Annotated in this window: 41 protein-coding genes and 3 tRNA genes (1 of these 44 running past the window's edge); 32 read left to right on the top strand and 12 right to left on the bottom strand. The window is 71.6% G+C overall.

Annotated elements, in window-relative coordinates:
• On the bottom strand, positions 1-502 hold the start of the coding sequence (locus DSZ44_RS14425; RefSeq protein WP_110853334.1) for an FAD-dependent oxidoreductase. 1,565 nt of this gene lie to the left of the window's left edge; only the first 502 of its 2,067 coding nucleotides appear in the window; the start codon lies at positions 500-502; the stop codon falls past the left edge of the window.
• A gap of 14 nt (positions 503-516) precedes the next feature.
• Positions 517-1,290 (bottom strand): 3-ketoacyl-ACP reductase, encoded by a 774-nt coding sequence (locus tag DSZ44_RS14420; RefSeq protein ID WP_110853333.1) that lies wholly within the window; start codon positions 1,288-1,290, stop codon positions 517-519.
• A 421-nt stretch (positions 1,291-1,711) separates the two neighbouring features.
• Between DSZ44_RS14420 and DSZ44_RS14415 the strand changes: the two genes are divergently transcribed.
• From DSZ44_RS14415 to DSZ44_RS14395, 5 genes are read left to right on the top strand one after another with little or no spacing between them, the layout of a single operon-like run.
• Positions 1,712-2,941, top strand: coding sequence for an amino acid ABC transporter substrate-binding protein (locus DSZ44_RS14415; protein ID WP_110853332.1), 1,230 nt, complete (start codon positions 1,712-1,714; stop codon positions 2,939-2,941).
• A 7-nt stretch (positions 2,942-2,948) separates the two neighbouring features.
• Positions 2,949-3,833, top strand: coding sequence for a branched-chain amino acid ABC transporter permease (locus DSZ44_RS14410; RefSeq protein WP_110853331.1), 885 nt, complete (start codon positions 2,949-2,951; stop codon positions 3,831-3,833).
• A 49-nt stretch (positions 3,834-3,882) separates the two neighbouring features.
• Positions 3,883-4,929: a branched-chain amino acid ABC transporter permease gene (locus tag DSZ44_RS14405; RefSeq protein ID WP_258369545.1), complete on the top strand. Its 1,047-nt coding sequence runs from the start codon at positions 3,883-3,885 to the stop codon at positions 4,927-4,929.
• Positions 4,916-5,659: an ABC transporter ATP-binding protein gene (locus tag DSZ44_RS14400; protein ID WP_110853330.1), complete on the top strand. Its 744-nt coding sequence runs from the start codon at positions 4,916-4,918 to the stop codon at positions 5,657-5,659. The genes DSZ44_RS14405 and DSZ44_RS14400 overlap by 14 nt, the downstream gene beginning before the upstream one ends.
• The gene (locus DSZ44_RS14395) at positions 5,649-6,386 is read left to right on the top strand and encodes an ABC transporter ATP-binding protein (protein ID WP_110853329.1); all 738 of its coding nucleotides are present in this window, start codon (positions 5,649-5,651) and stop codon (positions 6,384-6,386) included. The genes DSZ44_RS14400 and DSZ44_RS14395 overlap by 11 nt, the downstream gene beginning before the upstream one ends.
• A 97-nt stretch (positions 6,387-6,483) precedes the next feature.
• On the opposite strand, the gene DSZ44_RS14390 is transcribed toward DSZ44_RS14395, so the two are convergent.
• Positions 6,484-7,554: an App1 family protein phosphatidate phosphatase gene (locus DSZ44_RS14390; RefSeq protein ID WP_110853328.1), complete on the bottom strand. Its 1,071-nt coding sequence runs from the start codon at positions 7,552-7,554 to the stop codon at positions 6,484-6,486.
• A 69-nt stretch (positions 7,555-7,623) separates the two neighbouring features.
• A complete protein-coding gene (locus DSZ44_RS14385) occupies positions 7,624-7,857 on the bottom strand; it encodes a DUF6458 family protein (protein ID WP_110853327.1) in 234 nt (77 codons plus the stop codon).
• Positions 7,858-8,006: 149 nt separating this feature from the next.
• Between DSZ44_RS14385 and DSZ44_RS14380 the strand changes: the two genes are divergently transcribed.
• A complete protein-coding gene (locus tag DSZ44_RS14380) occupies positions 8,007-12,494 on the top strand; it encodes a lamin tail domain-containing protein (protein ID WP_110853326.1) in 4,488 nt (1,495 codons plus the stop codon).
• 83 nt (positions 12,495-12,577) lie between these two features.
• Here DSZ44_RS14380 and pgm read toward each other — a convergent pair whose 3' ends face one another.
• Positions 12,578-14,257 (bottom strand): phosphoglucomutase (alpha-D-glucose-1,6-bisphosphate-dependent), encoded by a 1,680-nt coding sequence (gene pgm, locus DSZ44_RS14375; protein WP_110853325.1) that lies wholly within the window; start codon positions 14,255-14,257, stop codon positions 12,578-12,580.
• A 327-nt stretch (positions 14,258-14,584) separates the two neighbouring features.
• On the opposite strand from pgm, the gene DSZ44_RS14370 reads away from it, so the two are divergent.
• Genes DSZ44_RS14370 through DSZ44_RS14360 form a run of 3 tightly spaced genes read left to right on the top strand, consistent with a single transcriptional unit; the run spans position 14,585 to position 16,672 of the window.
• Positions 14,585-14,935, top strand: a complete 351-nt coding sequence (locus DSZ44_RS14370) for a rhodanese-like domain-containing protein (protein ID WP_110853324.1) — start codon at positions 14,585-14,587, stop codon at positions 14,933-14,935.
• Positions 14,936-14,955: 20 nt separating this feature from the next.
• Positions 14,956-15,822: a DUF5926 family protein gene (locus tag DSZ44_RS14365; protein ID WP_110853323.1), complete on the top strand. Its 867-nt coding sequence runs from the start codon at positions 14,956-14,958 to the stop codon at positions 15,820-15,822.
• A gap of 55 nt (positions 15,823-15,877) precedes the next feature.
• Positions 15,878-16,672 (top strand): glycosyltransferase family 2 protein, encoded by a 795-nt coding sequence (locus DSZ44_RS14360; RefSeq protein WP_110853322.1) that lies wholly within the window; start codon positions 15,878-15,880, stop codon positions 16,670-16,672.
• On the opposite strand, the gene DSZ44_RS14355 is transcribed toward DSZ44_RS14360, so the two are convergent.
• A complete protein-coding gene (locus tag DSZ44_RS14355; protein ID WP_146237571.1) occupies positions 16,648-19,011 on the bottom strand; it encodes a hypothetical protein in 2,364 nt (787 codons plus the stop codon). The genes DSZ44_RS14360 and DSZ44_RS14355 overlap by 25 nt on opposite strands.
• 81 nt (positions 19,012-19,092) lie before the next feature.
• Here DSZ44_RS14355 and pheA point away from each other — a divergent pair, with 81 nt between their 5' ends.
• Together pheA and DSZ44_RS14345 are read left to right on the top strand one after the other, a co-directional pair.
• Positions 19,093-20,043, top strand: coding sequence for a prephenate dehydratase (gene pheA, locus DSZ44_RS14350; RefSeq protein WP_110853320.1), 951 nt, complete (start codon positions 19,093-19,095; stop codon positions 20,041-20,043).
• 99 nt (positions 20,044-20,142) lie between these two features.
• Positions 20,143-21,348, top strand: a complete 1,206-nt coding sequence (locus DSZ44_RS14345) for a diacylglycerol/lipid kinase family protein (RefSeq protein ID WP_110853319.1) — start codon at positions 20,143-20,145, stop codon at positions 21,346-21,348.
• 39 nt (positions 21,349-21,387) lie between these two features.
• Here the strand turns inward: DSZ44_RS14345 and DSZ44_RS14340 are convergent, their stop codons facing one another.
• Entirely contained in the window at positions 21,388-21,960 is a 573-nt protein-coding gene (locus DSZ44_RS14340; protein ID WP_110853318.1) for a 1-acyl-sn-glycerol-3-phosphate acyltransferase, read from the bottom strand.
• A 71-nt stretch (positions 21,961-22,031) separates the two neighbouring features.
• Between DSZ44_RS14340 and serS the strand changes: the two genes are divergently transcribed.
• From serS to DSZ44_RS14315, 5 genes are all read left to right on the top strand, one after another.
• Positions 22,032-23,297 (top strand): serine--tRNA ligase, encoded by a 1,266-nt coding sequence (serS, locus tag DSZ44_RS14335; RefSeq protein WP_110853317.1) that lies wholly within the window; start codon positions 22,032-22,034, stop codon positions 23,295-23,297.
• Entirely contained in the window at positions 23,294-24,148 is an 855-nt protein-coding gene (locus tag DSZ44_RS14330) for an HAD family hydrolase (RefSeq protein WP_110853316.1), read from the top strand. The genes serS and DSZ44_RS14330 overlap by 4 nt, the downstream gene beginning before the upstream one ends.
• 112 nt (positions 24,149-24,260) lie before the next feature.
• Positions 24,261-25,652, top strand: a complete 1,392-nt coding sequence (locus tag DSZ44_RS14325; protein ID WP_110853315.1) for an ABC transporter substrate-binding protein — start codon at positions 24,261-24,263, stop codon at positions 25,650-25,652.
• Between the two features lie 71 nt (positions 25,653-25,723).
• Positions 25,724-26,710 (top strand): carbohydrate ABC transporter permease, encoded by a 987-nt coding sequence (locus DSZ44_RS14320; protein WP_110853314.1) that lies wholly within the window; start codon positions 25,724-25,726, stop codon positions 26,708-26,710.
• On the top strand, positions 26,707-27,657 hold the full coding sequence (locus DSZ44_RS14315) for a carbohydrate ABC transporter permease (protein ID WP_110853313.1): 951 nt from the start codon (positions 26,707-26,709) through the stop codon (positions 27,655-27,657). The genes DSZ44_RS14320 and DSZ44_RS14315 overlap by 4 nt, the downstream gene beginning before the upstream one ends.
• 154 nt (positions 27,658-27,811) lie before the next feature.
• On the opposite strand, the gene DSZ44_RS14310 is transcribed toward DSZ44_RS14315, so the two are convergent.
• Positions 27,812-28,777 carry an NAD(P)H-quinone oxidoreductase gene (locus tag DSZ44_RS14310; protein ID WP_110853312.1) on the bottom strand — a complete coding sequence of 322 codons (966 nt, stop codon included), beginning with the start codon at positions 28,775-28,777 and terminating at the stop codon, positions 27,812-27,814.
• 78 nt (positions 28,778-28,855) lie between these two features.
• Here DSZ44_RS14310 and DSZ44_RS14305 point away from each other — a divergent pair.
• Positions 28,856-28,940 (top strand) — tRNA-Ser (locus DSZ44_RS14305).
• Between the two features lie 92 nt (positions 28,941-29,032).
• Here DSZ44_RS14305 and DSZ44_RS14300 read toward each other — a convergent pair.
• Together DSZ44_RS14300 and DSZ44_RS18865 are read right to left on the bottom strand one after the other, a co-directional pair.
• Positions 29,033-29,614 carry a PepSY domain-containing protein gene (locus DSZ44_RS14300; protein ID WP_110853311.1) on the bottom strand — a complete coding sequence of 194 codons (582 nt, stop codon included), beginning with the start codon at positions 29,612-29,614 and terminating at the stop codon, positions 29,033-29,035.
• A gap of 43 nt (positions 29,615-29,657) precedes the next feature.
• Positions 29,658-29,837 carry a hypothetical protein gene (locus DSZ44_RS18865; protein WP_258369542.1) on the bottom strand — a complete coding sequence of 60 codons (180 nt, stop codon included), beginning with the start codon at positions 29,835-29,837 and terminating at the stop codon, positions 29,658-29,660.
• A gap of 81 nt (positions 29,838-29,918) precedes the next feature.
• On the opposite strand from DSZ44_RS18865, the gene DSZ44_RS14295 reads away from it, so the two are divergent.
• The 5 genes from DSZ44_RS14295 (at position 29,919) to DSZ44_RS14275 (ending at position 35,093) form a co-directional block, all read left to right on the top strand.
• Complete coding sequence (locus DSZ44_RS14295; RefSeq protein WP_258369539.1) at positions 29,919-31,169, top strand: threonine/serine exporter family protein; 1,251 nt, start codon at positions 29,919-29,921, stop codon at positions 31,167-31,169.
• Positions 31,170-31,228: 59 nt separating this feature from the next.
• Positions 31,229-31,317: transfer RNA gene (locus DSZ44_RS14290), tRNA-Ser, on the top strand.
• A 166-nt stretch (positions 31,318-31,483) separates the two neighbouring features.
• Positions 31,484-33,940, top strand: a complete 2,457-nt coding sequence (locus tag DSZ44_RS14285; protein WP_110853309.1) for a molybdopterin oxidoreductase family protein — start codon at positions 31,484-31,486, stop codon at positions 33,938-33,940.
• A complete protein-coding gene (locus DSZ44_RS14280; RefSeq protein ID WP_110853308.1) occupies positions 33,937-34,419 on the top strand; it encodes a hypothetical protein in 483 nt (160 codons plus the stop codon). Before DSZ44_RS14285 ends, DSZ44_RS14280 begins: the two co-directional genes overlap by 4 nt.
• A complete protein-coding gene (locus DSZ44_RS14275; RefSeq protein WP_110853307.1) occupies positions 34,416-35,093 on the top strand; it encodes an acetate uptake transporter family protein in 678 nt (225 codons plus the stop codon). Before DSZ44_RS14280 ends, DSZ44_RS14275 begins: the two co-directional genes overlap by 4 nt.
• 47 nt (positions 35,094-35,140) lie before the next feature.
• On the opposite strand, the gene DSZ44_RS14270 is transcribed toward DSZ44_RS14275, so the two are convergent.
• Positions 35,141-35,932: an SDR family NAD(P)-dependent oxidoreductase gene (locus DSZ44_RS14270; protein ID WP_110853306.1), complete on the bottom strand. Its 792-nt coding sequence runs from the start codon at positions 35,930-35,932 to the stop codon at positions 35,141-35,143.
• Positions 35,933-36,064: 132 nt separating this feature from the next.
• Between DSZ44_RS14270 and DSZ44_RS14265 the strand changes: the two genes are divergently transcribed.
• The 3 genes from DSZ44_RS14265 (at position 36,065) to DSZ44_RS14255 (ending at position 41,245) form a co-directional block, all read left to right on the top strand.
• Complete coding sequence (locus tag DSZ44_RS14265) at positions 36,065-36,565, top strand: MarR family winged helix-turn-helix transcriptional regulator (protein WP_110853305.1); 501 nt, start codon at positions 36,065-36,067, stop codon at positions 36,563-36,565.
• Between the two features lie 130 nt (positions 36,566-36,695).
• Positions 36,696-41,006 carry a lamin tail domain-containing metallophosphoesterase family protein gene (locus tag DSZ44_RS14260; RefSeq protein WP_110853304.1) on the top strand — a complete coding sequence of 1,437 codons (4,311 nt, stop codon included), beginning with the start codon at positions 36,696-36,698 and terminating at the stop codon, positions 41,004-41,006.
• 166 nt (positions 41,007-41,172) lie between these two features.
• Positions 41,173-41,245 (top strand) — tRNA-Arg (locus tag DSZ44_RS14255).
• A gap of 141 nt (positions 41,246-41,386) precedes the next feature.
• Here DSZ44_RS14255 and DSZ44_RS14250 read toward each other — a convergent pair.
• Positions 41,387-42,982 carry an alpha/beta hydrolase family protein gene (locus DSZ44_RS14250; protein ID WP_110853303.1) on the bottom strand — a complete coding sequence of 532 codons (1,596 nt, stop codon included), beginning with the start codon at positions 42,980-42,982 and terminating at the stop codon, positions 41,387-41,389.
• 227 nt (positions 42,983-43,209) lie between these two features.
• On the opposite strand from DSZ44_RS14250, the gene DSZ44_RS14245 reads away from it, so the two are divergent.
• From DSZ44_RS14245 to DSZ44_RS14215, 7 genes are all read left to right on the top strand, one after another.
• Positions 43,210-44,334: a Gfo/Idh/MocA family protein gene (locus tag DSZ44_RS14245; protein ID WP_110853302.1), complete on the top strand. Its 1,125-nt coding sequence runs from the start codon at positions 43,210-43,212 to the stop codon at positions 44,332-44,334.
• Positions 44,335-44,357: 23 nt separating this feature from the next.
• Positions 44,358-45,833 (top strand): sugar ABC transporter ATP-binding protein, encoded by a 1,476-nt coding sequence (locus tag DSZ44_RS14240; RefSeq protein ID WP_110853364.1) that lies wholly within the window; start codon positions 44,358-44,360, stop codon positions 45,831-45,833.
• Entirely contained in the window at positions 45,833-46,915 is a 1,083-nt protein-coding gene (locus tag DSZ44_RS14235) for an ABC transporter permease (RefSeq protein WP_110853301.1), read from the top strand. Before DSZ44_RS14240 ends, DSZ44_RS14235 begins: the two co-directional genes overlap by 1 nt.
• Positions 46,912-47,958 (top strand): ABC transporter permease, encoded by a 1,047-nt coding sequence (locus DSZ44_RS14230; protein WP_110853300.1) that lies wholly within the window; start codon positions 46,912-46,914, stop codon positions 47,956-47,958. Before DSZ44_RS14235 ends, DSZ44_RS14230 begins: the two co-directional genes overlap by 4 nt.
• A 74-nt stretch (positions 47,959-48,032) precedes the next feature.
• Complete coding sequence (locus DSZ44_RS14225; protein WP_110853299.1) at positions 48,033-49,280, top strand: substrate-binding domain-containing protein; 1,248 nt, start codon at positions 48,033-48,035, stop codon at positions 49,278-49,280.
• A gap of 89 nt (positions 49,281-49,369) precedes the next feature.
• The gene (locus DSZ44_RS14220) at positions 49,370-50,227 is read left to right on the top strand and encodes a sugar phosphate isomerase/epimerase family protein (RefSeq protein ID WP_110853298.1); all 858 of its coding nucleotides are present in this window, start codon (positions 49,370-49,372) and stop codon (positions 50,225-50,227) included.
• Positions 50,228-50,300: 73 nt separating this feature from the next.
• A partial coding sequence (locus tag DSZ44_RS14215; protein ID WP_146237570.1) for a ThuA domain-containing protein occupies positions 50,301-57,671 on the top strand: 7,371 nt, incomplete at its 3' end.

The following is a 57,671-nucleotide window of genomic DNA, read 5'->3' as shown; positions in this document are numbered from 1 at the left end:
TCCGGGTGCCGTTCGCGTTGACCTGCTTCTCCAGCTGCTCGACCATCGTCCGCGAGGTGTAGGGCCCCACGGAGGTGGCGCGCTGGCGCGGGTCGTGGTCGGTCTTGTACCCGATGAACTCCCCGTAGCGGTTCTGCGGGAAGGGGACGCCGAGGTCGGCGAGGTGGAGGAAGGCGCGCGCGGACAACGCGGCCTCGGCCAGGGCGTTGTCGCCGTCCATCGCGCCGCCGGCGAAGAGGGTCTGGGCCATCTCGCGCACCGAGTCGCCGTTGTCGCCCGAGAGCGTGAGCTTGTAGTACGTCTGCTTGTCCGAGCCGGCGTTGCGGCTCGCGCCGGCACCGATCTTGTCGGTGACCATGACGACGTCGTCCTGGCCGAGCTGGACGAGCCGCTCGGCGGCGCAGTACCCGGCCGATCCGGTGCCGACGACGACGGTGTTCGCGGTGACGACGGGCACCTCGCGTCCGGCGATGTGCAGGGTCTGGGGCTCGTGGGTGGTCACGGGGACGCTCCTCGTCACAGGGTGGGGATGTGCATGCCGCCGTCGACGTTGATGACGTCGCCGGTGGAGTAGGGCATCCGGCCGGCGACGAGCTGGGCAACCGCCCCGCCGACGTCGGACGGTCGGCCCCAGCGCGGGATCGGCGCGCCACCGGAGGCGAAGAAGGCGTCGTACTTCTCCGTGACGCCCGCCGTCATGTCCGTCGCGATGATGCCGGGGCGGATCTCGTAGACGACGATCCCCTCCGGCGCGAGGCGTGCGGCCCACAGCTGGGTGGACATCGCCATGCCGGCCTTGGACAGGCAGTACTCGCCGCGGTTGGTCGAGACGGTGACGGCGGAGGTCGAGGAGACGTTGACGATCGTGCCGACGGGCTCGTCGGGCAGCGCGGTCATCTCGCCCCGCCGCTCGACCATCGTCCGCGCGACGAGCTGGGTGAGGAAGTAGGGACCGCGCAGGTTGATGTCCATGACGCGGTCGTAGCTCTCCGGGGTGGCGACGAGGATGTCGTCGCGGACCGTGGGGGCCACGCCGGCGTTGTTGACGAGGACGTCGATCCGTCCCCACTGCTCGAGGGTGGCCGCGACGTAGCGCTCGTGATCCGCGAGGTCCGAGACGGACCCGCGAACGTAGATCGCCTCGCCGCGCTCGCGGAGCTCGGCCATGAGGTCGGCCGGCTCCTCGCGGGTCGCGAGGATCGCGACGGCGTACCCCTCGTCGAGCAGTCGGGTGGTGATGCCCAGCCCGATGCCGCGGTTCCCCCCGGTCACCATCGCTACCTTCGGCACGTCTCATCCTCTCCGTCGAGTGTGGGGCGGCCAGTGCCGCCCGGCCATCATGGCTCAGCCGCCGCCCCATGGCAAGCGCTTTCCGGTGCGAGTGGTTCGACCCGGGTCGCGGCGGCCTGTCGCGTGGTCGGGACGTCGTGGTGCCGATGGTCTGGCCTCGGCGGCGATGAGCGATCAGTTCCTCCGACCAAAAATCGCTCCTGGTGGGAGCGGCCCTGCTGGCGGCGGTAACAACTGAGCTCTCGGCGGTATCGGTGGTGGTCGGGGATGCGGTTTCCGCCAGCATGCGTGGGAGATTTTGAGGATCGGGCAGTGTCGACGTGATCACGATCACGCAACGCCCTTGCGCGGTGGGCGCCGGAGACCGTACTGTCCGGAAAGCGCTTTCGAGAGCGCGTCCGGAACCAATGAAGGAGGACGGATGTCAACGAAGCGGTTGACCCGGGGGATCGCAGCAGGTGCCGTGGCCATGCTCGCGCTGGCGGCCTGCGGGGACGGCGGAGGCAGTGACACCGGTGACGGTGGCGACTCCGAGGACCCCATCGTCATCGGTGTCTCGCTCCCGCTGACCGGTGACTTCGCCGAGCCCGGCAAGGGTGTCGAGCGTGGCTACCAGACCTGGGCGCAGGTGACGAACGACAACGGCGGCCTCCTCGGCCGGCAGGTCGAGCTCGAGATCCTCGACGACGCCTCGGACGCCGCCCGCGTCGTCTCCGACTACGAGTCCCTCATCGCCCAGCAGGAGGTCGACCTCCTCTTCGGCCCGTTCTCGACCCGGCTCGTCGTGCCCGCCTCCCGCGTGGCCTCCGAGTACGGGATGCTCTTCGTCGAGCCGGCCGCGGCCGCCGCCGAGGTCTTCGAGAACGGCTTCGAGAACATCTTCTACGCGGCCCCGGCCATCGCGCCGGACCACTACAACAACCTCGTCGAGCACATCCTCTCGATGCCCGAGGACGAGCGGCCGCAGACCATGGCCGTGGCCGCCATGGACGACCCGTTCGCGCAGGGCACCGCCTACGGTCTGCGCGACAAGCTCGCCGAGGCCGGTGTCGAGGTCGTCGTCGACGAGGTCTACCCGCCCAACCAGTCCGACTTCAACGCCATCGCCGCGAAGATCGCCGACGCGGACCCCGACCTCGTCGTCGGTGGCACGCAGTACCAGGACGCGGTCAACCTCATCCTCGCGCTGCAGCAGCTCAACTACCAGCCGCGCATGGCCGCCTTCTCCACGGCGCCCACCAACCCCGAGTTCCCCGAGGCCATCGGTGGGGCCGTCGAGGGCATCCTGTCCCCGACCGGCTACTCCAACCAGGCCGACTGGCCCTCCAACGAGGAGTTCGTCGCGGCCCACGTCGAGCTGCACGGCGAGGAGCCGCAGGAGGACGAGGCCAACGCCTACACGACCGGTCAGGTCGTCGCGGCCGCCGTCGAGGAGGTCGGCTGCGCCGAGCAGGGCGAGTGCCAGCAGCAGCTCATCGACTACCTGCGCGGTGCGACCGTCGACACCGTCGTCGGGCCGCTCGCCTGGGACGAGGCCGGCCGCCCCAACGGGGCGCACATGATCCTCCAGTACGTCGACGGCGAGATCGCCATCGTCCTGCCCGAGGACACCGCGACGGCCGAGCTCGTCTACCCGAAGCCGGAGTGGTGACCCGACCGTGTCACTCATCTTCCAGAGCCTGATCCTGGGCGTGCTGCAAGGAGGGCTCTACGCCCTCCTTGCAGCAGGGCTCACGCTCTACTTCGGAGTCATGCGGGTGGTGATGCTCGCCCACGCGGCCTTCATCATCCTCGCCGGGTACATCGCGTGGCGCTTCTCCAGCTCCACCGGGCTGGACCCGATGCTCTCGCTCATCGGCACGGTCCCGCTCTTCTTCGTCCTCGGCTTCGCGATCCAGCGCTGGCTCATCAGCCGGCTCAAGCCGGCGACGATGACGATGATGTCGGTGCTCATCACCTTCGCGATCGCCCTCATCATCGAGGGCCTGCTCGGGATGATCTTCACCGGCACGCAACGCCGCATCCAGCTGCCCTACGGGTCCGCGAGTATCGACCTGCTCGGTGCCTCGATCCCCGTCGTGCAGATCATCTCCTTCGCGCTCGCGGGGCTCAGCCTGCTCGCGCTGTTTCTCGTGCTCAAGAAGACCCGCTTCGGCCGGGCCCTGCGCGCGACCATCCAGCACCGGGAGGCGGCCCAGCTCGTCGGCATCGACACCGACCGGACGGCGGGGCTCGGCTTCGGCCTGGGCCTGGCCACCGCAGCCGTCGGCGGGACCGCCCTCGCGCTCAACCAGACGATCTACCCCTCGCTGCACTGGCACTGGATCGGCCCGCTCATGGCGATCATCGTCGTCGGCGGCCTGGGCTCGATCCCGGGCGCGGCGATCGCGGCCCTGCTCCTCGGCGTCCTGCGCGTCATGGCCGAGCTGCTCCCCGGTGTCACGCCGACCTTGGCGCAGACCATCTTCTACCTGGCCCTCTTCCTCACCCTCATGGTGCGGCCGCAGGGATTCTTCGGAGGTCGCCTTGCTCAGCGTTTCTGACCGGACCAAGTCCTTGCCCGCGCGCAGCCCCGCGGCCGGTGGTGGTGGCGTGAGCCGGCTGCGGCCGGTGCTCCTCATCGCCGTCGTCATCGCGGTCCTCGCGCTGTGGCCCTCGATCTCCCCCAACGCCTACATGCTCAGCGCCGGCGTCATCGTCCTCAACTACGCGGTCTTCGCGACCGGGTGGAACATCATGGGCGGCTTCACCGGCTACATCTCCCTGGGCCACGCCGCCTTCTTCGGCCTCGGCTCCTACGGGACAGCGCTGCTCGTCATCCACACCGGGATGAACTGGCTGCTCGCCACCCTGGTCGCCGCGTTGGCGACGGCGGTGCTCACCATCCCCGTCGGCTTCGCCGCGCTGCGGGTGCGCGGCTCCTCCTTCGTCATCGTGACGATCGCCCTCGTCCTCGTCCTCCAGCTCCTCTTCCAGAGCTGGAGCACCGTGACCGGTGGCTCGGCCGGACTGGTCGTCCCGCGGCCCTTCCCGGACATGCTGCGGCCCGAGCACCACCGGACCTTCTTCTACATCTTCCTCGCGCTGCTCGCCGTCACGCTGCTGGCCTGGACGCTCATCGACCGCTCGCGCTTCGGTGCCTCCCTCAAGAGCGTGCGCGAGGACGAGGACAAGGCCGAGTCCCTCGGGGCGCCCACGGGCAAGCTCAAGCTCGTCGCGTTCGTCATCTCCGCCTTCTTCGTGGCGGTGGCCGGCGGGTTCTACGCCCTGTGGTTCGGTGACCTCGACCCGATCTTCCAGTTCGACATCGTGCTCGGCTCCACCGTCGTCCTCATGGCGCTGCTCGGCGGGGTGCGGTTCCTCTTCGGCCCGCTGCTCGGCGCCGTCGTCGTCGGGTCGGCGCTGGAGTACTTCGTCCTCAACTACGGCGACACCCAGTTCCACCTCATTGCCACCGGCCTGCTCCTCGGGCTCGTCGTCCTCTTCCTGCCCGACGGCGTGCTCACCGGGGCAGCCCAGCTCGTGCGCCGTCTCGGCCCGCAGAGCTCCTCGATCCGGGAGGTCTCCGCCGAGGAGCTGCGCCAGCAGCAGGAGGCCACGACCACGACCACGAAGGAGGCCGGCGATGGCCGCGGCTGACACCGTCCTGCGCACCGAGGGGCTGACGAAGTCCTTCGGTGGCGTCCACGCCGTCGACGGCGCGACCACCGAGTTCTACGAGGGCAGGATCAACGGCCTCATCGGGCCCAACGGCTCGGGCAAGACGACGTTCTTCAACTGCGTCACCGGCATGATCCGCCCCGACTCCGGCACCGTGACCATGCACGGCAAGGACGTCACCCGCTGGGCCCCGCACAAGATCGCGCGGGCGGGCCTGGGCCGCAGCTTCCAGCTGTGCCGGGTCTTCCCGCGGATGACTGTGCTGGAGAACATGCTCGTCGCGGTGCAGCCCCGCACGCTGGGGGAGTACCTCGCCAACACGCGTAGCGCCGAGACCGTCGAGAAGGCGCGGGCGATGCTGGCCCGGGTGGGCATCGACCACCTCGAGGCCTCCGAGGCCCGCGACATCTCCTACGGGCAGCAGAAGCTGCTCGAGCTCGGCTCCACCCTCATGACCGACCCGCCCTTCGTCATGCTCGACGAGCCGGCCGGCGGCGTGAACCCCTCCCTCATCGAGCGGATCGCCCTGCTCGTGCGGGAGCTCAACGACGAGGGCACGACCTTCCTCATCGTCGAGCACAACATGGACCTCATCATGAGTCTGTGCGACCACATCGTGGTCTTCGACCGTGGCCGGCCGATCGCGACGGGCACGCCCGACGTCGTGAAGTCCGACCCGAAGGTGCTGGAGGCATACCTTGGCGTCTGACATCGTCCTCGAGCTCGACGACATCCAGGCGGGCTACGGCAAGGCGGCACTCGTCCTGCGCGGCCTGTCGGTGCAGGTCCGCCGCGGCGAGGTGGTCTGCCTCGTCGGTCCCAACGGCGCGGGCAAGTCCACCGTCCTCAAGGTCGCCAGCGGCATGCTCAAGCCGCGCGAGGGCACCATCACCCTCAACGGGAAGGACGTGACGGGCCAGGGTCCGCAGCAGCTGCTGCGCGGTGGGCTGTCCCACGTCCTCCAGGGGCACAGCGTGTTCAAGGAGATGACCGTCGAGGAGAACATCATGCTCGGCGGCTACTCCCTCAAGGACCAGTCGGTCCTCCCGGAGCGCTGCGCGTACGTCAAGGAGGTGTTCCCGCTCGTCGGGGAGCGCTGGAACGACACCGCGGGCCTGCTCTCCGGCGGCCAGCAGAAGCAGGTCGAGTTCGCCCGTGCGCTCGTCATCCGTCCCGACGTCGTGCTCCTCGACGAGCCGTCGATGGGGCTGGACCCCAAGCGGGTGACGACGATCTTCGAGCAGGTCGACGTCATGCGCAAGGCCGGGGTCGCGGTGCTGCTCGTCGAGCAGAACGCGCGCCGGGCGCTCGAGATGGCCGACATCGGCTGCGTCCTCGACCTCGGCAAGGTCTTCGCCACCGGCCCGGCCCGTGAGCTGCTCGCCGACCCCAAGCTCAGCGACCTCTACCTCGGCGGCCGCCCCGCCACGACCTGACGGAGCGCCCCCTCCATCCCCAACGCCGAGAGCTGAGTTGTTCCAGGAACAACTCAGCTCTCGGCGCGAAGGGGTGGGGGAGGGGGCGGGGGAGGGGCTAGGTGAGGTGGGGGGCGAGGTGCTCCCACAGGGCCTCGCCGTCGCCGGCCTCGACGAAGGGCACCCGGCGGCCCTCGGTGAGCCGGTCGCCGTCGTGCTGGTCGCGGCCACCGTCCATGGCCTGCGGGGTTCCGTGGGACAGCACGTGCTCGCTCGGGGTGAGCTGGCGGATGGCGACGGCGGCGACCCGGTCGGGGTGCTCGCGCGCCAGCTCGGCGTAGATCTCCGGGTCGTGCTGCCCGTCGTCGCCCACGAGCAGCCAGCTGATCTCGGGGAAGTCGATGAGCAGGCGCCGCAGCGTCGTGCGCTTGTGCTCCTGGCCGCTGCGGAACCACCCGGTGTTGGTGGGCCCCCAGTCGGTCATGAGCATCGGACCGGCCGGCAGGTCGCTGCGGCGGAAGAAGCGCTCGAGGGCGGGCACGACGTTCCACGCGCCGGTCGACAGGTAGAGCACCGGCGCGTCCGGCCGGGCGGCCTGGACACGACGGAAGAGCTCGGCCATCCCGGGGACCGGCTGCCGGGTGCTCGTGTGCCGGACGAAGGTGTTCCACGCCGCGACCAGGGGGCGCGGCACGCGGGTGACCATGACGGTGTCGTCGATGTCGCTGATGACCCCGAAGCGCGTCTCGGGGCCGATGACGAGCACTCGCGCCGTCACCGGTCGGGCGCCACGGGCCCGCACCGTGATGTCGTGCCAGCCCGGCTGGAGACCATGGTCGGGGACGAGCAGGTCGAGGTAGCCGCCGCGGTTCACCCGCCCCCGGTGGGCGAGGTCGCCGATCTCGACGACGACGGGGAGGTAGGCGACGGGGGTGGTGAGGAAGGAGCGCCAGCCGCGTTCGGCATCCTGGGCCTCCGTGAGCTCGCGCTCGGTGGCACCGACGTCGGCGGCTGTCGGGTCGCCGTCATCCTCCTTGAGGAGCACACGAGCGAGGACACGAAGCCGGTCCGTGGTGCCGAACCCGGTGTAGGTGATCGTTGTGGGGCGCCAGCCGCGCCGCCGGAGCAGTGGGATGAGACGGCGGTAGAGGCCGTCCTCGAGCGAGGATCCGAGGGAGGGGCGGGCCATGTCATCGACCGTAGAGGAGCGTGCCACGGCCCGCGCCCCGGGAGAAGGGACGCGGGCCGCGTGGAGGGGTCAGCGCGCCGGCGGCGGGGGGTTGCCCATGTCCCGTCGCTCGACGTACTCGGTGTGGCTGCTGTTGCGACGCTGGCGCTGCATCGCGAAGGCGAGCACGAGGGCAAGCACGCCCACGGCCATGAGGATGTAGCCGATGATCTGGATGTTGAAGACCTCCCAGGTGTCCGGGCTCAGCCCGAAGGCGAGGACCGCGCCGACCACGATGAGGAAGATCCCTCCGCCGATTCCCATGACTCATCCTTTCGTTTGAGGTGCCCCGAGTCTGGCGGTGAGCCCTCGCTCGCGCACGTCGAACCGTGCGGTCGCCTCCCGTTCACCGGAAGGTCACCGGCCTCCCCTACGGTCTGCCTGCCCCTGCCGGACCGTAGGAAGTCGAGCTCATGACAGCCCATCACACCCGCCGCGCGGCGGTCGCGACGACGGCGCTCGCCGCACTGACGCTCGGGACGCTCGTCGCCCCCGTCGCCGCGGCGCCCGCCGACTCCTGGCCGCTCGTCGTCACGGAGATCGCCCCCAACCCGGACAGCTACGACCACTTCGAGTACGTCGAGGTCACCAACCCCACGGACGCAGACGTCACGCTCGGCGACGGGGGCTACACCTTCTCCTACGCCTTCGAGGACACCGCCGACGGCGGCAACGACGTCCCGCTCGAGGCGCCTGCCGGCACGGTCGTCCCCGCCGGTGGGACGGTCGTCCTGTGGGTGTCCTACGAGAGCGAGGACGGCAACGTCAACTCCTTCGCGTACGACGAGGACGACTTCCGCGCGTTCTGGGCCGAGCGTGGCGGGTCCGCGGAGGCCTACGACGTCGTCCGCGTGACGGGCCAGCCCGGCCTGGCCAACGGGGGCAACCGCAGCATCCGCATCACCGGGGCCGACGGCGAGGTCGTCGGGTGGTCCTTCTACCCGGCGGGCTCGGTCGGCATCGACCAGGTGGCGCAGTTCCGCGTGCCGGTCGACGCCGCGACGCGCTCGATGGACCTGCTCGCCGGGCCCGCCGCGGCGTCCCCCGGGGTGGTCGACGCCGCCCAGCTCGAGGACCGCGGCGCCGAGGAGCCGGAGCAGCCCGAGGAGCCGGTGGAGCAGGTCCCCGCGCTGCCCGCAGACTCCCTCGTCGGCAACCTCATGCTCACCGAGCTCGTCGTCGACTCCCAGAACGTCGGCTCGAGCGACGGTTACGAGTACATCGAGGTCTACAACACGACCACCGAGCCGATCGACCTGTCCGACTACGGCATCCGCTACCAGTACCCCGACTCCGGCAGCTCCGCGCTGTGGCCCGTGGAGCCCGCCGACGCGGTCGTCCCCTCCGGTGGGACGGTCGTCGTCTGGGTGAAGAACGGAGCCAACGACGACCTCACGGCCGCGGACTTCAACGCCTTCTGGGGCACCGAGGTCCCCGAGGCGCAGATCCTCGAGACCTACGTCGGGGGCATGGCCAACGGCAGCGCCCGCGGCATGGAGATCATGACCGCCACCGGCGTCACGGTCAGCGAGGGGTTCTACAACATGGGCGGCGTGCGCGACGTCCAGACCGACCAGGGACTCACCTACGCCGCCGACCCCGAGGACTTCTCCCAGCAGACGCTCCTCGGCTCCCGCCCCGCGAGCCCGGGCGCCGTGGACGCCGACCAGGTCCCCGCCGAGCTCACCGCCATGACTGCGGACACTGCCGGGCCGCGGGTGGAGGACACCACCGCGGGCAGCATCGACCCGGAGCAGGACTTCACCGTCTCCGCGACGATCACCGACGACACCCTCGTGCGCAGCGTCACCCTGCAGCTGCGTTCCGACGTCGACGAGGAGTTCACCGACCACAACCTCCTCGTCGGTGACGGCGACACCTACGCGCACACCGTCGGCGCCGTCGACCTCACCGGCAAGAGGTTCTACGAGTACCGGTTCGTCGCCTCCGACGGGACGAACGAGACGGTCGGGGACCTCACCCGGGTGGCCGTCGACGGCGCCTCGACCGACGCGGTCCGTCTCAGCGTCACGGACGGGGACGTGCTGTCCGGCACCACGACCGTCTCCGCGGCGGGCGACACCTACCCGGCGGACATCGCGCTCTCGATCGACGACGAGGTCCGCACCCCGACCACGGCCCAGCTCGAGAGCTCACCGGTCTTCGCCGTCGAGGTCACGGCCACCGACGACCGCTTCCGCAACGCCGTCGTCATGCCGGGCGAGGGCGACACCCTCGACCAGCAGTGCACGTCCGGGCGGGTGCTGACGATCTTCGAGCGCGGCACCTACTCCGAGATCGAGACCGTCACCGCGCAGATCCCGCTCGCGGACGTCGTCCAGGGCGAGGAGCTCACCGTCATCGTGTCCGCCGGCACCAAGGCCTGGCCGTGCGAGGACGACAACGAGAACAACGACGACTACACCATCAGCGCGCCGCGGCTCATCCTGCCCGACGGCCGCACCCTCCAGCCGGCCGGCTACGAGGGCGGCAACATCCCCATGGGCGACACCAACGACAGCAAGTACGACAACTACCCCGCGGTGTTCACCATCCCCGACGACGCGTACGTCGCCCAGGGCTACACCTGGGACACCACCGACGTCGAGGACGGCACCCACACGGTCAGCGCGACCGACGGTGAGGTCACCGCCGCGGCGGACGTCGTCGTGGACAACACCGCCCCGGAGGTGACGCCCGCGTTCACGGCCGGTTCGCGGACCGAGGACCGGCTCCAGGGTCGGATCGTCCTGGACGCGGTGATCACCGACGCCACCACCGAGGTGGTGGACGTCGTCGCCACGCTCGACGGCGAGGTCGTCGAGCTGCCGCAGGAGACCTCCTCGACCGAGCTCTCCACCGGTGAGCACACCCTCGTCGTCACGGCGACGGACACCGCCGGCAACGTCGGTGAGATGACCGAGACCTTCACGACGCCGGAGGAGGACCCGACGGCCGAGCTCCTGTCGCCCCTGGACGGGGCAGAGGTCACGGGCCCCGCGGTGGAGCTCGTCGCGCAGGTCGCCGACGAGGCGGGCGACGAGCTCGACGTCGTCTTCCGCGAGGCCTACACCTACGACGCCACCGACGCCGCCGTCACCGTCTCCTCCGGGGAGACCCGCGACGCGCTCGCGACGGAGCGCGACGGCGTCGAGCTCGACGCGGAGCAGCGGGCGGCCCTGCGCGCCGTCGACGGCGAGTCCGCGGACGTGAGCAGCGCCGACGCCCTGCCCTACCAGACCTTCGACGTCGCGGTGCCGGAGGGCTCCGGCGACGACGCCTCGGTGCGCATCACCTGGGACGGCTCGGCCAACGCGTCGGCCAAGGTCCTGCTCCACGTGTGGAACACCGCCGAGGAGGCCTGGGAGGAGGTCGACCGCCACGTGACGACCGACGCCGAGGAGTTCACCCTCACGGCGGACGTCCCGACCACCGACCACCTCGTCGACGGCACGGCGCGCTTCCTCGTCCAGCACTCCGAGGGCTGGGCGGGGGAGAACCTCAGCGACCGCGAGACGGTCGTCGAGCCCGCGCACCCGCAGGACACCCCGCGTGACGAGTACGACTTCACCCTCGCGTGGGAGTCGGACACGCAGTACTACAACGAGGAGTTCTACGAGCACCAGCTCTCGATCCACGAGTACCTGCTCGACCAGCGTGAGGACGTCAACCTCCAGTACCTCTTCCACACCGGTGACATCGTCGACAACTTCGACCAGCCCTACCAGTGGGCGAACGCCGATCCCGCCTACGCGATGCTCGACGACGCGGGCCTCCCGTACGGCGTGCTCGCGGGCAACCACGACGTCGGCAACTTCGACAGCGACTGGACCGCCTACTCCGAGCACTTCGGGCAGTGGCGCTTCGCGGACAACCCCTGGTACGGCGGCTCCTACGAGGACAACCGTGGTCACTACGACCTGTTCACGGCCGGCGGCATCGACTTCATCGTCGTGTCCATGGGCTGGGACCCGGGTGACGCGGAGATCGCGTGGATGAACGAGGTGCTCGCGCAGTACCCCGAGCGCGTGGGCATCATCAACCTGCACGAGTACCTGCTCACCACCGGTGGGCTGGGGCCGATCCCGCAGCAGATCCAGGACGAGGTCGTCGCGACCAACCCGAACGTCTCCATGGTGATGTCGGGGCACTACCACGACGCCTACACCCGGTACGACTCGTTCGACGACGACGGTGACGGCGTCGAGGACCGCACGGTCACGCAGATGCTCTTCGACTACCAGGGCCTGCCCGAGGGTGGCCAGGGCTTCCTGCGGCTCCTCCAGTTCGACAACGAGGACGAGGAGATCCGGGTGCGGACCTACTCCCCGTCGCTCGAGGTCTACAACTCCGACCACGAGTCCCTGGAGCTGGAGAACCAGGACTTCGTCATCAGCTACGAGACGGCGGGCATCGTCAGCCGCGTCAAGGAGCTGAGCACCGACGCGTTCGCCGCCGAGGTCCTCACCGACACGGAGATCCCTGCCGGCTCGGAGCAGGCGATCGCCAAGCTGACCGACGTCCCGAGCGGCGCCGTCGTCACGGCGTCGTGGGTGCCGGCGGACGGCACGCACTCCTGGTACGTCACGGCGACCGACGCGCACGGCGGCGAGGTGGACTCCGAGGTCCGTTCCCTCACCTTCACCCAGGCGCCGGACGACTCGGACGACGACGGCCCCGGTGACGGCGGCCCCGGTGACGGCGGCCCCGGCGACGGGTCTGACGGTGACGGTGGCTCGGGTGCCGGCGACGGTGGCTCGGGAGACGGTGACGGCGGGTCCGGCGGAGCCGGCTCCGGCAGGCTGCCCTCGACCGGTGCGCCCCTGGCCCTCGCGGGTCTGGCCGTGCTCCTCCTGCTGGGCGCCGGAGCGGCGACCAGGCGGCTGAGCACGCGCGCCTGAGACTGCGAAGGCCCGGACCCCAGTGGATGCGGGGTCCGGGCCTTCGTGCACCCGGCGCGGTGCTCAGCTCGTGACGGCCGTCCTCACCCCAGAGCGGTGTCGACGACCGCCTTCGCCTCCGCCTGCACCTGGGCGAGGTGCTCCTCGCCGCGGAAGGACTCGGCGTAGATCTTGTACACGTCCTCGGTGCCGGAGGGGCGTGCGGCGAACCACGCGCTCTCGGTCGTCACCTTGAGCCCGCCGATCGCTGCGTCGTTGCCCGGTGCCCGCACCAGCCGGCCGGTGATCTCCTCCCCGGCGAGCGTCGTCGCCGTCACCTGCTCCGGGCTCAGCGCCGCCAGCCGCGCCTTCTGCTCGCGGGTGGCCGGGGCGTCGATGCGGGCGTAGGCAGAGGCGCCGAAGCGCTCGAGCTGCTCCTCGTGGAGCTGGCTGGGGCTGCGGCCGGTCACCGCGAGGATCTCCGAGGCGAGCAGCCCCAGGATGATCCCGTCCTTGTCGGTGGTCCACACCGAGCCGTCGCGGCGCAGGAAGGACGCACCCGCGGACTCCTCCCCGCCGAAACCGACCGACGAGTCGAGCAGCCCCGGCACGAAGTGCTTGAAGCCGACCGGCACCTCGAGCAGCCGCCGTCCCAGGCCGGCCGCCACGCGGTCGATGAGCGCGGAGGAGACGAGGGTCTTGCCGACGGCGGCGGCCTCGGGCCAGCCGGGCCGGTGGGCGAAGAGGTACTCGATCGCGACGGCGAGGAAGTGGTTGGGGTTCATCAGCCCGCCGTCGGGCGTGACGATCCCGTGCCGGTCGGAGTCGGCGTCGTTGCCGGTGGCGATGTCGTAGGGGGCCGGGCCGCCGTCCTCGGGGCGCATGACCCGCAGCAACGAGGCCATCGCCGACGGCGAGGAGCAGTCCATGCGGATCTTGCCGTCCCAGTCGAGGGTCATGAACGACCACCGCGGGTCGACCTCGGGGTTGACGACGGTGAGGTCGAGCCCGTAGCGCTCGCCGATCGCGCCCCAGTACTCGACGGCGGCGCCGCCGAGCGGGTCCGCGCCGATGCGCACGCCGGCGCGGGCGATGGCCTCGAGGTCGACGACGTTGGCGAGGTCGTCGACGTACGCGGCGAGGAAGTCGTGACCCCGGGTGGTCTCCGCGGCCAGCGCGCGTTCCAGCGGCAGGCGCGGGACGTTCCCGACGCCGGTGCGCAGGATCTCGTTGGCGCGCGCGGCGATCCACGAGGTCGCGTCGGAGCCCGCGGGTCCGCCGTGCGGCGGGTTGTACTTGAACCCGCCGTCGCGGGGCGGGTTGTGGGAGGGGGTGACGACGATGCCGTCCGCGCGGCCCGGGCCCTCGACGCGGACGCCGGCTGCCGTGCCGGCCCCGTTGGCGAGGAGGATCGCGTGGGAGACGGCGGGAGTGGGGGTGTAGGAGTCGCGGGCGTCCACCCGCAGCTCGACCCCGGCGGCGGCGAGGACCTCGACGGCGGTGCGCCACGCGGGCTCGGACAGCGCGTGGGTGTCGCGACCGATGAAGAGGGGGCCGTCGGTGCCCTGCGCCCGGCGGTACTCGACGATCGCCGCCGTCGTCGCGACGATGTGCGCCTCGGTGAAGGCGGAGTCCAGGCTCGAGCCGCGGTGGCCCGAGGTCCCGAAGGCCACCTGCTGGGCGGGATCGTCCACGTCCGGGGTGCGGTCGTAGTACGCGGAGACGACCGCGTCGACGTCGATGAGGTCCTCGGGCAGGGCGGGGGTACCGGCGCGCTCGTGCATGCTCCTGATCCTGCCACCCCGGCTGCGCCCAGGCCCACCGATCGCGCGCGCCGGGCCCGGCGCTCCGCCCCCACCGCCCACCCACCGCCCACTCACCCCACCGCCCACCCCACCCCCACCGTCCACCCACCCCACCGCCACCCACCGCTCACCGTGCGCCTCCTGGTCCACCGTGCGCCCGGTCGACCGGGCGCACGGTGGACCTAAGGGCAGCAAGGTCGGAGCGGGTGGCGGGTGGCGGGTGGCGGGTCGCGGGTGGTGGGTGGTGGGTGGCGGTGCCGGGCGGCGCCGGGGTGGGCGCGCGCCGCGCGCGTTACGGTGGATCGCATGGACGATCTCGACCAGCCCAGTGACCTCACCGTCGGCGACCTCGACCCCGCCGCGCCCGTTCCCGCGGGCCACGCGGTCCTCGACGTGCGCGAGCAGGAGGAGTGGGACGCCGGGCACGTCCCCGGCGCGGTCCACATCCCGCTCGGCGAGCTGCCCGACCGTCTCGACGACCTGCCCGAGGAGGACCTCCTCGTCGTGTGCCGCTCCGGCGGCCGGTCGATGCGGGCCACGGCGTGGCTCAACCACTCCGGGTTCACCGCCCGCAACCTCGACGGCGGCATGCACGCCTGGGGCGCTGCCGGGCTGCCGATGACCGCGGACGAGGGGCGTGACCCGTACGTCCTGTAGGCACCGATAGGCTGGTGGCCATGGGTAAGAAGAGCCGCAAGCGCCAGTCCGAGAGCCCCCGTCCCAAGCGGGTGGAGGTGCCCTTCGTCGAGCGTCCCTTCGAGGGCCTGCCGGGGGAGACGGACTGGGTCGCGATGCGCGAGGTCGTCCCCTCGGCCACCGCCACCGTGCGCACGACGGCGGAGTACGGCTCCCGCGAGGTCGTCGTCGCCACCATGCTCCCCGAGCTGTGGCCGGCGCTGCACCGCGAGGACGGCACCGTCCTCGTCGGCCTGCAGACGGCCGCGAAGTCCGGGGACGCGAGCCGCGACGTCGCCGCCGCCCTGCTGCTCGCCCTTGACGCCGAGCCCGGCGAGCCGGTCCTCAACCTCGGCATCCTCGAGCCCGGCCCGCGCCTGCAGGACGTCCTCGACCTCACCGTGCCCTTCGAGCCCGTCGTCCACGACGACTTCGCGTTCTGGCTCGCCGAGGACCAGGAGCGCGACGCGGACGTCACCGCCGCCATCGAGCAGTCCAGCGAGGGCATCGTCCCGACCGTCAAGGTCGCCGGCGTCGAGTCCGCCTACTGGTGCCGCATGGGCCGGGAGTTCCTGCGCTGGGCGCGCCCCGAGCCGCAGGAGGACGTCCTCGACGCCTTCGCCCGCCTCCACGCCCGCCGCGAGTCGGAGCTGGAGGAGGGCGCCCGCTTCGTCGGGGCCTTCCGCACCAGCGGCATCCTCGTGCCCGTGTGGGAGCTGGTGCCGGGCACCGAGGCCGACGAGCTCGCCGCCCCGTGCGCCGCGTTCGAGAAGCGCCTCGAGGCGGCGCTCGCGGAGGAGGGGCCGCTCGACGCGGACGCGCGGCGCGCTCGCGCGGGGATCGTCTCCCGCCAGGTCACCCTGCGCTGACGGCCCCTGCGCCGTGAACCTGCACGATGACCCCGACCGCCATTACGCTCGAGGGGTGAACCGGCGACCGAGCCCCCAACGGGTCGCCGTCGTGATCCCGGCCAAGGACGAGAGCACGCGGATCGCGGCGACCGTCAGGGCAGCACGTGCCATCCCGCACGTCGACCTCGTCGTCGTCGTCGACGACGGCTCCGCCGACGACACCCAGCACATCGCTCGCGCGGCCGGTGCCGTCGTCGTGCGCCACTCCGTCAACCGCGGCAAGGCCTCGGCGATGGAGACCGGCGCGTCCGTCGTCGCGATGCGTGACGCCCCCGACGGCCCGCGGCGGCTGCTCCTGTTCCTCGACGCCGACCTCGGGGAGACCGCGGTCGGGGTGGCCCCGCTCGTGGACGCCGTCCTCGCCGGCACCGCAGACTGCGCCATCGCCGTCCTGCCGCCGCAGCCCGGCGCGGGCGGGCGCGGGATCGTCGTCGGCAAGGCGCGGCGCGCCATCGCCCGCGCGACCGGGTGGCTGCCCACCCAGCCGCTGTCCGGCCAGCGCTGCCTCACCCGCGAGGCCTTCGAGGCCGCCGTGCCGCTCGCCGCGGGGTGGGGCGTGGAGACCGGCATGACCATCGACCTCCTCGTGCAGGGCTTCACGCTCGTCGAGGTGCCCTGCGACCTGCGCCACCGCGCGAGCAGCAACGACCTCGGCGGCCAGCTCCACCGGGCAGCCCAGTACCGCGACGTCATGCTCGCCGCGGCGGTGCGCCGCGCCCGCGGCGTGCGGGTGGGGACACGTCAGCTCGGTGACCGTCCCACGGAGCAGGCGCCCGGCCGGCCCTACCGCGCCGTCGCCACCGGCTGAGCGGGCCCCTCCGCCCGCAGCCGCAGCACCCAGCCCGCGACCACCCCGATGAGCAGCGGCACCGCCACCGAGATGCCGATCGCGGGGATGACGATGCCGGAGTCGTTGACCGCGAAGCCGATGCCCAGCGCGACCGCGACGGCGACGAGCGCCGGGCGCAGCATCCGCGCGTCCGCCTCGAGCCGGCGCAGCGAGGAGCCTTCCGCGAGCCACCCGTAGGCGGCGTGGTCGCCCTGGCGTGCGGCACGGCGCAGCGGCTGGGTGAGGACGACGACGACGAGCGCGATCCCGCCGACGGCGAGGAAGGTGAGGGTGGAGCCGACGAGGTTGGCGAGGTTCTGCCCGAGCTTGCGCAGGACGACGTCGACGAGCCCGCCGTCGAGCACCGTCTCGACGAAACGGCCCAGGTGGCTGCGCTCGGCCGGCGGGCGCAGCCAGTCGACGACCGAGAAGGAGAGGGCGACGACGGCGGCGGCGCCGAGGACGAGCAGCACCCGCTGCCACGTCAGCCGCACGCCCAGGGCTAGCAGCGCGAGGATGATGAAGGCGGGCAGCAGCGCCGGCGGTCCGCCGAAGTCCGCGCCGATGCCCGGCGCGCCGTTGAGGACGGTGGCGACGAGTCCGACGACGGCGACGAGGAGTGCCGCCGCCCGCCGTCGCCCACGGCGCACGAGCGGCTCGGCCAGGCAGGCGGCGGTGAGGACGGTGCTCGTGGCCCACAGGGCGAAGGAGGAGTTGTTGATCCCGTAGAAGCGCCCGCCCACCTGGGGCTGGACGCCCATGAGCGCGGCGAGCTGGAGCCGGGCGCCGGTGATGACGTCGACGGCGAGGACGAGGGCAGTGACCCCGGCGACCACCCCGACGGGAGCGAGGAGCCGGCGGCGCCACGGCGGGGCCAGCGCGAGCCCCGCGACGAGCGCGGCGATGGCGAGCGTGGCGGTGTAGACGACGAGCCCGGGCGAGCCGGTGCGCCACCACGGCAGCAGGTTGGCGAGGTAGCTGGCGACCGGCACGGCGGCGACGGTGACGGCGGTCGCGCGCAGCGCCCGCAGCGCCGTGTCCGGGTCGACCGCCCGTGCGGCGCGGCCGATGCCGGCCCAGCCGGTCGAGCGCCGTCGGCCCAGCCAGCGGCTCACGCGGTCGAGGACGCCACGGTTGAGCCCCACGGTGACGAGCGCGTAGAGCCCGAGGTTGACGAGCACGAGCCCGGAGAAGAACGGGGCGGTGAGCGGGCGGACGGCCATCGCGTGCCGGTTCTCGTCGATGAGCGTGGCGATGCGCTGGGCGCCGGAGCCCTCACCGCCGACGACCCGGACCGGCGCGCCCGCCAGGCCGGCCGGGGCGTCGATCGCGAGACGGTCGAGGAGCGTGGGCAGGAGGTCGGTGGACTGCACCATGCCCGGCTGGCGGGTGGAGCGGCTCTCAAGCATCCCGGCAGGCTCGTCGGGCGCGGCGAGCGCCGTCACCTGCATGACCGGGGTGGTGCCCGAGTCCGCGAGCGAGGAGAGCAGCACGGTGGCGCCGGCCGGGAGCGCCTGCAGGACGGCCGCGGCGCGCGCCTCGACGGCGGCCACCTGCTCGGTCCGGTCGAGCCCGGCCAGGGGCCAGTCGCTCGCGGCCTTCTCCGGTGCGTCGTCCTCGGGGCCGGAGAAGCGCCGGTCGGTGGCGGGCAGGAGCGGGTGGTCACGGTCGCGGACCGCACCGAGGTCCACGACGAGCAGCCCCGCCTCGGGTGCGAGCCGTTCGACGAGCCCGCCGAGCCGGGCCGGGTCCTCCGGCCGTGGGACGTACTCACCGACGACGGCGCCGGTGGGGTCGGCGAGCGCGATCCCGGCTCCCGGCCCGATGCCCCGCGCAGCGACACCGGCGCCGGAGAGGAGCTCGCCGAGGGTGCCGGGGCGGGCGTCGTAGGAGGCGTCCGCCGCGGCGGCGAGGTAGTCCGACCAGCCCGGGACCGCGCCGTCGGCGTCCTCGAGCAGGCGGCACACCCCGGTGGTGGCGGCGGGCAGGTCCGCGGCGCGGCGCCCGGCGGAGACGGCGAGCCAGCCGTCGGCCGGGCAGGTGCTCGAGCGGACCGAGCGGACCACAGTGTTCGCCACACCCGCGTCCTCCGCGAGCGCCCACAGCTGCGGGGTGGCGAGCGCGGACAGGTCCTCCCAGCGCAGCCCGCCCGTGCCGAGGAGGACGACGGGCGCGTCGACGGGTGAGTCCGGTGCGGCGTCGTCGTCCTGCGTGGCACCGAAGGCGGTGCCGGCGACGGGCAGGACGAGTGCAGCGATGAGCGCCACCGCGAGCAGGACCAGGCCTACCCGCGTGACGGTGTTCCGACGACGCCTCACCCCGGCAGCCTACGTGGCACCGACCGGCTGGCTAGGCTGCGCTGGGTGCGCACGGCGTGCACCGACGCAGGAGGAGAGCCGATGTCCGAGCAGCAGCTGGCCCGCTACACCTACCTCGGTCCGGAGGGGACCTTCACCGAGGCGGCGCTGCGGGCCTTCGTCGGCTCCGAGCACGTGCGCACCGACCCGTCCACCGACGTCGTCTCCGCGCTCGACGCGGTCCGCGGCGGCCGCGCGGACTTCGCGGTCGTGCCGATGGAGAACTCCGTCGAGGGCGGCGTCAACGTCACCCTCGACACGCTCGCGTCCTCGGCCGAGCCCCTGGTCATCGTGGGGGAGGTCGTCGTCCCGGTCGCCTTCGTCCTGGCCGTCGTGCCCGGCACCGCGCTCTCGCAGGTGCGGCGCGTCTCCACCCACCCGCACGCGTGGGCGCAGTGCCGCGGCTGGGTGGGCCGCGAGCTCGACGGCGCGGTCCACGTCCCGGCGACGTCCACCGCCGCGGCTGCCGCGATCCTCGCCGACCGGGGCCGGGAGGCCGGGTTCGACGCCGCCCTGTGCTCGGCGCTGTCGGCCGAGCGCTACGGCCTGGAGGCGCTCGCGGAGGGCGTGGCGGACAACCCGCACGCGGTGACACGCTTCGTCGTCGTCTCCCGGCCCGGCACGCTGCCCGAGCCGACCGGCGCGGACAAGACCACGCTCATGGCCCACCTGCCCGACAACGAGGCCGGAGCGCTCCTCGACATGCTCGAGCAGTTCGCCGTGCGAGGCGTCAACCTCTCGCGCATCGAGTCGCGGCCGATCGGGGACTCCCTCGGCCGGTACTCGTTCTCGATGGACCTCGAGGGGCACGTCGCCGAGGAGCGGGTGGCGGCCGCGCTCATCGGTCTGCACCGGGTGTGCCCGCTCGTGCGCTTCATGGGCTCCTACCCGCGGTGGGACCGCGTGGCCCCGCACGTGGCGCCGGGCACCCACGACGCCGACTTCGTCGCCGCCCGCACCTGGGTGGAGCGCATCCGCACCGGCCAGGTCTGAGCCCGAGAGCCCCTCCCGTGCAGGCAGCTCAGTAACAAGTCAGCGCTCGGCGCGAGGCCGTTTCGCGCGGACAGGGCGGGTGCCCACTACGGTCAGCACGTGGGCTGGGAGCAGTGGGTCGCCGTCATCGCACTCGTCGTCGCCGTTGCCGGCCTCGTCGTGGGGCTCGCTGTGTGGCGCGCGCTGCAACGGCGCACCCCGTCCTTCTCGCACGACGACCCGCCACCGCCGGAGCCCGACGGACCGAGCGGACCACCCGCCGTCGTCTTCAACCCCTCCAAGAGCGCCGACGGCGAGTGGCTGCGGGCGCTCGTCGCCGAGGTCGCGGCCGAGTCGGGGCTGTCCGAGCCGCTGTGGCTGGAGACCACCGTCGACGACCCGGGCGGTGGCCAGGTGCGCACCGCCCTGGAGAAGGGTGCGTCCGTCGTCATCGCCGCCGGCGGTGACGGCACAGTCCGCGCCGTGGCCGAGGGCCTGGCCGGGACGGGCACGCCGATGGGGATCCTGCCGCTCGGCACCGGGAACCTGCTGGCTCGCAACCTCGACCTGCCGCTGACCGGGCACCGCGACATGGCCGTCGCCGCGCTGACCGGCCGCAACCGTGCGATGGACCTCGGCTGGCTCCGGCTGGAGAGACCGCCGGCGGCGACCCGACCGGAGGACGACGTCTACCGCGGCGAGCCGGGCCGCACGGAGGTCACGGCCACGCCCTCGGAGGACAGCCAGGCGCCGGAGGTCACGGCCGGGGAGGTGCCCGGCGCCGAGATCGAGAAGGAGCACGTCTTCCTCGTCATCGGCGGGATGGGCTTCGACGCCGCGATGGTGGGCGGCGCCGATGACGACCTCAAGGCGAGGATCGGCTGGATCGCCTACTTCGTCGGGGGAGCCAAACACCTGCTCGGCCGCAAGATGCGCGCCACCCTCGAGCTCGGCGACTCCGCCGAGAGCGCCACCTTCCAGGCCCGCACCGTCCTCATCGCCAACGTCGGCCGCCTCCCCGGCGGCGTCGTCCTCTTCCCGGACGCGCAGCTCGACGACGGGTGGCTCGACGTCGCCGCCATCGACACCCGCGGCGGGATCATCGGCTGGGCCGACCTGCTGCGCAAGGTCGTGCTCCAGGGTGTCGGCATCCGACGCGATCCGCTGCCCTACAGCACCGGGACCATCGAGTTCCGCCGCGCGCACACGCTGACGATCCGCACCGAGGAGCCCGAGCACGTGCAGGTCGACGGCGACCTGCTGGGCGAGGCCGCCGTCGTCCACGCGCGGGTCGAGCCCGGCGGGCTGGTCGTCCGCACGCCGTAGGGGCGGGACACGTGCGCTGCCTGCGGGAGGGGAGGAGGGCTACTCCTCCTCGGCGCGCAGGCGGGGGATACGCTCCGGGCCGCCGCGCACGCCCACCTTGCCCGCGTAGAAGGCCCGCACCTTGTCCATGTCGGCGCGGACGTCACCGGTCATCGTGAGGGTGGGGCCGAGGCCGGCGGTCATGGTGCGGCGGTCGACGTAGCCGAGGGTGACCGTCATGCCGGTGGCCCGCGCGATCCGGTAGAAGCCGGACTTCCAGTACGGCGTGGCCGAGCGGGAGCCCTCGGGCGTGATGACGAGGTAGGTCGGCCCGGTGCGCGCCTGCGCGACGAGCTCGTCCACGAGCCCGCTCGGGTCCTCACGGTGGACCGGGATGCCGCCCAGCGCCCGCATGAGCGGCCCGAACGGCCGCTTGAACAGGCTGTTCTTGCCCAGCCAGCGCACGTTGACACCCCACTGCCACGACAGGGCGAGCATGAGCACGAAGTCCCAGTTCGACGTGTGGGGCGCCCCGAGCAGGATGCCGCGCCCCTCGGCGGGCGGCTGGGTGGGGTCCGGGGACCAGCGGCTCAGGCGCCAGTAGGCGCGGGCCAGGGCACGGCGGAGTCTCACCAGCCAGACCCTAGTGCCACCGCCGCCGGCCCGCGTGTGAGGTGGGCAGCCACCCCGGATAGGCTCGGCACGTGATCGATCTCAGAGCCATGCGCGAGCAGCCCGACGTCGTCCGTGCCAGCCAGCGCGCCCGTGGTGAGGACCCGGGCCTGGTGGACCGCGCCCTCGAGGCCGACGAACGCCGCCGCTCCGCCCTGAGCGCCTTCGAGGAGCTGCGCGCGGAGCAGAAGGAGGTCAGCCGCTCCGTCGGCAAGGCCCCCGCCGAGGAGCGCCCCACCGTCCTCGCCCGCGCCAAGGAGCTCGCCGAGCGGGTCAAGACCGCCGAGCGGGACGCCGCCGTCGCCGCCGAGGAGGCCTCGACGCTCAGCTACCAGCTGTCCAACGTCGTCGTCGACGGCGTGCCCCCGGGCGGGGAGGACGACTTCGTCGTGCTCCGCACCGAGGGTGAGCGCCGTGAGCTCGAGCAGGTCCGCGACCACCTCGAGCTCGGCGAGGGCCTGGCCGCGATCGACGTCAAGCGCGGCGCGAAGGTCTCCGGCGCGCGCTTCTACTACCTCACCGGCGTCGGTGCCCGCCTCGAGCTGGCGCTCCTCAACGCCGCCATGGACCAGGCGATCGCCGCCGGCTTCATCCCGATGATCACGCCCACGCTCGTCTCCCCGCAGGTGATGAGCGGCACCGGCTTCCTCGGCGAGCACGCCGACGAGATCTACCACCTGCCGGCCGACGACCTCTACCTCACCGGCACCTCCGAGGTGGCGCTCGCCGGCTACCACGCCGACGAGATCCTCGACCTGTCCGCCGGGCCGCTGCGCTACGCCGGCTGGTCCACCTGCTACCGGCGCGAGGCCGGCTCCTACGGCAAGGACACCCGCGGCATCATCCGCGTCCACCAGTTCAACAAGGTGGAGATGTTCAGCTACACCACCGCCGACGACGCCCCGGACGAGCACGCGCGCCTCCTCGCCTGGGAGGAGGAGATGCTCGCCAAGGTCGAGCTGCCCTACCGCGTCATCGACGTCGCCGCCGGTGACCTGGGCTCCTCCGCCGCCCGGAAGTTCGACTGCGAGGCCTGGCTGCCCAGCCAGGAGCGCTACATGGAGGTCACCTCCACCTCCAACTGCACCACCTTCCAGGCCCGCCGCCTCGGGGTGCGCCACCGGGGGGCGAACGGCAACGAGCCGGTCGCCACCCTCAACGGCACCCTCGCCACCACCCGCTGGCTCGTGGCGCTCCTCGAGAACCACCAGCTGCCGGACGGCTCCGTGAGGGTGCCCGCCGGGCTGCAGCCCTACCTCGGTGGCCTGGAGGTCCTCACGCCGGTGGCGCCGCGATGACGCTCACCGTCGACGCCGTCCGCGACCACCTGCCCGCCGCCTTCCCCGAGGCCGGGCCGGACCTCCTCGTCGCGCTCGACATCGACGGCACGCTCATCGACCACGAGGAGCGGATGACGACGGCGGTGCGCCAGGCAGTCGGCCGGCTGCGCGACGCCGGTGCCCGGGTCATCCTCTCGACGGGTCGCTCCCTCTCCGCGGTCCTGCCCATCCTCGAGGAGCTCGACCTGCGCGAGGGCTGGGCGGTGTGCTCCAACGGGGCCGTCTGCCTGCGCCTGGACCCCGCGCTAGAGGGCGGCTACGAGATCAGCGACGTCGTCACCTTCGACCCCGAGCCCGCGCTCCGGCTGCTGCGCGAGGAGCTGCCCGACGGACTCTTCGCCGTCGAGGACCTCGGCCGCGGCTTCAAGGTGACCGCCCCCTTCCCCCTCGGCGAGCTGAGCGGGGAGATGACCGTCGTCGACTTCGAGGAGCTGTGCGCCGCGCCCGCCAGCCGCGTGACGCTGCGTGCGCCGCACCTGTCCGCCGAGGACTTCCACGCGCTCGTCGAGCGCGTCGGCCTGCACGGCGTCTCCTACGCCGTCGGGTGGACCGCCTGGCTGGACCTCGCCCCCGACGGCGTCACCAAGGCCTCCGCCCTGGACATGCTGCGTGAGCGCACCGGCGTCGCGCCCGGTGCCACGGTGGCGGTGGGCGACGGACGCAACGACATCGAGATGCTCCGTTGGGCGGGGCTGGGCGTCGCGATGGGCGGGGCGGACGAGGTGACGCGCGCGGCCGCGGACCTCGTCACCGGACCCGTCGAGGAGGACGGCGCGGTGCCCGTTCTTTCCGCTCTAGTGCGTGCGTGACCAGATCGTGACCACGCCCAGGCGCTGAAATCCTTGCAGAAATCTGGCATCCACGCTTCATTTGAGACGCGCACGTGTGTGCGCCGTTCCGACGATGGTGTGGAGGAGATCGATGAGGATTCGTAAGCAGCGACGTGCCGGAACGCTCGCGGCGGGGGCCGCAGCGGTGGCACTTGTCCTGGCCGCCTGTGGCGGCGCTGACGACCTCGGCGGCGGGGGCGGCGGCGGGGGCGGCGGTGGGGGCGATGACGCGACCACCGAGGCCGACTGCGCCGACTTCGAGGAGTACGGCACCTTCGAGGGTGAGACAGTCACCTTCTTCACCTCGATCCGTGAGGTCGAGGCCGACCAGCTGCAGGACTCCTTCGAGCAGTTCACGGAGTGCACCGGCATCGAGATCACCCACAACGGCTCGGGCGAGTTCGAGCAGCAGCTCGTCGTCCAGGCCGAGGGTGGCAACGCTCCTGACCTCGCCGCGATCCCGCAGCCGGGTCTGCTCGCCCGCATGGTGGCCGACGGCCACGTCCTGCCGGCACCGGACGAGGTCGAGGCCAAGGTGGACGAGGGCTGGACCGAGGACTGGAAGGCCTTCGGCACGGTCGACGGCGAGTTCTACGCCGCGCCCCTGATGTCGAACGTCAAGTCCTTCGTCTGGTACTCCCCGACGGCGTTCGAGGAGAACGGCTACGAGATCCCGCAGACGTGGGACGAGCTCATGGCCCTGACCGAGCAGATCGCCACCGACCACGGTTCGGACACCGTCAAGCCGTGGTGCGCGGGCATCGAGTCCGGCGGCGCCACCGGCTGGCCGGCCACCGACTGGATCGAGGACATGGTCCTGCGCACCGGCGGCGGCGACGTCTACGACCAGTGGGTCAACCACGAGATCCCGTTCAACGACCCGGAGATCGTCGAGGCGGTCGAGCTGGCCGGCGCGATCCTCAAGGACGACAACTACGTCAACGGCGGCATCGGCGACTCCCGCTCCATCGCGACGACCTCGTTCAACGACGGCGGCCTGCCGATCGTCGAGGGCAACTGCTTCCTGCACCGTCAGGCGAACTTCTATGAGGCGCAGTGGCCCGAGGGCACCGACGTGAGCGAGAACGGCGACGTGTTCGCCTTCTACCTGCCGAGCATCGAGGAGACCGAGACCCCCGTGCTCGTCGCCGGCGAGTTCGTGGCCGCGTTCAACGACCGTGAGGCCACCCAGGCCGTGCAGTCCTTCCTCGCGTCCGACACGTGGGCCAACACCCGCGTCGAGATCGGCGGCGTCATCAGCGCTAACCTCGGCGTCGACCCCGCGGTCGCCTCCTCCGACGTGCTGCGCCAGTCCATCGAGATCCTTCAGGACCCGAACGCGGTCGCTCGTTTCGACGCCTCGGACCTCATGCCCTCCGAGGTCGGCGCCGGTGCCTTCTGGACCGGGATGGTCGACTGGATCAACGGCAACGACACCCAGACGGTGCTCGACGGCATCGAGGCCGCCTGGCCGGCCGGCTGACGAGACGACAGGGGGGCGGGGACCCGGCAGCGCCGGGCCCCCGCCCCAGTCGTTGACGGGAGCTGAACACCATGGACTTCTTCCTCTACTCCAAGTTCGGCCAGATGATCCTGGCCGTCGTCGCCTTCCTCGCCGTCATTGCCGTCATCCTCCTCCTCGCCCGGGTGGCCGACCGGACGGCCGGCCGCTCCCGGACCTGGTGGATGGTGCTGTTCTTCGGCGGGCCGGCACTTCTGCTGCTCGGCGTCGGCCTCATCTACCCGGCGATCCGGACGACGATCATGTCCTTCATGGACCGCACGAGCGAGAACGCGGTCGGGTTCGCCAACTACGAGTGGGTCTTCACCAACCCGGACTCGCTGCAGGCGTTCATCAACACGTTCTGGTGGGTCGTGCTCGTGCCGACCGTCGCCACCGGCGTCGGGCTGCTCTACGCGATCATCATCGACCAGTCGCGCTTCGAGAAGGTCGCCAAGACGCTGCTGTTCATGCCGATGGCGATCTCCTTCGTCGGCGCCGGCATCATCTGGAAGTTCGTCTACGAGTACCGCGGCGCCGCACAGGAGCAGATCGGTCTGCTCAACGCGGTCATCGTGGGGCTCGGCTTCGAGCCGCTGCGCTTCCTCCAGGACTCCCCGTGGAACACCTTCTTCCTCATCGCGGTGATGATCTGGATCCAGGCCGGTTTCGCGATGGTCCTGCTCTCGGCGGCGATCAAGGCGATCCCGGCCGACATCGTCGAGGCGGCGCGTCTGGACGGCGTGAGCGCGTGGCAGATGTTCCGCAGCATCACGGTGCCGAGCGTGCGGCCGACGCTCGTCGTCGTCGTCACGACGATCACGATCGCCACGCTCAAGATCTTCGACATCCCGCGCACCATGACGGGCGCGCGCTTCGACACCCAGGTGCTGGCGAACATGATGTACGACCAGTCCTTCACCTTCGGCAACGCGGGGACGGGATCGGCGCTCGCCGTGGTCATCTTCGTCCTCGTCATCCCCATCGTCGTCTTCAACGTGCGACAGATGATCAAGAACCGGGAGGTACGGGGAGCATGAGCGTCACACCTGCCAACCCGGCGATCAGCGAGCGCGGACGCTCGCGGTCGCTGCCCGACCCCCTGGTCCCGGGGCGCTCCGGCGCGGGCCGGGCCAAGGCGATGCTCACCTCCCGCGTGGGCTCCGTCATCGCCGTCGTCATCGCCCTGCTGTGGACGGTCCCGATCATCGGGATGCTGCTCAGCTCGGTGCGCCCGGAGTCGGAGATCCGGACCTCGGGCTGGTGGACCTTCTTCACCAACCCGACCTTCACGATGGAGAACTACCAGGAGGTCCTCTTCGGGCGGGCCTCCTCCGGCGCGCTGTCGAACTTCTTCGTCAACTCCGTGGTCATCACCGTCCCCGCGACGATCATCCCGCTCGTCGTCGCCACGATGGCGGCCTACGCCTTCTCGGTGCTCCAGTGGAAGGGCCGGGACACCGTCTTCATCGCCGTCTTCGCGCTGCAGATCGTCCCGCTGCAGATGGCGCTCATCCCCTTGCTGCGGATCTTCTCCGGCTCCGCCATCGGGGAGCAGTTCCCCTACCTCGCGGTGTGGTTCGCCCACGCGTGCTTCGCGATGCCGCTGGCGACCTTCCTGCTCCACAACTTCATGTCGGAGATCCCGCGCGAGCTCATCGAGGCGGCGCGGGTGGACGGCGCGGGGCACGTGACCGTGTTCCTGCGGGTCATGCTGCCGCTGCTGGTGCCGGCGATCGCGAGCTTCGCGATCTTCCAGTTCCTGTGGGTGTGGAACGACCTGCTCGTCGGCCTCACCTTCACCGGCGGCAACAACGCGGTCCAGCCGCTCACGGCCCGGCTCGCGGAGATGGCCGGGTCGCGTGGTCAGGACTGGCACCTGCTCACGGCGGGCGCCTTCGTCTCGATCATTGTCCCGATCGTCGTGTTCCTCGCGCTGCAGAAGTACTTCGTGCGCGGCCTGCTGGCCGGCTCCGTCAAGGGCTAGCCGGAACAACTCAGCTGTCGGCGGCTCCCACTTTCGCGCCGACAGCTGAGTTGGTCCCGACGGCGGCTCCCACTTTCCCGCCGACAGCTGAGTTGTTCCCGACGGCGGCACCCTCTGTCGCGCCGACAGCTGAGTTGTTCCCGACGGCGGGGGATCAGGTGACGAGCAGGAGCTTGCCGAAGACCTCACCCGAGTCGAGCAGCTCGTGCGCGCGCTCCGCCTGCGCGAGCGGCAGCCGGTCGTGGACGACGGCGCGCAGGCGGCCGTCGTGGAGCATCGGCCACACCCGCTCGCGGACGGCCGTGACGATCGCAGCCTTCTCCCCGAGGGGCCGCGCCCGCAGAGTGGTGCCGTGGACGCTGGCGCGTTTGCGCATGAGCGCCATGAGGTCGACCTCGCCGCGGGTGCCGCGCTGCGTGCCGATGACGACGAGCCGTCCGCCGGTGGCGAGCATGGCGACGTTGTCCGCCAGGCCGCCCGCACCGAGGACGTCGAGGATGACGTCGGCCCCCGTGCCGCCGGTGGCCTCGTGCACCGCCGCCGGCACATCGCCGTGGTAGTCGATGACGACGTCGGCGCCGAGCTCCTCGCAGCGGGCGGCCCGGCCCGGCCCGCCCGCCGTCGTCAGCACGCGCGCGCCGAGGGCGCGGCTGAGCTGGATGGCCGCAGAGCCCACCCCACCCGAGCCGCCGTGGACGAGCACCGTCTGGCCGGCGGAGAGGCCTGCGACGTCGACGAGGTTGGACCAGGCCGTGCACACGGCCTCGGGCAGGGCGGCGGCGTCGACAAGATCGAGGCCGGCGGGCACGGGCAGCAGCTGTCCGGCCGGGACGGCCACCTGCTCGGCGTACCCGCCGCCGGCGAGCAGCGCGCACACGCGGTCGCCCACCTGCCAGCCGGTGACGCCCTCACCCAGCTCCCGGACGGTCCCGGAGACCTCGAGGCCGATGATGTCGCTGGCCCCGGGCGGCGGCGGGTAGTGGCCGGCCCGCTGGAGCACGTCGGCGCGGTTGAGGCCGGCCGCGGCGACGTCGAGAACCACCTCGCCGTGGCCCGGTGAGGGGTCTGGCAGCTCGGTGAGCTCGAGGCGGGCATCGGCGGAGACGGTGATGGCGCGCATGCCTCATGCCTACCGCAAGACGCCCGCCGTCGCTGCGTAGACTGGTCGCGCCGTGGCGCCGAGAGGTCCCCGCGGCAGGGAGGGCTGACAGAGCGGCCGAATGTGACGGTCTTGAAAACCGTTGTGGGGCAACCCACCAAGGGTTCGAATCCCTTGCCCTCCGCCGGCGCCGGCGTCCGTCGCACGTCCCGATCCTGGGTCGCCAGTCTCGGCGGCCGTGGTCGGAGCGGAAGGGGCGACCCACGTGGGAGGCGCTTAGAGCACCTCGCCGGTCGTCGCGTCGACGCGGACCTCGGTCGTCGCGCCGTCGGTCGTCAGGAGCTCGACGTCCCACACGACGGTCCCGAGGTGCTCGTTGAGGTCGACCTCCTCGACGGTCGCGCTCATCTCGGTGGCGGCGGTGGTCGCGGCCTCCGCGGCGGAGATCGATGCCCCCTCGAGCCGGCGGCGGTCCTCGTCCTCGAGCGGCTCGCGCTCGCCCTCGTGGACGATCTCGTTGCCGTCGACGGACACGTGCACCTCGATGTCGTCGTCCCCGACGGCGACCGACACCTCCCACAGCTCCTCGCCGTCGTCGTCGTTGCGCTCGACGGCGAAGGACTGCCCGCCGAGCTCCTCCGCGGCGGCGCTCAGGGCGTTGGCGGCACCGTCCTCCCCGGGAAGCGGCTCGGGCGACTCCTCCTCGCCGGGGGAGAACTCGGGGTTGTCGGGCTCACGGTCGGTGACGATGCCGTCACTCGTCGTGCCCTCGTCCGCGGGCGGGTCCTCGCTCGTGCAGCCGACGACGAAACCCGTCGTCAGCGCCACGACTGCGGTCACGCGCACGGATCGCCTCATGCCCTCAGCGTCCCAGCGTGGCCCAGGGCCCGCACGCGGGGGCTCAGCGACGGTCGTTGTTCAGCCAGGAGCGCAGCGCGAGGTACAGGACGAGCGCGACGACGAGCACGACGACCAGCCGCACGAGGAACCACACCGCGCTGAACACCACACCGACCAGCCACCACGCCAGCGCGATGACGGCGACGACGAGCAGGATCGTCAGCAGGCTGTTGCGTCGCATCCCGGCAGTCTCGCACGCGCGCTGCGGGCCTTGGGTCGGACGGCCGGTGGTGCGGGCCTCGCCTCCCGGCATGATGGGCGGGTGCAGGACGTCCCCGAACTCTCCCTCGAGCGCAGGTCGGCAGCCGTCCTCCGGCTCGGCTCGATGCTGCTCGCCGCCGGCGCGGGTTCCTACCGCGTCAAGGACTCGATGCGGCGCGCGGCGGCGGCCCTCGGGCTGCACCAGCACCGTGCGCAGGTGACGCTCACCGAGATCACGACCACCGCACGCGACGGCGACCAGGTGCGCACGGAGGTCGTCGAGCAGCGCGAGGTGGGCGTCAACGCCGACCGGATCGACGCGCTCGCCGGGGTTGTTGAACGCCTGCGGCCGGGGACGGCCGTCGCCGCGCTCGAGGAGGCGCTGGGCCGGGTCGAGCGGACCCCGCCCCGCTACGGTGCCGTTCTCAACGCGCTCGCCGTCGCGCTCGCGTGTGCGGCCTTCGCCTTCCTCAACGACGGCGGACCGATCGTGTGCGCCGCCGTGCTCGTGGCCGCGGGGCTGGGACAGACGGCCCGCCGGCGGATGCTGCACGCCCGGCTCAACAAGTTCGCGGTGACGGCCCTCGCGGCCGCGCTGTCGAGCACCGTGTACGTGGGGATCGTCCTCGGCCTCGAGGAGCTCGGTGTCGCCGACGCCTCGCACGAGGCCGGACTGATCTCCGCGGTCCTCTACCTCGTCCCCGGCTTCCCGCTCGTCACGGGCGTGCTCGACCTCGTCCGGATGGACCTGTCTGCCGGGGTCGCGCGGCTCGCGTACGTCACCGTCACGCTCCTCTCGGCCGGGATGAGCGTGTGGGCGGTGTCGTGGATAGCGGCCCTCGAGCTCGACGGGACGACGACGACGGCGCTCGCCGGCCCGGTCCTGCTCGCCCTGCGGGTGCTCGCCAGCGCCGTCGCCGCCGCGGGTTTCGCCATGCTCTTCAACTCCACTCCGCGGGCGGCGTGCGTCGCGGCGGTCATCGGCGGTGTCGCCAACCCGGCCCGTCTCTACCTCGTCGAGGCCGGGGTCGCGCCGCAGGCCGCGTCGCTCGCCGCCGCCTGCGTCATCGGACTGCTCGCCGCGCTCGCGGCCTCCCGCGGGCGGGCATCACGGGTGACGCTCTCGGTGCCCGCCGTCGTCATCATGGTGCCCGGCGTGATGATCTACCGGTCCCTCGTGCACCTCAACGAGGGCGAGGTGGCGCAGGCGCTGGGCAACGGCGTGGAGGCGACCTTCGTCGTCATGGGGCTGGGTGTGGGGCTCGCGGTGGCCCGTATGCTCACCGACCGGAACTGGGCCTTCGACCGGTGACGACGACGCGCTTTGGACGTGCGCGCGTCTACCGGTATCTTGGTGGGCGCATGACCCTTGGAGACGTCGCATAGTCAGGTCTAGTGCGCGGCCCTGCTAAGGCCGTGACGGGGCAACCCGTCCGTGGGTTCAAATCCCACCGTCTCCGCTCGTGTCCCGAGGGGCCCGGAACCGCGACGCTGTCGCGAGTTGCGGGCCCCTCGTGGTTTCTGGTGCCCCGGCCCGCCCGCTTGTGCGGCGGGAGGGCACCGCGGTTGCGCCGCCCGTGGCACAGGTCTTTGCTGGCAGGCACGACGACAGCCGGGAGGTACACGGTGGCGACGACGGACCGCATCGCCGAGATCTGGGGGACACGGACACCGTACGGGCCGGGGGAGACGTGGCCGGTCCGCGTCGACACCCACCTGGCGGAGGGCGTCGACCCCGGCGACGTCGACCGGTGGGTGCCGAGCGCCTCGATCCTCCACTCCAACGGGGACGGCATCGACATCGCGGTCAAGGACGACCGGATCGTCGGCGTCCGCGGCCGAGCGGAGGACAGGGTGAACCACGGCCGCCTCGGCCCCAAGGATCTCTTCGGGTGGCAGGCCAACGGCTCCCCGGACCGGCTGACGCGCCCGCTGGTCCGCAAGCGGGGCACGCTCGTCGAGACGTCCTGGGAGGAGGCGATGGACCGGGTGGTCGGGCGGACGAAGGAGCTGCTCGAGGAGCAGGGGCCGAGCGCCGTCGGCTTCTACACGACGGGGCAGCTCTTCCTCGAGGAGTACTACACGCTGGGCCTCGTGGCGCACGGCGGCATCGGCACGAACCACGTCGACGGGAACACGCGGCTGTGCACGGCCACGGCCGCGGCCGCGCTCAAGGAGTCCTTCGGGTGTGACGGCCAGCCGGGCTCGTACACCGACGTCGACCATGCCGACGTCATCGCCCTGTACGGGCACAACATGGCCGAGACGCAGACGGTGCTGTGGAGTCGCGTCCTCGATCGCTTGGCGGGCCCCAACCCGCCGCAGATCGTCTGCGTCGACCCCCGGCTGACCCCGGTCGCGCGGGCGGCGACCGTCCACCTCGCCCCGCGGCCCGGCACCAACGTCGCCCTGATGAACGGCCTGCTCCACGAGATCGTCGCGAACGGGTGGGTCGACGACGAGTACGTGGCCGCGCACGCCGTCGGCTACGAGGAGCTCGCCACGCGCGTGCAGGACTACCCGCCCGAGAGGGTGGCCGACATCTGCGACGTCCCGGCCGAGCAGATCCGCCACGCAGCCCGCCTCCTCGGGACGGCTGAGAGGCTGCTGTCCACGGTCCTCCAAGGCTTCTACCAGTCCCATCAGGCCACCGCTGCCGCCGTGCAGGTCAACAACGTCCACCTGCTGCGGGGGATGCTCGGCCGGCCGGGATGCGGGGTGCTGCAGATGAACGGTCAGCCGACGGCCGAGAACACCCGGGAGGCGGGTGCCGACGGTGACCTGCCCGGCTTTCGGAACTGGTCCAACGACGAGCACGTCAAGGACCTGGCCCGGGTGTGGAACGTCGACCCGATGGACATCCCGCACTACTCACCGCCCACCCACGTCATGCAGATGGTCCGGTACGCCGAGGAGGGCTCCATCCGGATGCTCTGGGTCCAGGCGACCAACCCGGCCGTCTCGCTGCCCGAGCTCGCACGGGTCCGGTCGGTCCTCAGCCAGAAGCGGCTCTTCCTCGTCGTCCAGGACATCTTCCTGTCGGAGACGGCCCAGCTCGCGGACGTCGTCCTGCCCGCCGCCACCTGGGGGGAGAAGACCGGGACGTTCACCAACGCCGACCGGACCGTCCACCTCTCGGAGAAGGCCGTCGACCCGCCCGGTGAGGCCCGCGCCGACCTGGACATCTTCATCGACTTCGCCCACCGGCTGGGGCTCGAGGACAAGGACGGCGCCCCGCTGGTCAAGTGGTCCGACGCCGAAGGGGCCTTCGAGGGCTGGAAGGAGTGCAGCCGTGGCCGGCCGTGCGACTACACGGGCATGAGCTACGACAAGCTCCGGGGCTCCGGCGGGATCCAGTGGCCCTGCACCGACGAGCACCCCGACGGCACCGAGCACATCTACACCGACGGGCAGTTCTGGTCCGCACCGGACTACTGCGAGAGCTACGGCCGCGACCTCGTCACCGGGGCGCCGCTGGAGCCGACGGAGTACAAGGCGCTGAACCCGAGCGGCAAGGCGGTCATCAAGGCGGCGGCCTGGTTCCCGCCCCACGAGCAGCCGGGAGAGGACTACCCGCTCCAGCTCATCACCGGCCGCACCGTCTACCACTTCCACACCCGCACGAAGACGGGCCGCGCCCCCCAGCTCCAGGCTGCCGCACCGGAGGTGTGGGTCGAGCTGTCCGTCACCGACGCCGCAGCTCTCGGCCTGGCCGAGGGAGACCTCGCCGAGATCACGACGCCGCGCGGTTCGGTCCGCGCACGGGTGAGGATCAGCGGCATCCGCGACGGGGTGGTCTTCCTCCCGTTCCACTACGGCTACTGGGACACCGACGCGGGCCACGAGCCTGACGGCACCGGCCGTGCCGCCAACGAGCTCACGGTCACGGACTGGGACCCCGCGTCCAAGCAGCCGATCTTCAAGACGGCCGCCGCCCGGGTCCACAAGGTCGACGACGGCGGTGGCACGCCGTCGTCCGCGCCGACGACGGCGGGGTCGGCCCCCGTCGGCTACGCCGTCCCCGCCACTGTCGGGGGACCCGCCGGCACGGCTGACGAGAACCTCACCGGAGGCACGCGATGAAGATCGGCCTGGCCCTGCGCGAGCTCCACCGCTCGGAGAACGACCTCGCCCACGAGCTCTTCCAGGTGTCCGAGCGGCACAAGGTGGACCACGAGATCTTCTACGTCGCCCGCGACCTCGCCGTGTGGTCCCAGGACCACGTCCGCAAGGTCGCGGCGATCGCCGACAGCTACGGCGAGAAGCTCGACCACGAGCCGGAGGGAGAGTTCGGGTTCATGGAGCGGGTGCGGGACAAGGGCAGCGAGCTCGTGGGGCGAGCAAGGACACCGGACTTGCTGCTTCTCCGGGACCTGCGGGAGATCTTCATGAAGGCGGCAGGTGTCTCGGTCGACTGGGAGCTGCTCGCCCAGGCCGCCCAGGGCATCAAGCACCGCGACCTCCTGTCGGTCGCCGAGGAGTGCCACCCCGACACGCTGCGTCAGATGCGCTGGGCGAACGCCCAGCTCAAGGTGCAGGCGACCCAGGTGCTCGTGAGTTGAGCGCCGCGCCCGAGCACGCCTCTGTCGCCACGCGCGTGGTGCTGCGTCCCATCGGCACGCCGCTGCCGCTGGGATTCCTCGGACTGGTCGTCGCGACGGTGGGGTTCAGCGCGCTGCAGCTCGGGTGGGTGGCGCCCGAGCAGGGCCGGAACGTCGCGGTGGGAGTGCTCGCCCTCACCGTCCCGGCCCAGCTGCTGTCCGCGGTGTACGGGTTCCTCGCCCGGGACCCGGTGGCCGGTACGGGCATGGCGACACTGGCCGGCACATGGGCGGCGGCGGGCCTGGTGACCGCGACGTCACCACCGGGCGCGTCCTCGCCCGGCCTGGGCGTCCTCTTCCTCGCGGCGGCCGCCGTGATGCTCGTCCCGGCCGTGGCCGGCATGTCGAAGGTCGTCGCCGCAGCGGTCATGGGGCTCACCTCGTTGCGGTTCGCGCTCACGGGAGCCGCGGAGATCACGGGGGACAGCGCGTGGACGACCGTGGCCGGGGGCACCGGTCTGGTGCTCGCCGCCGCCGCGCTCTACGCGGCACTCGCCTTCGAGCTCGAGGACACCCACCACCGCACCGTCCTGCCGACAGGACGACGCGGCGGCGGGATCGACACCATGACGGGGAGCGCCCAGGACGAGGTCGGTCCGGTGATCCACGAGGCCGGCGTCCGCAAACAGCTCTGAAGACCGCAGAAGATGTCCTTCCACCGGCCCGCGTCGTGGTCCTCGGCTCAGAGCATGCCGGTGAGGACCCCGCCGTCGGCGCGGACGGCGGCGCCGTTCGTCGCGGACGCGAGAGGGCTGGCGAGGTAGGCCGCGAGGGCGGCGATCTCCGCCGGCTCGATGAACCGCTGGAGGAGCGAGGTGTGGTTCCCGGCGGCGATGGCGTCCTTCAGCGCGTCCGCCGGCACCCCCTGGGCCTCGGACAGCCGGGTGACGGCGTCCGCGACGCCGTCGGAGTAGGTCGGGCCGCCGAGGATCGTGTTGACCGTGACCGCGGTGCCGCGGGTGAGCTTCGCCAGCCCGTTGCCGAGGGCGAGCATGCCCGCCTTCGTCACGCCGTAGTGCACCATGTCGGCCGGGACGTCGACGCCGGACTCGCTGCTGACCAGGAGGATGCGGCCCCACCCCCTGGCGAGCATCCCGGGGAGCAGGTGGCGTGAGAGCCGGACGCTGCTCATGAGGTTGACGTCGAGGTAGCGCTGCCAGTCCGCGTCGGTGACCTCGGCGAAGGGCGTGACCTCGAAGAGGCCGACGTTGTTGACGAGGATGTCGACCTCCCCGAGGGACTCGAGGAGCCTGGCGACCTGCGCGGGCTCCTCGACGTCGGCCGCGAGGCCGGAGACGGTCCCGCCGACAACCGTCGCCTGCAGCCTCGCGACGGACGCCTGGACGCGGTCGTCCTCACGGCCGTTGATGACGACGGACGCCCCCTCCCTGACGAGGGCCTCCGCGATCGCATAGCCGATGCCCTGCGTCGAGCCGCTCACGAAGGCTGTCTTTCCGGTCAGCTGCAGATCCATGTCTCCTCGGCAATCACTGGGTGTCGGCTGGTGAGCATCACTTGCGCAAGCAAGTGAAAGGTACGGAGGCATGGCTTTCCCAGTCAAGCGATCTTGGTGTCGTTGGCGTCCCGGTCCACGTACGCTGCTGCCATGCCGGAGCCCAGCGACCCCCACGCGCTCAGTGGTGAGGACCTCGAGACGTGGGCGGCTCTCGCGACGGTCCTGGAGTGGCTGCCAACGGCCCTCGACACCGGGCTGCAGCGCGACGCCGGCCTCACGCACTTCGAGTACGGCGTGATGTACGCGCTCGCGAGCGCCCCGGACCGCACGCTGCGGATGAGCGTGCTGGCGAGCTACGCCAACAGCACGCTGTCCCGTCTGTCGCGCGCGGCCACCCGCCTGGAGTCCAAGGGGTGGCTCCGACGCACCACCGACCCCACGGACGGGCGTTACACCCTGGCCACCCTCACCGACCTCGGGGTGCAGACGGTCGACGACGCCACCCCGGGGCACGAGTCCACGGTGCGTCGACTGGTTCTCGAGCCGCTGACGCAGGCCCAGACCCGACAGCTGCGCGAGATCAGCCGGCGGATCATGCGATCCGTCCGCGACGACGACGGGTGGCGTCCACCGTCCGGCGCTGCCCACTGACGGGGCGAGCCCGCCCCGACCCGCACTGTTCACCGGGGCGTTGCCGGGCAGACGCCCGGACGTCGCCTCGCCACGCGAGCATGCCGCTGGGCAGGCACACGCCTGCCCGGCTCACGACCGAAAGGACGTCATGCTCCGTCGACATGACCGGCCCTCCCGGGCCGGGCGAGCGCTGCTCGCGGCCGCCGCCGCGGGGGCGGTGACGCTGGGAGCCGCACTCCCGGCCGCTGCCCTGCTGCCCATGCGTTACGACATCGAGCCGGGCTCGCCCGTGCTCCTCAGCGAGATCGCTGCCGGTGGTGCGGGCGCGACCTCGCAGGCCAACCGCGACGCGGACAAGAACTTCATCGAGATGACCAACTACGGCACCGAGCCGGTCGACATCTCGGGCTGGAAGGTCTACCGCTGCGGCCAGACCGGTGGGGGCTACGGCCCCCAGGCCGTCGTCGCCGACGGCACCGTCCTGCAGCCGGGGGACCAGTACACCGCGGCGCGGGAGGGGTCCGGCTACGACGCCGACTCCTTCTACGGCACCAGCCTGCACGTGTTCGGCTTCGGGGCCTTCATCGAGGACGCGAGCGGCCAGCGTGTGGACGCCATCGGCTTCTACCACGAGGACATCGCCACCGACTGCGACGTCGAGGGTCAGTGGCTCCAGCGCGGCCTCCAGCACCGCCTCGACGAGTCCCACCAGCGCGTGGGGAACACCGGTGACATCGAGCAGGACTGGGCCATCGCCCCCCGCACCGTCGGCGCCCCCAACGTCACCGAGCACGACGTCGCCACCGTGGACAACGGACTGCGCTTCTCCGAGCTCAACAGCAGCGGCGCGCAGAGCACCGCCGACCAGTACGTCGAGATCACCAACTACGGTGAGGCCCCGGTCGACATGAGCGGGTACCAGCTCTTCCGCTGCGGCGAGAACGGCACCCAGTACCTCCAGGTCGGTGCGCTCCCGGACGGGTCGGTCCTCGAGCCCGGCGACAGCTACGTCGCCGCACGCGACGGCGGCGCCTACGCGGCCGACGCCGACGTCACCTACGGCACCTCGATGCACTGGCGCGACTTCGGCGTCATGCTCCTCACGGGTGAGGACGAGATCGTCGACCGCGTGGGCGTCTACGACAACCGCAACAGCCCCTGCACCGCGGGCTCGCCGATCGACGAGAAGCTCAACCACTTCGACGACACCACCTACCAGCGCGTGTCGGACACCGGTGACAACCTCACCGACTTCGTCGTCACCGCCACCCGCACCCCTGGCGTGGACGACCCCACCACCGACTACGCCCCCGCCCCGACCTTCGGGGGCCTGCGGGACGTGCGGCTGAGCGAGATCGCCGCCGCCGGACCGGCCGGCGGGGACGACGAGTTCTTCGAGCTGGGCAACTACGGCGACCAGCCCGTCGACCTCTCCGGCTGGAGCGCCTACCGCTGCTACGGCACCGGGCAGCCCGGCATCGGCACGAACGTCCAGATCGCCGACCTCGGCGTGACCCTGCAGCCGGGGGAGACCTACCTCGGTGTCGCCGCCGGGGCGCCGACCGCTCTGCGTGAGGTCGCGGACGGCACCTACCCCACCGGCCTCAACTCGGGGGACGGCTACGGCATGTACATCACCGACGCCGACGGCGCCCTCGTCGACGCCGTCGCCTCCTACGACGTCAACGTCAACCAGTACACCCCCTGCCGCCTGGGCGAGGAGACCCGGAACTGGACGAAGAACGACCTCGGCGAGAGCTACACGCGCGCCCAGCACCTCGGCGACAACGAGCTCGACTTCGTCGTCACCGCCGAGCGCACCCCCGGCGAGCTGCGCGACGCCGAGTACGTCGACCCCACCGAGCCGCTGCCCGGTGAGCTGGACCCGGTGAGCGTGGACACCGACCACGTCCCCGGCACCCCCGCCGTCTCCACCGACGACGACCGGACCAGCGTGACGACGGCGGACGAGGGCGGCACGTCCCTCGAGCTCAGCGCCCGCGTGGCCGACCTGCGCGACTCCGCCGACATCGTCGTCCGTCAGGGCGTGAGCACCGAGCCGGTGCCCGCGACCCTCGCGGTCGACGGCGAGGAGGTCGTCGAGGAGGCCGGTGAGGTCACCGGCACCGACGGTTTCCCGTTCCAGCGCTTCGAGGTGCCCGCGGACGGGCCCGTCGAGGTCGTGTGGACGGGCACCGCGACCCTGCGCAACGAGCTCCAGCTCCTGCTCTGGGACGACGGCGCGTGGCAGCTGCTCGAGGCGGCCGTGCCGTCCGCGGACGGTGACGTCACGCTCGTCGGCGAGGTGCCGTCGGCGGCGGTCGCCGACGGCGTCGCCCACGTCATGGTCATCGACGGCCCCCGCACGAGCGGTGGCCTGCTCGACGAGGTCGGCGTGCGGGACAGCGCCTTCGTCGACCCGGGCCGCTACGACGTCGCCATCAACCACATGACCGACACCCAGTTCCTCGCCGAGGGTTTCCGCGACGTCTTCCGCCAGATGGTCACGTGGGTGGTCGCCAACGCCGACGCCCGCAACATCGGCTACAACACCCTGACCGGCGACATCATCGAGAACTGGATGAACGGCAACCACGCCGAGGAGCGCGCCGACCGCGAGTTCCAGGCGGCGCAGGACATCATGAGCCTGCTGGGCGACGCCGAGATTCCCAACGGCGTGCTGCCCGGCAACCACGACAACATGTGGGGCCACAACAACGACAAGTACAACGACTACTTCCCGGTGAGCATGTACGAGGACCGGCCCTGGTACGGGGAGCCGTGGGCGCCGGGGGACAACTCCGCGCACACCGACTACTTCTCCGCCGGCGGCACGGACTTCCTCGTCGTCAGCCTGCCCTACCGCCCGTCGGACGAGCAGATGGCGTGGGCCGCGGAGCAGGCCGCCGCGCACCCCGACCACAGCGTCGTCCTCGCCGTGCACTCCTACCTGCACACGAGCGGTGAGCGTGACGGCGTCGACCGCCGCTACACGGCCACCGGCAACGACGTGTGGGAGACGGTCGTCGCGCCGAACGACAACGTCTTCCTCGTCCTCGGCGGTCACTACCACGGCGTCTCCACGATGTTCGCGGACCCGGTGACGGGTGAGCAGACCGACGCGACGGAGCTGTCTCCCGACGTCGTCGCCGTCAGCAACGTCGGCGCCACGGGGCGCACCGTCGTCGAGATGCTCGCCGACTACCAGGGCTACCGCTCCACCCAGGCGGAGGACCCGACCGTCACCCGGGACGACATGCTCGACCGCGACACCGGTTTCCAGCGGCTGCTCCAGCTGGACCTCGACGCCGGGCTCATGGCGGTCAACGCCTACTCCCCGACGCTCGACACCTTCGAGGCGTGGCGCTACGACGAGCCGGCGTTCCGCGGGGAGAACGCGCGCTACGACGCGACGGACGAGGAGCTCGTCGTCCCGGTCGACCTCGTGCGCTCGACGACGCTGCGCCCGACCGCCTTCGCGGTGACCGCACCGTCCACCGAGGTGGTGTCCGCCTCCGCGGCACCGGGTGAGCCCGTGGCCGTCCCGGTCGCGGCCACCGACGTCGACCAGCTCTGGTTCGCGCGTGTGACCGACGACGACGGCAACGTCGTCACCTCCCTGCCCACGGTCCTGCCTGCGGCGACCGAGGAGCCGGAGCCCGAGCCCGAGCCGGAGCCGGAGCCGGAGCCGGAGCCGGAGCCGGTGGACCGTCGCACCGCTGAGTTCCACCTGTCCAACACGTGGCGCGGGTCCACGGACGTGCACTTCATGTACGGCCGCTGGGCCGACGAGGTGTACATCGGTGACTGGGACGCGGACGGCCGTGACTCGGTCGCGGTACGCCGCGGGAACGAGTTCCACGTGACCAACCGCTTCGGCGGCGGCGCCCCGGACGAGGTGTTCCACTACGGCCGCGAGGGCGACACGGTCCTCGTCGGCGACTGGGACGGGGACGGGACCGACACCTTCGCGGTGCGTCGTGGGGCGGAGTACCACGTGAAGAACTCCCTGAACCCCGGGGACGCCGATGTCGTCTTCCGCTACGGCCGCGCCGACGACGAGGTGCTGGTCGGCAGCTGGAACGGCGCCGGTGGAGACACCTTCGCGGTGCGTCGCGGGCAGGTCTACCACGTGCGCAACTCGCTGACCGGTGGCCCGGCGGACGTCGTCCTCGCCTACGGCAGGGCGGACGACGTCGTGCTGGCCGGTGACTGGGACGGTGACGGCCGTGACAGCTTCGCCGTCCAGCGTGGGCGGACCTACCACGTGAACAACTCCCTGCGCGGCGGGGACGCGGACACGGTCGTCACCTTCGGCCGCGAGGGTGACGAGGTCTACGTGGGTGACTGGGACGGAAACGGCAGCGACACCATCGGTGTGCGCCGCCCCGTCGGCCAGGCCCCGGCCACGGCCGGCGGCGCCGCCAAGGAGGTCACCGCCCTCACCAAGGCCGGCTGACAAGCACCTCCGTGCGCCGACAGCTGGGTCCTGCCCGGTGCGGGATCCAGCTGTCGGTGTGGGCGGGACGGTAGCCGCGTGGTGGAAGTCACGGCCCCGGACGGGCCCTGGGATTTTCACCGGCGGCGTCGGGCGGCTATGCTCGTTCTCGGCCCTGCGGGGTCATGCGCCCGTAGCTCAATGGATAGAGCATCTGACTACGGATCAGAAGGTTGGGGGTTCGAGTCCCTCCGGGCGCACATCGTTTGAGACAGCGATCAGAACGGCCCCAGCACGGCGAGAGCCCGCTGGGGCCGTTCTCGTTCTCCTCGGGCGTCCGGCGGCGCGGACGGAGGCCCCCGCAGGCTGAGCCTGGCGGGGGCCTCGCGTCGGCGGCCGTCTCAGCGGCGGATGCCGAGGGTGTCCTTGCCGTCGCCGTTCCAGTCACCGACGAGCGTGGTGTCCTCGTCGCGGCCGTACTTGAGCACAACGTCCGCGTCGCCGCCGCGGATCGCGTTCTTCACGTAGTAGGTGCGCTCGCGCCGCACGGTGAGTGAGTCGCGGTTGTCGCCGTCCCAGTCGCCGACGTACACGTCGTCGTCGGGCCGGCCGTAGGTGACGACGTGGTCGGCGTCGCCACCGCGGATGGCGTTCTTCAGGTGGTAGATCTTCTCGCGGCGCACGGCGAGGGTGTCGCGGCCGTCGCCGTCCCAGTCCCCGACGAGGATGGTGTCCTGGTTCCGGCCGTAGTGGACGACGTGGTCCGCGTCCCCGCCCTGGACGGAGTTCTTCACGTGGTAGGTCTTGCCGCGGCGGACGGCGAAGGTGTCGACGCCGTCGCCGTCCCAGTCACCCACGTACACGGCGTCCCCGGCGCGGCCGTAGTCGATCGCCTGCGTGGGGGCGCCGGCGCTGGCGCTGTCGCGGATGTAGAAGGTCTTGCCCGCCCGGTAGGCGATGGAGTCGCGACCGTCGCCGTCCCAGTCGCCCACGTAGCTGCGGCCGCCGGTGTTGCCGTACTGGAAGACGTACCTCGCACTGCCCGAGAAGGTGTCGGCCAGGTGGTAGACGTTGCCCGTCCCGCCGATCCCGCCGTCGACGATGTCCCGGGTGCTGCTGCCGTCCTCGGCCGGGATCGGGCGCGCCGGCGCCGCGCTCGGGCGGCTCCCGCGGCCCAGGTGCTGGGTGATCTCCCGGTCGACGATGCCGGCGAACTGGCCCCAGCGGTAGTGGTCCTCGCGCGCGGGCCACGTGGCGTCGGTGATGAAACCGGCGCGCGTGTACCAGCTGTACCCGCCGCGGGCACCCCACGGCTTGGCCGAGTACCCGTCCTCGTCCGCGGTGCCCGTGTCGAAGGACACGACGGTCGAGGCCTTGTACCTGGACGAGAAGCGTGGGGTGCCCACCGGCCCCCCGCCGTAGGCGATGGCGATGGCGAGGTCGACGGAGTGGGCCTCGCCGTGGGCGGGCAGGAAGAAGCGGGTGGTCCACTGCGCGCCGGAGGAGTAGCCACCGATGACCACGCGGTCCAGATCGATGTCGTACTGCGCCTTCACCCGCGCCACGAGGTCGGAGGACCAGCGCGCCTTGCCAGGCGCGTGGGCGACGTCGTACCAGCAGTTGTCGGAGTCGTCGCAGTCCGGCCCCGGCGCCTCCGGTGTCAGGAGGAGCATGTTGTGCTTCCGTGCCACGGCGACCAGGCCCTTGCTGCCGTCCGCGTCGAGGAGGAAGTCGCTGTTGGGCTCGTCCAGCCCCAGGCCGCCGGAACCGTCGGTGTAGACGAGCAGCCCCACGGGCCGCGACCAGTCCAGGCCCGCGGCGAAGAGGTGATAGCTCGACGTGTACCCGCTCGAGGTGAAGGGCACGTCGAGCCGGTTGCTGCGCGGCCCGCCGGAGCCGCCTGTCGAGTCGGCCGACGCCGGTGCGACGGCACCGGCGGTGGCCAGCCCGAGCGCGGCGAGGGTGACGACGGCGGTCCGGACGAGACGTCGGTACACAGGCACTCCCGAGGTTGGAGGGCGGCAACCCGGGTCGGGCGGCCCCTTCCTCCGGATGATCGGCTCGCGCGCGCGGTCGTTGAGCGCTGCCCCGAAACTGCCTCGTCCGTGCGCGCTGGTGGCCTGCCGACTGTCCGGCCTACCTGTATCCACATGTCGGAGCCACACATGGCGGCTTTTGCTTGACAAGCGACGTAAGTCCTCCATACGGTGCGAACATGCCTGTTATGGGGGTCACAGTTGACCGTAAGCGCGAGGCTGCCGACGCTGGCAGCTATCGCGCAGGAATCGTCGGTGCCGGGTTCATGGGGGGCGTGCACGCGCGCGCCGTCCGGGTGAACGGCGGAGAGGTCGTGGGGGTGGTCGCGAGCAGTGAGGACCGCTCGGCCCGGGCCGCCGACGAGCTCCTCGCCACCCGCCTGTTCACGGACGTCGACGAGCTGCTCGCCTCAGAGGACGTCGACGTCATCCACGTCTGCACGCCCAACCACCTGCACCACGAGCTGACCATGCGCGCGCTCGGCGCGGGCAAGCACGTCGTGTGCGAGAAGCCGCTCGCAACCACCCCGGGGGACGCCGCGCAGATGCACGAGGCGGCGGAGACGGCCGGCCTCGTCGGCGCCGTGCCCTTCGTCTACCGCTTCCACCCCATGGTCCGCGAGGCCCGCGAGAGGGTCCGGCGCGGCGAGCTCGGCCGCATCGTCCTCGCCCACGGCTCCTACCTGCAGGACTGGCTCTCCGGCCCGGAGGACGACAACTGGCGTGTCGACGCCCGCCTCGGCGGTGCCACCCGAGCCTTCGGTGACATCGGCTCCCACTGGTGCGACCTCCTCGAGTTCGTCACGGGGGACCGGATCACGGCCGTCAGCGCACGCAGCGCCACCGTCAACGCCGAGCGGGGCGCCGACCGGTCCGCGGTCGACACCGAGGACCTCGTCGCGCTCCAGTTCGAGACCGCGGCGGGGGTCGTCGGCACGGCCACGATCTCCCAGGTCTCCCCCGGCCGGAAGAACCGGCTGTTCCTCGAGGTCTCCGGCGCCACCTCGACCGTCGCCTTCGACCAGGAGGAGTCGGAGAAGCTGTGGCTCGGCGCCCGCGACGGCTCCCGCCTGCTGGTCCGTGACCCCGACACCCTCTCCGCACCCGCCGCCCAGTACGCCGGCGTCCCGGCCGGGCACCCGCAGGGCTACCAGGAGTGCTTCGCCAGCTTCGTCGCCGACACCGCTCGCACCATCGCCGGCCAACCGGTCGACGGGCTGCCGACCTTCGCGGACGGGCTGCGCGCCACGCGGCTGGCCGACGCCGTCGTCCGTTCCGCCGCCTCCCGCACCTGGGTGGAGGTCGCGCCGTGAGCGCAGCCGCCCCGCTGCTCCGGATGAGCGGCATCACCAAGTCCTTCTTCGGCGTCCAGGTGCTCACCGGCATCGACCTCGAGGTCCGCGCCGGAGAGGTCCACGCGCTCGTCGGGGAGAACGGCGCGGGCAAGTCGACGCTCATGAAGATCCTCGCCGGCGTCCAGCCCGCCGACAGCGGCACCATCGAGCTCGACGGCGCGCCCGTCTCCTTCGCCCACCCGCTCGAGGCCCAGGCCGCCGGTGTCACGACCGTCTTCCAGGAGTTCAACCTCCTGCCCGAGCGGACGGTGGCCGAGAACGTCTACCTCGGTCGCGAGCCGCGCCGACGTGGCCTCGTCGACCGCGCCCAGATGGTCCGCGACACCGCCGACCTCCTCGCGACCCTCGGCGTGGACACCATCGCCCCGGACGTCAAGGTTCGCGCGCTGTCCGTCGCCGAGCAGCAGGTCGTCGAGATCGTCAAGGCGATGTCCTTCGACGCCCGGATCATCTCCATGGACGAGCCCACCGCGGCGCTCGCCGACCACGAGGTCGAGCTGCTCTACCGCCTCGTGCGCCGCCTGCAGGAGCGCGGCGTCGCCGTCCTGTACGTCTCGCACCGGCTCAAGGAGATCTTCGACCTGTGCGACCGGATCACCATCCTCAAGGACGGCAGCCTCGTCGACACGGTCGACACCGCGGGCATCACCTCCGACGAGCTCGTCCGGAAGATGGTCGGCCGCTCGATCAGCGCCCTGTTCCCCCAGCCGCGGGAGGGCACCCGAACGGGTGACGTCCGCCTGGCCGTGCGGGGCGTGGGCAACCACATGGTCCGCGACATCAGCTTCGAGGTCCGCGCCGGGGAGATCGTCGCCCTCGCCGGCCTCCAGGGCAGCGGGCGCACCGAGATCGCCCACGGCCTGTTCGGCGTCGAGCGCTTCCGCACCGGTGAGGTGTACGTCGACGGGAAGCGCGTGGACCCGCGGTCACCTCGCGAGGCGGTGCGCTCGGGACTGGCCCTGGTCACCGAGGACCGCAAGGCCGAGGGCCTGGCCCTCAACCAGTCCGTCGCCGCCAACGCCCGGCTCGTGCTCGACGCCGTCTCGCCCCGCCGGGCCGGCCGCGGTGCCCGCCGCATCCCCGAGATCCTCTCCTCCCTCGAGCTCGCTGCCCGCAGCGGCAGCCACGAGGTCCGCTTCCTCTCGGGCGGCAACCAGCAGAAGGTCGTCCTGGCCAAGTGGCTCGTCACCGACCCCGGCGTCATCGTCATGGACGAGCCCACCCGAGGCATCGACGTCGGGGCGAAGCGGGCCGTCTACGAGCTCATGCGCGACCTCGCCGCCGAGGGCGTGGCCATCGTCCTCATCTCCTCCGAGCTGCCGGAGGTCATCGGCATGGCCGACCGGATCATCGTGCTGCACGACGGTGAGATCAGCGGCGAGCTGCCCGGCGGCAGCGACGAGGAGGCCGTCATGGCCCTCGCCACCCGCCACGACGCGTTGGAGGAGAGCGCATGATGACCGCCACCCCAGAGGTCACCGCCCCGAGCAGCCCCGCCGGCACCGCTCCCACGCGGCGCTCGCCGCTGCGCTCGGTGCCGCTCATCTACGTCGCCCTGCTGATCCTCCTCGTCGTCGCCGGGGTGCTCCTCGCGATGCGGGGGGACAACCTCTTCAGCGGCGGCTCGGTCATCGACATCCTCACCCGCTCCAGCCTGCTCGGCTTCATCGCCATCGGGCAGACCCTCGTCATCTTGTGCCGCTCCCTGGACCTGTCGGTCGGCTACGTGGCCGCCCTGAGCAGCCTCGTCGCCGCCGTCGTCATGGACGGTGACGAGTCCCGCGTGCTGCTCGGCGTCGCGGCGGCGCTGGGCGTCTCGGCCGCCGTCGGTCTGTTCAACGGCATCGTCACGACCAAGCTCGGCGTCCACGCCTTCATCACGACGCTCGGCTCGGGACTCATCATCAAGGGGTTCCTCGACACCCGCTACCCCGGCCCGTCCGGCTCGGTCCCCGCGTCCTTCCAGGGCTTCGGCTACACGCGCATCGGGGTGCTGCCGCTCTCGGCGGTCATCATGCTCGTCATCGCCGGCCTCGGTGTCCTCATGCTCCACCGCACCCGGCTGGGCCACAGCATGTTCGCCGTCGGTGGCAACATCGACGTCGCTCGGCTCTCCGGCATCCGCACCGACCGCACCCTCGTCGTCGCGCACGTCCTGTGCTCGACCATGGCGGGGCTGGCCGGCCTGCTCCTCGCCGCGCGCTTCAGCACGGGCGTCGGAGCCCAGATCTACGGCTCCGGCTACGACCTCGACTCCATCGCCGCCGTCGTCCTCGGTGGCACGCTCCTGCTCGGCGGACGGGGCGGGATCGGCGGCACGATCGCCGCCGTCCTCATCCTCGGTGTCCTCGACAGCCTCTTCAACAGCCTGCAGATCAACCCGTTCTTCCGCGACGTCCTGCGCGGCACCATCATCATCGCGGCCGTGGCGCTGTACGCCCGCCGCCAGATCGACCCGAAGAAGGCCAGAGCGCGGTTCCGGGACGCGGCGTCCCGACGCGCGAGACCGGCTCCGGCGACCGAAGGGGGCGGCTCATGAGCACCCGTACCGAGGCTGCGCGTCCTGCGCGGCCCTCCGTCCTCACGGCGTTGCGCCAGAACGGCAGCGGTCCGGTGCTCGTCGTGCTGGCCACCCTCATCGCGGTCATGCTCGTCCTCAACCCCGGGTTCTACGAGCCGCCGTCGCTCATGGCCTTCCTGCGCAACGCGGCGCCGCTCGTCGTCCTCGCGATCGGGCAGTACTTCGTCATCGTCTCCGGCGAGTTCGACCTCTCGGTTGGCAGCCTCGTCGGTGCGCAGGTGGTCATCGCCGCCAAGCTCATCAACGGCGAGGAGGACCGGACCTGGCCGGTCATCGCGCTGATGATCGGGTTCGGACTGCTCGTGGGCCTCGTCAACGGCCTCGTCACCACGCTGCTGCGGGTGCCCTCCTTCATCACGACGCTGGGCACGATGCTCGTCCTCTACGGCGCCATCCGGCTGTGGACCGGCGGCGCGCCCACCGGTGCCCTCTCGGAGAGCTTCCGCCAGTGGGGCCGCATGGGCATCGACATGCCCGTGCTGCGCCAGCTGCCCTACGCGCTCCTCATCATGGTGGCGCTCGCGGTCGTCGGGATCCTCCTCATGCGGTCCTCCTACGGGCGCGTGCTCGTCGCCACGGGCGACAACGACACCGCCGCCGCCTTCGCCGGCGGCCGCGTCTGGGTCGTGCGCACCGGCGCGTTCGTCCTCTCGGCCCTCTTCGCGACGGTGGCGGGCATCCTCGTCGGCGGGTTCGCCGGCGTCACCGCGCAGGTCGGTCAGGGCATGGAGTTCACCGCGATCACCGCCGTCGTCCTCGGTGGCGTGCTCCTCGGCGGTGGCCGCGGGTGGATCGTCGGGGCGATCGCCGGTGCGCTGACCTACCAGCTCCTCGAGCGCCTGCTCGTCCAGCTCGACATGCCCTCGACGCTCAACCCCACGATCCAGGGCGTCATCATCATCGCCGCCGTCGCCTTCGCGGCGAACCAGTCACGCATGCGCCGCGGCCGCCGGACCGCCCCGCAGACCCCCGCGGAGCCCCAGCCTGTGGGAGCCGCATGACCTGAGCCGTCGTTCTGTCCGCCCGTCCGCCCCACGAACCCCATGACCCCACATCGCTACCAAGGAGGGTACTGATGAAGCGCACCACGCTCCGCCTCACCGCAGGCGTCCTCGGCCTGGGCCTCGTCCTCACGGCCTGCACCACCGACACCCCGTCCGAGTCCGCGGACCCCACGACCGCCGCTACCCAGGACGCCGGTGACGACGCCGGCGACGGCACCGGCGACGAGGGCGGCACGCCCGAGGGCGAGTTCTTCGTCCGCGCCGACTACGAGCGTGAGCTCGCCCAGCGCGACATGGAGCCCGAGGGTGACCCGAGCACCCCGTGGCTGCAGATGATCGAGCCCATCGAGATGGTCGACACCTCCGAGTTCGCCGTCGAGGGGGCGCAGACGCTGTGCTTCTCCAACGCCTCGGTGTCCAACCCGTGGCGTGTCACCGGCTTCACCACGATGCAGCAGCAGGTCGAGGTCCTCCAGGAGGAGGGCGTCATCGGCGAGTTCCGCGTCGCGGACGCCGGCGACGACGACAACAAGCAGATCTCCGACATCCAGTCCTTCATCTCCGACGGCGACTGCGGCGCCATCATCATCTCGCCCTCGACGACGGCGACCCTCACCCCCGCCGTCGAGGCGGCCTGCGAGAGCGGCGCACCCGTCATCGTCTTCGACCGCGGCGTCAACACCGACTGCCCCGTCACCTTCATCCACCCGATCGGTGGCTACGCCTACGGGGCCACCGGTGCGGAGTTCCTCGTCGACAACCTCGAGCCCGGCTCGAGCGTGCTGGCGCTGCGGATCCTGCCCGGCGTGGACGTCCTCGAGCACCGCTGGGGCGCCGCGAACGACATCTTCTCCCAGAACGACATCGAGGTGGTGGGCGAGGAGTTCACCGGCGGCGACGCCGCCCAGATCAAGGACATCGTCACCCAGTACCTCCAGCGCGGGGACGTCGACGGCATCTGGATGGACGCCGGTGACGGCGCCGTCGCCGCCGTCGAGGCCTTCGAGGACATGGGCGCGGACTACCCCGTCTTCGTCGGTGAGGACGAGCTGAGCTTCATGCGCAAGTGGGAGGAGACGGGGATGACGGCGATCGGCCTGAGCTACTCCAACTTCCAGTGGCGCACGCCCGTCCTGGCCGCCGAGATGATCTGGAACGGTGAGGAGGTGCCGGCCGAGTGGGTGCTCCCGCAGCAGCCGATCACCGACGCCGACCTCGCCGAGTACCTCGAGCGGAACGCCGACATGCCCTCGCTGCACTACGCCAAGTTCGGCGGCGAGGACCTCCCGGGCTTCCCCGAGGCCTGGCAGGGCAACTAGCACGACCCCGCTGTGGGGCGCCGGTCACCGGCGCCCCACAGCGTCCCGCCGGGGGGCGCGGCCGCCCGGCCCGACGAAGTGGATGGACGATGACGTCTCGCCTGATCGGCGTGAACACCTGGGTGTGGACCTCCCCGCTCACCGACGACTCCCTGCGTCGCCTCGCGCCGCAGATCAAGAACTGGGGCTTCGACCTCGTCGAGCTCCCTGTCGAGCACCTGGGCGACTGGGACCCGGCCGCCGCCGCGACGCTGCTCGAGGACCTGGGCCTGGGCGCCACCGTCACGCTCGTCATGGGCGAGGGCAGCGAGCTCGTCGCCGCCGACGCGGCCACGGTGCGCGCCACCCAGGACTACCTGCGGGGCGTGATCGACGCCGCCCACGCCGTCGGCTCCGCCGTCATCGCCGGGCCGGCCTACGCCTCCGTGGGCCGCACCTGGCGGATGGACGACGACGAGCGGCGCCGCTGCTACGCCGAGCTCGCCGAGAACCTCGCTCCGGTGGCCGAGCACGGTCGCCAGGCCGGGGTGCGGATCGCCGTCGAGCCGCTCAACCGCTACGAGACCTCGCTCATCAACACGGTCGACCAGGCGCTGGAGGCGCTCGCACCGGTGCCCGACGTCGGCATCCTTCTCGACGTCTACCACCTCAACATCGAGGAGACCGACGTGCCTGCGGCGATCCGCCGGGCCGGCTCCCGCATCGCGCACGTGCAGGTGTGCGCGAACGACCGCGGCGCCCCCGGCGCCGACCACCTGCCCTGGCCCGAGATCCTCACGGCGCTCGACGACGCCGGTTACTCGGGCCCGCTGTGCATCGAGTCCTTCACGGCCGAGAACGCGACCATCGCGACGGCCGCGTCCATCTGGCGGCCGCTCGCCGCCAGCCAGGACGCGATCGCGGTCGACGGTCTGGCCCACCTGAAGGGGTTGATGCGCAGGAGCTGACGGGGGTGAACCGTCCACTGTCGGGCGGTCGGAATGGCAAGCAGATGTGCGATCCAATGGAGGAATTCGTCTCATGAGCACCTCACGTCCCGGTTGGGGACGGACGGTGGCGTCGGTCGCGGTGAGTGCGTTGGGCCTGTCCCTGCTCACCGCGATGCCGGCGTCCGCCGCCATCGAGCCAGATCACGACATCATCGACACGCGGGAAGGCGACCGGGCCAACGTCCTCGTCTTCACCGAGACCGCCGCCTGGCGTCACGGCGACACCATCGAGCAGGGCACGCCCCTGCTGATGGACTCCTTCGCGGAGGCGGGCATCGGGTCGGTGTGGACCGAGGACTCCTCGATCTTCACCGACGAGGACCTCGCGCAGTTCGACGCCCTCGTCATGTTCCAGACCTCCGGAGACCCGTGGACCGCGGACGAGAAGGAGGCCCTGGAGTCCTACCAGCAGGCCGGTCACGGCATCGTCGCCATCCACAACGCCACCGACATGCGCGGCGACTACGAGTGGTGGGACAACCTCATCGGCGCGCTCATGCCCGGCCACGCCGCCACCGGCACGGACCCGGGCCTGCCCGGCACGGTCCGCGTCGAGGACCAGGCCCACCCGTCCACCGACCACCTCCCGCAGCGGTGGGAGCGCTCGGACGAGTGGTACAACTACTCGGCCAACGTCCGTGGCGAGGCGCACGTCCTCGCCACGATGGACGAGTCGACCTACGAGCCCGGCGGCAACGCCATGGGCTACGACCACCCGATCTCGTGGTGCAAGCTCTACGACGGCGGCCGCGCCTGGTCCACCGGCATGGGTCACTTCCCCTCCCACTTCGAGGAGCCCGAGCTGCTCGGCCACATCCTCGGTGGGGTCGAGTGGGCCGCGGGCCTGGCCGAGGGTGACTGCGGCGGCACGAACTGGGACATGTACGAGCGGGTTGCGCTCGACCAGAACACGTCCGCGCCCTTCGGCATGGACATCGCCGACGACGGGCGCGTCTTCTTCACCGAGCTCGTCCGCGGGCAGGTGCGGGTCTACGACCCGCAGACGCACACGACGACGACGGCGCTCGAGCTGGACGTCTACTCCGGCGGTGAGGACGGGCTGCTCGGCATCGCGCTCGCCCCGGACTTCGCCGAGAGCGGGCACCTGTACCTGTACTACTCCCCGGCCAGCGAGGACGACACCGACCCCGCGAACTTCTTCAGCCAGCTCTCACGGTTCACCATGGACCACGAGACGGGGATCATCGAGCCGGAGACCGAGCGGGTGCTGCTCGAGGTCCCGGCCCGGCGCCTGCCCGACGAGCCCGGCCACACCGGTGGCGTCGTCGAGATCGACGCGGACGGCAACCTCTACCTCGGCGTCGGTGACGACGTGAACCCGCACTCCGAGCCCTCGGGCGGCTACGCGCCGATCTCCGAGCGCGACGGTGAGTTCCACGACGCCCGGGCCACCTCCGCCAACTCCAACGACCTGCGCGGCAAGATCCTGCGGATCACGCCGCTGGAGGACATCGCCCCCGACGCGGAGCCGGGGATCGGCAGCACGTACTCGATCCCCGAGGGCAACATGTTCGACGAGTCCGAGGACACCGAGGACAAGACGCTGCCCGAGATCTACGCGATGGGCTTCCGCAACCCCTTCCAGTTCGCCATCGACGAGGAGACCGGCCACCTCTCCCTGGCCGACTACTCCCCGGACAACGGCAGTGACGCTCCGGCGACGCGAGGCCCGGCCGGCATCGCGGAGTGGATGATCATCGAGGAGCCCGGGTTCTACGGCTGGCCGCTGTGCATGGGCGACAACGAGCCCTTCCGGGACGTCGACTACCGGACCAACCCGGTCACGGTGGGCGACTTCTTCGACTGCGAGAACCCGGTCAACGACTCGATCCACAACACCGGCCTCACCGAGCTGCCCGCCGCCGTCGCCCCCGACATGTGGTACGGCTACCAGCGCGCCTCGCACCCGGAGATCGTCACCCAGGGTGGTGGCCTGGCCCCCATGGGTGGCCCGTTCTACCACTTCGACGCCGAGCTCGACTCGGACACGAAGTTCCCCGAGTACTTCGACGGCCAGCCCTTCTTCTTCGAGTGGGCGCGCAACAAGATGTACTCGCTCCTCCTCAACGAGGACGGCACGGAGCTGGAGAAGGTCAACGCCTTCCTGCCCTCCGAGCCCTTCATGGCCCCGATCGAGGCGAAGTTCGGGCCCGACGGCTCGATGTACGTGCTCGACTGGGGTGGCGGCTTCGGCCGGCACAACCCCGACTCCGGGCTGCACCGCATCGACTACGTCTCCGGCTCCCGCTCGCCGTCCGCCGTCGCCACCGCGACCCCGGACAGCGGCCAGGCACCCCTCGAGGTGACCTTCGACGGGTCCGACAGCAGCGACCCGGAGAACGAGGAGCTCAGCTACGCGTGGGACTTCGACGGTGACGGCGAGACCGACTCCACCGAGGTCAGCCCCACGACGACGTACACCGACAACGGTGTCTACGACGCGCGCCTCACGGTGACCGACCCCCACGGCAAGACGGGGACGACCACCGTGCCCGTCACGGTGGGCAACACCCGCCCGGAGATCAGCTTCAACCTCCCGCCCGACGGCGCCTTCTTCGACTTCGGTGACGACGTCACCTGGGACGTCGAGGCGTCCGACGCCGAGGAGGAGATCGCCGACGAGGACGTCATCGTCCAGCCGGCTCTCGGCCATGACGGCCACGCCCACCCGGCCGAGCCGCTCAGCGGACGGACCGGCACGGTCAGCACCAGCCTGGGTGGTGGGCACAGCGACGACATGAACGTCTTCTACGTGCTCGACGCCCGCTACACCGACTCCGGCGGTGACGGCGTCCCCGCCCTCACCGGGCAGGACACCTCGCTGCTCTTCGGCAAGGTCCGCGAGGCGGAGTTCTACGCCGAGTCCGACGGTGTCACGGCCGCGGCCTCCCGCGACGTCGAGGGCCACGGCACCTCGATCAGCGGGCAGGACGGAGCCTGGGCGTCCTACGACCCGGTCAACCTCATCAACATCGACCGTCTGCTCCTGCGGGTCGCCTCGGCGACCGGCGGGGACATCGAGCTGCGGAAGGACGCGCCCGACGGCGAGCTCCTCGCCACGGCCGAGGTCCCCTCCACCGGGGGGCTGTCCCGCTACACGGACGTGGCCGTCGAGGTCGCCGACCCGGGGGAGTCCTTCGAGCTGTACGTCGTCTTCCCCGGTGAGGGCGAGCGCAGGCTCAACTTCATCGAGGCCGACGGCAAGGGGGTCTCGCCGACGACCAAGCCGCGGGTGAGCATCACCGCACCGACCGGCGCGGAGTTCCTCGAGCCCGGTGAGGTCACCGTGACCGCCGAGGCGACGGACGCGGAGAACGAGATCACCCAGGTCGAGTTCTTCGTCGGCGACGAGTCGATCGGCGTCGACACCGAGGCTCCGTACAGCATCACGTGGGAGGTCGCCGAGGAGTCGGTCTTCCAGCTCACCGCCGTCGCCACCAACGACAACGGCGTGTCGACGACGTCCCGGATCGTGCCGGTCACGGTCGGTGAGCCCTTCGGCGACTTCAGCCAGTACACCAACGCCCGCGGGGAGTTCTCGCGCGGTGAGGACGGCTCGTTCGTCATCACCTCCGGCGGTGGCAACATGTGGAACGCCACGGACGAGTACAGCTCGCTGTACCTGCCCGCCGGCGCGGACGAGAACTGGTCCGCCACGGTGAAGGTCGTCAGCCAGGGCAACTCCCACGGCAGCGCCAAGGCCGGTCTCATCGTGCGCAACGACGTCACCGCACCGGGACAGTCGGCCGGCTACGCCGCGCTCGGCATCCGTCCCAGCGGCGGCTTCGAGTGGCTGCGCTCGACGGACGGCAACGGCCAGCTCAACGCGTCGACGGCCGCCGGCTCCACCGCCTACCCGGCGTGGATGCGCATCGTGCGCGACGGCGACCAGTACACGGCCTTCCACAGCACCGACGGGCAGGACTTCGCCCAGATCGGCCAGCCGGTCACCCTGCCCGGTGCCGCGTCGGTCCAGGACCTGGGCCTGTTCGTCACCGCCCACCACGCGACGGCGACGAGCGAGGTTGTGTTCAGCGACTTCGTCTTCGACGACGACCCCGTGATCCCCGACCCCGACCCCGAGCCGGGGCCCGGACCGGTGTGCCCGGTGTCGATGAGCGACGAGTTCGACGGCGAGGGCCTCGACGCCCAGCGCTGGACGACGGTCCGCGGCGACGTCTCGGTCACCGAGGGCGGGCTGCGCCTGCCGGTCACCACCGGTGACATCGACGGCGCCAACACGGGCCCGATCAGCTTCGTCGGCCAGCCGGTGCCCTCGGGCGAGTGGCAGGTCGACACGCAGGTCACCCTCGCCCACGAGCGGCACTGGCAGTACAGCGGCCTCATGCTGCACTCGGGGGACGACGACTACACCAAGCTGACGTTCACCCGCAGCGACAACGGCAGCCGCTTCCTCGAGTTCTGGACCGAGTCCGGCGGTTCGCGGACCCAGAACGCGGCCAACGTCAACCTCCCGGCCGACGCGCCGGCGTCCGTCCACCTGCGCCTGAGCAGCGACGGGCAGAGCGTGACCGCGGCGTACTCGCTCGACGGCGAGGAGTTCACCACCCTCGACGGCTCCGCGACCCTCGACCCCGAGGCCGTCGTGGGCGTCGTCGCCGCCGGTGACACCGGGGCGGGTGGCGGCGTCGCCGTCGTCGACCATGTCCGGGTGACCCCGGACCGGGAGGACGACGGTGAGCGCGAGCCCAGCGACGAGTTCGAGGGCGACGCCCTCGACGGCTGCCGCTGGGACGCCACGGTGCGCTACAACGACGAGAACGTCTCCGTCGCCGACGGGGAGCTGCACATCGTCACCGCCCCCGGCGACATCAACAACGACAACCCCGACTCGCCGGAGAACTTCATCCTGCAGTCGGCACCCGAGGGTGACTGGACGGTCGAGACGCGCTTCCACGCGCCGCTCATCCACCGGTGGCAGTACGCGGGTCTGCTCGCGTACGGCGACGACGACGAGTACGTCAAGCTCGACGTCGTGGCCCGCAACGAGGCCGGGTCGGCGCTCGACCTGGGTGGCGAGCTCGTCTCCGAGGTCGGCGGCTCCTTCGGGGCCGGCGGCAACCGGTCGATCGACCTGGTCGCCGAGCCCGAGGGCAACTACTGGCACCTGCGGATGAGCCGCACCGGTGACAGCTACGCCGGCTGGGTGAGCGAGGACGGGGAGACCTGGACCTCGCTCGGTGACCCGGTCACCCACGCCGGGGACCTCTCCGCCGTCGGTCTCGTCGCCGTCGGCCCGGAGCAGACCGAGCCGACGACCGTCAGCTTCGACCACTTCCGGGTGGTCGACGGTGACGTCGAGCCGCCGGTCGACGAGGACGCTCCCACGGTGTCGGGCAACGTGCTCGGCACGTCGACCGGCGAGTTCGCGCCGAACGACCGCACGACGCTCGACATCGGCGGCACGGCCACGCTGGTCAAGGACGAGGACGGCACCACCGTGTCCGTCCAGGCGACCGGACTGGCGGCGGGGGAGCGGTACGCCTCGCACCTGCACGACGGCTCCTGCATGGACCACGGTGGTCACTACATGCACGACCCGGACGGTCCGGCGGCCCCGCCGAACGAGATCTGGGCCTCCTCCAGCGGCGACCCGGAGGGCGACCTCCTCGCCAACGGCCGCGGCACCGCGATCGGCTCGGGTGCGGCAACCTGGATCGCCCGGCAGCAGCCGCTGTCGATCATGATCCACGACTCCGAGCCCCCCGGGCTGCCCATCGCCTGCGCCGACTTCGCGGCCTACGAGGCTCCGGCCTCCTTGGTCGCGCAGGCCGACGACGGCGAGGGCTCGGGCGTCGACACGATCGAGTACGCGCTCGACGGCGGCGAGTGGGCCGCCTACGAGGGTGCGGTCGCGGTCAGCGAGCCCGGCGCGCACACGGCGGCCTTCCGGGCCACCGACGCCGCCGGCAACACGAGCGAGGTCCACGAGATCGAGTTCACGGTCGCCGGTGAGGTCGCCGAGCCGACGGAGGTCACGCCCGAGGCCGTGACCTTCACCGACGAGGACGGCACCGAGGACGACACGTTCACGGTCCCCGCGGTCGAGGGCGTCGAGTACGTCGTCGACGGCGAGGTCGTCCCCGCCGGCAGCCACCCGGGTTCCGGCACCGTCACGGTGACGGCGCGGGCGGTCGATGGCTACGTGCTCGCCGACGGCGCCAGCACGGAGTGGGAGCACACGTTCTCCACCGAGGGCGGCGAGCCCCCGGCCTGCGAGCCGGGAGAGGTCGAGGAGGGCTACCGCGCCCTGTTCGACGGCACCCAGGAGAGCCTGGACGGCTGGCAGATGGCAGGCCCCGGCAGCTTCGAGCTGCAGGAGGACTGCTCGATGCTCAGCGTCGGCGGCATGGGGCTGCTCTGGTACCCCGAGGAGCTGGGGGCCTACAGCCTCAAGCTCGACTGGATGATGTCCGGGGACGACAACTCCGGCGTCTTCGTCGGGTTCCCCGACCCGGGCGACGACCCGTGGGTGGCCGTCGACGAGGGCTACGAGATCCAGATCGACGCGACGGACGCGGACGACCGCACCACCGGTGCGATCTACACCTTCCAGAGCGCCGACCTGGAGGCCCGCGACGAGGCACTCAACCCGCCGGGGGAGTGGAACTCCTACGAGATCGTCGTCGAGGGACAGAACATCAAGGTGTTCCTCAACGAGGTGCTGGTCAACGACTTCGACAGCACCGAGCCCGAGCGTGACCTCACCTCCGGCTTCATCGGGCTGCAGAACCACGGCGAGGGCGACGACGTCTACTTCCGCAACGTGCGGGTCGCGGACCTCGAGGACACCGACCCCGAGCCGGTGGAGGTGACGCCCGAGGCGGTGACCTTCACCGACGTGGACGGCACCGAGGGCGACACGTTCACGGTCCCCGAGGTCGAGGGTGTGGAGTACCTGGTGGACGGTGAGGTCGTGGAGGCCGGGACCCACCCGGGTTCCGGGACCGTCACGGTCACGGCGCGTGCGCTGGAGGGCTTCGTGCTCGCCGAGGGCGCGGTGGCCGAGTGGTCGTTCACGTTCTCCACCGCTGGTGGGCAGCAGCCGCAGCCCGACCGTCGGGGGGCGGAGTTCCACCTGTCCAACAGCTGGGCCGGGTCCACGGACGTGCACTTCATGTACGGCCGCTGGGTCGATGAGGTGCTCATCGGTGACTGGGACGGCGACGGCACGGACACCATCGCGGTGCGTCGTGGGAACCGGTTCCACGTGTCCAACGCCCAGCAGGGTGGGGACGCGGACACCGTCATCACCTACGGGCGTCCTGGTGACGTCATCCTCGTGGGTGACTGGGACGGGGACGGCACCGACACCTTCGCGGTGCGTCGCGGGGCCGAGTACCACGTGAAGAACTCCCTG

Source organism: Georgenia satyanarayanai (assembly GCF_900116375.1).
Classification (GTDB): domain Bacteria; phylum Actinomycetota; class Actinomycetes; order Actinomycetales; family Actinomycetaceae; genus Oceanitalea; species Oceanitalea nanhaiensis.
The sequence above is the reverse complement of the archived record's forward strand: the minus strand, read 5'-3'. Positions and strand labels throughout refer to the sequence as shown.

Bases quoted from the DNA above. Each gene is read 5' to 3' on its own strand.
- DSZ44_RS14315 (WP_110853313.1), top strand. From the start codon at position 26,707: ATGAGCGTCACACCTGCCAACCCGGCGATCAGCGAGCGCGGACGCTCG.
- DSZ44_RS14330 (WP_110853316.1), top strand. From the start codon at position 23,294: ATGACGCTCACCGTCGACGCCGTCCGCGACCACCTGCCCGCCGCCTTC.
- DSZ44_RS14415 (WP_110853332.1), top strand. From the start codon at position 1,712: ATGTCAACGAAGCGGTTGACCCGGGGGATCGCAGCAGGTGCCGTGGCC.
- DSZ44_RS14310 (WP_110853312.1), bottom strand. From the start codon at position 28,777: ATGCGCGCCATCACCGTCTCCGCCGATGCCCGCCTCGAGCTCACCGAG.
- DSZ44_RS14365 (WP_110853323.1), top strand. From the start codon at position 14,956: ATGGGTAAGAAGAGCCGCAAGCGCCAGTCCGAGAGCCCCCGTCCCAAG.
- DSZ44_RS14380 (WP_110853326.1), top strand. From the start codon at position 8,007: ATGACAGCCCATCACACCCGCCGCGCGGCGGTCGCGACGACGGCGCTC.
- DSZ44_RS14225 (WP_110853299.1), top strand. From the start codon at position 48,033: ATGAAGCGCACCACGCTCCGCCTCACCGCAGGCGTCCTCGGCCTGGGC.
- DSZ44_RS14325 (WP_110853315.1), top strand. From the start codon at position 24,261: ATGAGGATTCGTAAGCAGCGACGTGCCGGAACGCTCGCGGCGGGGGCC.
- DSZ44_RS14270 (WP_110853306.1), bottom strand. From the start codon at position 35,932: ATGGATCTGCAGCTGACCGGAAAGACAGCCTTCGTGAGCGGCTCGACG.
- DSZ44_RS14370 (WP_110853324.1), top strand. From the start codon at position 14,585: ATGGACGATCTCGACCAGCCCAGTGACCTCACCGTCGGCGACCTCGAC.
- DSZ44_RS14260 (WP_110853304.1), top strand. From the start codon at position 36,696: ATGCTCCGTCGACATGACCGGCCCTCCCGGGCCGGGCGAGCGCTGCTC.
- DSZ44_RS14320 (WP_110853314.1), top strand. From the start codon at position 25,724: ATGGACTTCTTCCTCTACTCCAAGTTCGGCCAGATGATCCTGGCCGTC.
- DSZ44_RS14385 (WP_110853327.1), bottom strand. From the start codon at position 7,857: ATGGGAATCGGCGGAGGGATCTTCCTCATCGTGGTCGGCGCGGTCCTC.
- DSZ44_RS14220 (WP_110853298.1), top strand. From the start codon at position 49,370: ATGACGTCTCGCCTGATCGGCGTGAACACCTGGGTGTGGACCTCCCCG.
- DSZ44_RS14235 (WP_110853301.1), top strand. From the start codon at position 45,833: ATGACCGCCACCCCAGAGGTCACCGCCCCGAGCAGCCCCGCCGGCACC.
- DSZ44_RS14265 (WP_110853305.1), top strand. From the start codon at position 36,065: ATGCCGGAGCCCAGCGACCCCCACGCGCTCAGTGGTGAGGACCTCGAG.
- DSZ44_RS14230 (WP_110853300.1), top strand. From the start codon at position 46,912: ATGAGCACCCGTACCGAGGCTGCGCGTCCTGCGCGGCCCTCCGTCCTC.
- DSZ44_RS14300 (WP_110853311.1), bottom strand. From the start codon at position 29,614: ATGAGGCGATCCGTGCGCGTGACCGCAGTCGTGGCGCTGACGACGGGT.
- pgm (WP_110853325.1), bottom strand. From the start codon at position 14,257: ATGCACGAGCGCGCCGGTACCCCCGCCCTGCCCGAGGACCTCATCGAC.
- DSZ44_RS14240 (WP_110853364.1), top strand. From the start codon at position 44,358: ATGAGCGGCATCACCAAGTCCTTCTTCGGCGTCCAGGTGCTCACCGGC.
- DSZ44_RS14400 (WP_110853330.1), top strand. From the start codon at position 4,916: ATGGCCGCGGCTGACACCGTCCTGCGCACCGAGGGGCTGACGAAGTCC.
- DSZ44_RS18865 (WP_258369542.1), bottom strand. From the start codon at position 29,837: ATGCGACGCAACAGCCTGCTGACGATCCTGCTCGTCGTCGCCGTCATC.
- pheA (WP_110853320.1), top strand. From the start codon at position 19,093: ATGTCCGAGCAGCAGCTGGCCCGCTACACCTACCTCGGTCCGGAGGGG.
- DSZ44_RS14245 (WP_110853302.1), top strand. From the start codon at position 43,210: ATGGGGGTCACAGTTGACCGTAAGCGCGAGGCTGCCGACGCTGGCAGC.
- DSZ44_RS14390 (WP_110853328.1), bottom strand. From the start codon at position 7,554: ATGGCCCGCCCCTCCCTCGGATCCTCGCTCGAGGACGGCCTCTACCGC.
- DSZ44_RS14280 (WP_110853308.1), top strand. From the start codon at position 33,937: ATGAAGATCGGCCTGGCCCTGCGCGAGCTCCACCGCTCGGAGAACGAC.